At 69.9% G+C, this 51,980-nt stretch carries 63 protein-coding genes and 2 tRNA genes (2 of these 65 cut by a window edge); 22 read left to right on the top strand and 43 right to left on the bottom strand.

All coding sequences use genetic code 11. The features are described from left to right. Both ACFQZY_RS09425 and ACFQZY_RS09420 read right to left on the bottom strand, forming a co-directional pair. Positions 1-70, bottom strand: partial view of a methyltransferase regulatory domain-containing protein gene (locus tag ACFQZY_RS09425; protein ID WP_377415372.1) — the beginning only. Its footprint begins 1,445 nt before the window's first position; the window shows 70 of its 1,515 coding nt (coding positions 1-70); its start codon is at positions 68-70; the stop codon falls past the left edge of the window. 118 nt (positions 71-188) lie between these two features. Continuing rightward, positions 189-1,106 carry a LysR family transcriptional regulator gene (locus ACFQZY_RS09420; RefSeq protein ID WP_377415371.1) on the bottom strand — a complete coding sequence of 306 codons (918 nt, stop codon included), beginning with the start codon at positions 1,104-1,106 and terminating at the stop codon, positions 189-191. Between the two features lie 105 nt (positions 1,107-1,211). Here ACFQZY_RS09420 and ACFQZY_RS09415 point away from each other — a divergent pair, with 105 nt between their 5' ends. The 4 genes from ACFQZY_RS09415 (at position 1,212) to ACFQZY_RS09400 (ending at position 5,979) form a co-directional block, all read left to right on the top strand. Beyond that, the gene (locus ACFQZY_RS09415; protein ID WP_377415370.1) at positions 1,212-2,753 is read left to right on the top strand and encodes a CoA-acylating methylmalonate-semialdehyde dehydrogenase; all 1,542 of its coding nucleotides are present in this window, start codon (positions 1,212-1,214) and stop codon (positions 2,751-2,753) included. A gap of 53 nt (positions 2,754-2,806) precedes the next feature. Next, entirely contained in the window at positions 2,807-4,432 is a 1,626-nt protein-coding gene (locus ACFQZY_RS09410) for a GMC family oxidoreductase (RefSeq protein WP_377415369.1), read from the top strand. Between the two features lie 217 nt (positions 4,433-4,649). Beyond that, positions 4,650-5,408 (top strand): sulfite exporter TauE/SafE family protein, encoded by a 759-nt coding sequence (locus ACFQZY_RS09405; RefSeq protein WP_377415368.1) that lies wholly within the window; start codon positions 4,650-4,652, stop codon positions 5,406-5,408. Positions 5,409-5,445: 37 nt separating this feature from the next. Then, a complete protein-coding gene (locus ACFQZY_RS09400; RefSeq protein WP_377415367.1) occupies positions 5,446-5,979 on the top strand; it encodes a DUF2946 family protein in 534 nt (177 codons plus the stop codon). 46 nt (positions 5,980-6,025) lie between these two features. Here ACFQZY_RS09400 and ACFQZY_RS09395 read toward each other — a convergent pair whose 3' ends face one another. Beyond that, positions 6,026-6,583, bottom strand: a complete 558-nt coding sequence (locus tag ACFQZY_RS09395) for a c-type cytochrome (protein ID WP_377415366.1) — start codon at positions 6,581-6,583, stop codon at positions 6,026-6,028. 130 nt (positions 6,584-6,713) lie between these two features. On the opposite strand from ACFQZY_RS09395, the gene ACFQZY_RS09390 reads away from it, so the two are divergent. Further along, positions 6,714-6,789: transfer RNA gene (locus ACFQZY_RS09390), tRNA-Arg, on the top strand. 22 nt (positions 6,790-6,811) lie between these two features. Here the strand turns inward: ACFQZY_RS09390 and ACFQZY_RS09385 are convergent. Beyond that, complete coding sequence (locus ACFQZY_RS09385) at positions 6,812-7,792, bottom strand: Bug family tripartite tricarboxylate transporter substrate binding protein (RefSeq protein ID WP_377415365.1); 981 nt, start codon at positions 7,790-7,792, stop codon at positions 6,812-6,814. Between the two features lie 4 nt (positions 7,793-7,796). Continuing rightward, on the bottom strand, positions 7,797-8,681 hold the full coding sequence (locus ACFQZY_RS09380; RefSeq protein ID WP_377415364.1) for an alpha/beta fold hydrolase: 885 nt from the start codon (positions 8,679-8,681) through the stop codon (positions 7,797-7,799). A 101-nt stretch (positions 8,682-8,782) separates the two neighbouring features. Here ACFQZY_RS09380 and ACFQZY_RS09375 point away from each other — a divergent pair, with 101 nt between their 5' ends. The 3 genes from ACFQZY_RS09375 (at position 8,783) to ACFQZY_RS09365 (ending at position 11,050) form a co-directional block, all read left to right on the top strand. Continuing rightward, entirely contained in the window at positions 8,783-9,670 is an 888-nt protein-coding gene (locus ACFQZY_RS09375) for a LysR family transcriptional regulator (RefSeq protein ID WP_377415363.1), read from the top strand. 9 nt (positions 9,671-9,679) lie between these two features. Beyond that, positions 9,680-10,486 carry a 4,5-DOPA dioxygenase extradiol gene (ygiD, locus tag ACFQZY_RS09370; protein WP_377415362.1) on the top strand — a complete coding sequence of 269 codons (807 nt, stop codon included), beginning with the start codon at positions 9,680-9,682 and terminating at the stop codon, positions 10,484-10,486. Positions 10,487-10,567: 81 nt separating this feature from the next. Further along, positions 10,568-11,050: a phasin family protein gene (locus tag ACFQZY_RS09365; protein WP_377415361.1), complete on the top strand. Its 483-nt coding sequence runs from the start codon at positions 10,568-10,570 to the stop codon at positions 11,048-11,050. A 6-nt stretch (positions 11,051-11,056) separates the two neighbouring features. On the opposite strand, the gene ACFQZY_RS09360 is transcribed toward ACFQZY_RS09365, so the two are convergent. After that, positions 11,057-11,962, bottom strand: a complete 906-nt coding sequence (locus tag ACFQZY_RS09360; protein WP_377415360.1) for a LysR family transcriptional regulator — start codon at positions 11,960-11,962, stop codon at positions 11,057-11,059. A 102-nt stretch (positions 11,963-12,064) separates the two neighbouring features. Between ACFQZY_RS09360 and ACFQZY_RS09355 the strand changes: the two genes are divergently transcribed. Beyond that, on the top strand, positions 12,065-12,880 hold the full coding sequence (locus tag ACFQZY_RS09355) for a DODA-type extradiol aromatic ring-opening family dioxygenase (protein WP_377415359.1): 816 nt from the start codon (positions 12,065-12,067) through the stop codon (positions 12,878-12,880). Beyond that, a complete protein-coding gene (gene ypfH, locus ACFQZY_RS09350) occupies positions 12,877-13,542 on the top strand; it encodes an esterase (RefSeq protein WP_377415358.1) in 666 nt (221 codons plus the stop codon). Before ACFQZY_RS09355 ends, ypfH begins: the two co-directional genes overlap by 4 nt. On the opposite strand, the gene ACFQZY_RS09345 is transcribed toward ypfH, so the two are convergent. Beyond that, positions 13,514-14,542, bottom strand: coding sequence for an ornithine cyclodeaminase (locus ACFQZY_RS09345; RefSeq protein WP_377415357.1), 1,029 nt, complete (start codon positions 14,540-14,542; stop codon positions 13,514-13,516). The genes ypfH and ACFQZY_RS09345 overlap by 29 nt on opposite strands. Positions 14,543-14,702: 160 nt before the next feature. On the opposite strand from ACFQZY_RS09345, the gene ACFQZY_RS09340 reads away from it, so the two are divergent. Further along, positions 14,703-15,239, top strand: coding sequence for an Hsp20/alpha crystallin family protein (locus ACFQZY_RS09340; RefSeq protein WP_377415356.1), 537 nt, complete (start codon positions 14,703-14,705; stop codon positions 15,237-15,239). Positions 15,240-15,244: 5 nt separating this feature from the next. Here the strand turns inward: ACFQZY_RS09340 and ACFQZY_RS09335 are convergent, their stop codons facing one another. From ACFQZY_RS09335 to rplN, 19 genes are all read right to left on the bottom strand, one after another. Continuing rightward, positions 15,245-16,330 (bottom strand): hypothetical protein, encoded by a 1,086-nt coding sequence (locus tag ACFQZY_RS09335; RefSeq protein WP_377415355.1) that lies wholly within the window; start codon positions 16,328-16,330, stop codon positions 15,245-15,247. Between the two features lie 143 nt (positions 16,331-16,473). Beyond that, positions 16,474-16,550 (bottom strand) — tRNA-Met (locus ACFQZY_RS09330). Positions 16,551-16,585: 35 nt separating this feature from the next. After that, positions 16,586-16,975: a 50S ribosomal protein L17 gene (rplQ, locus tag ACFQZY_RS09325; RefSeq protein WP_377415354.1), complete on the bottom strand. Its 390-nt coding sequence runs from the start codon at positions 16,973-16,975 to the stop codon at positions 16,586-16,588. Between the two features lie 67 nt (positions 16,976-17,042). Continuing rightward, positions 17,043-18,032, bottom strand: coding sequence for a DNA-directed RNA polymerase subunit alpha (locus ACFQZY_RS09320; protein WP_377415353.1), 990 nt, complete (start codon positions 18,030-18,032; stop codon positions 17,043-17,045). A gap of 112 nt (positions 18,033-18,144) precedes the next feature. Beyond that, positions 18,145-18,768: a 30S ribosomal protein S4 gene (gene rpsD / locus ACFQZY_RS09315; protein ID WP_377415352.1), complete on the bottom strand. Its 624-nt coding sequence runs from the start codon at positions 18,766-18,768 to the stop codon at positions 18,145-18,147. A gap of 91 nt (positions 18,769-18,859) precedes the next feature. Then, the gene (gene rpsK / locus ACFQZY_RS09310; protein WP_377415351.1) at positions 18,860-19,264 is read right to left on the bottom strand and encodes a 30S ribosomal protein S11; all 405 of its coding nucleotides are present in this window, start codon (positions 19,262-19,264) and stop codon (positions 18,860-18,862) included. Between the two features lie 18 nt (positions 19,265-19,282). Continuing rightward, positions 19,283-19,648 carry a 30S ribosomal protein S13 gene (gene rpsM / locus ACFQZY_RS09305; RefSeq protein ID WP_377415350.1) on the bottom strand — a complete coding sequence of 122 codons (366 nt, stop codon included), beginning with the start codon at positions 19,646-19,648 and terminating at the stop codon, positions 19,283-19,285. 25 nt (positions 19,649-19,673) lie between these two features. Continuing rightward, on the bottom strand, positions 19,674-19,787 hold the full coding sequence (rpmJ, locus tag ACFQZY_RS09300; protein WP_011481465.1) for a 50S ribosomal protein L36: 114 nt from the start codon (positions 19,785-19,787) through the stop codon (positions 19,674-19,676). Positions 19,788-19,849: 62 nt separating this feature from the next. Further along, positions 19,850-21,169, bottom strand: a complete 1,320-nt coding sequence (secY, locus tag ACFQZY_RS09295; protein ID WP_377415349.1) for a preprotein translocase subunit SecY — start codon at positions 21,167-21,169, stop codon at positions 19,850-19,852. A gap of 21 nt (positions 21,170-21,190) precedes the next feature. Beyond that, complete coding sequence (rplO, locus tag ACFQZY_RS09290) at positions 21,191-21,625, bottom strand: 50S ribosomal protein L15 (RefSeq protein ID WP_377415348.1); 435 nt, start codon at positions 21,623-21,625, stop codon at positions 21,191-21,193. Between the two features lie 19 nt (positions 21,626-21,644). Next, positions 21,645-21,827, bottom strand: a complete 183-nt coding sequence (gene rpmD, locus ACFQZY_RS09285; protein WP_377415347.1) for a 50S ribosomal protein L30 — start codon at positions 21,825-21,827, stop codon at positions 21,645-21,647. Positions 21,828-21,840: 13 nt separating this feature from the next. Beyond that, positions 21,841-22,362: a 30S ribosomal protein S5 gene (gene rpsE, locus ACFQZY_RS09280; RefSeq protein ID WP_377415346.1), complete on the bottom strand. Its 522-nt coding sequence runs from the start codon at positions 22,360-22,362 to the stop codon at positions 21,841-21,843. Between the two features lie 18 nt (positions 22,363-22,380). Beyond that, a complete protein-coding gene (gene rplR / locus ACFQZY_RS09275; RefSeq protein ID WP_377415345.1) occupies positions 22,381-22,746 on the bottom strand; it encodes a 50S ribosomal protein L18 in 366 nt (121 codons plus the stop codon). Between the two features lie 11 nt (positions 22,747-22,757). Beyond that, entirely contained in the window at positions 22,758-23,291 is a 534-nt protein-coding gene (rplF, locus tag ACFQZY_RS09270; RefSeq protein ID WP_377415344.1) for a 50S ribosomal protein L6, read from the bottom strand. Between the two features lie 16 nt (positions 23,292-23,307). After that, complete coding sequence (rpsH, locus tag ACFQZY_RS09265; RefSeq protein WP_377415343.1) at positions 23,308-23,703, bottom strand: 30S ribosomal protein S8; 396 nt, start codon at positions 23,701-23,703, stop codon at positions 23,308-23,310. Between the two features lie 16 nt (positions 23,704-23,719). Further along, complete coding sequence (rpsN, locus tag ACFQZY_RS09260) at positions 23,720-24,025, bottom strand: 30S ribosomal protein S14 (RefSeq protein WP_377415342.1); 306 nt, start codon at positions 24,023-24,025, stop codon at positions 23,720-23,722. A gap of 9 nt (positions 24,026-24,034) precedes the next feature. Further along, positions 24,035-24,574, bottom strand: coding sequence for a 50S ribosomal protein L5 (gene rplE / locus ACFQZY_RS09255; RefSeq protein WP_377415553.1), 540 nt, complete (start codon positions 24,572-24,574; stop codon positions 24,035-24,037). 2 nt (positions 24,575-24,576) lie between these two features. Next, positions 24,577-24,894 carry a 50S ribosomal protein L24 gene (gene rplX, locus ACFQZY_RS09250; protein WP_377415341.1) on the bottom strand — a complete coding sequence of 106 codons (318 nt, stop codon included), beginning with the start codon at positions 24,892-24,894 and terminating at the stop codon, positions 24,577-24,579. A 9-nt stretch (positions 24,895-24,903) separates the two neighbouring features. Further along, positions 24,904-25,272: a 50S ribosomal protein L14 gene (gene rplN, locus ACFQZY_RS09245; protein WP_377415340.1), complete on the bottom strand. Its 369-nt coding sequence runs from the start codon at positions 25,270-25,272 to the stop codon at positions 24,904-24,906. A 249-nt stretch (positions 25,273-25,521) separates the two neighbouring features. Here rplN and proC point away from each other — a divergent pair, with 249 nt between their 5' ends. Continuing rightward, the gene (gene proC / locus ACFQZY_RS09240) at positions 25,522-26,358 is read left to right on the top strand and encodes a pyrroline-5-carboxylate reductase (RefSeq protein WP_377415339.1); all 837 of its coding nucleotides are present in this window, start codon (positions 25,522-25,524) and stop codon (positions 26,356-26,358) included. A gap of 26 nt (positions 26,359-26,384) precedes the next feature. Here the strand turns inward: proC and ubiA are convergent, their stop codons facing one another. Genes ubiA through recG form a run of 4 tightly spaced genes read right to left on the bottom strand, consistent with a single transcriptional unit; the run spans position 26,385 to position 30,949 of the window. Next, positions 26,385-27,272, bottom strand: a complete 888-nt coding sequence (gene ubiA, locus ACFQZY_RS09235) for a 4-hydroxybenzoate octaprenyltransferase (RefSeq protein ID WP_377415338.1) — start codon at positions 27,270-27,272, stop codon at positions 26,385-26,387. A 1-nt stretch (position 27,273) separates the two neighbouring features. Continuing rightward, positions 27,274-27,765, bottom strand: a complete 492-nt coding sequence (locus ACFQZY_RS09230; protein WP_377415337.1) for a Dps family protein — start codon at positions 27,763-27,765, stop codon at positions 27,274-27,276. A gap of 58 nt (positions 27,766-27,823) precedes the next feature. Further along, a complete protein-coding gene (locus tag ACFQZY_RS09225) occupies positions 27,824-28,777 on the bottom strand; it encodes a LysR substrate-binding domain-containing protein (protein ID WP_377415336.1) in 954 nt (317 codons plus the stop codon). A gap of 18 nt (positions 28,778-28,795) precedes the next feature. Beyond that, a complete protein-coding gene (recG, locus tag ACFQZY_RS09220; RefSeq protein ID WP_377415335.1) occupies positions 28,796-30,949 on the bottom strand; it encodes an ATP-dependent DNA helicase RecG in 2,154 nt (717 codons plus the stop codon). A gap of 60 nt (positions 30,950-31,009) precedes the next feature. Here recG and queA point away from each other — a divergent pair, with 60 nt between their 5' ends. Then, positions 31,010-32,053, top strand: a complete 1,044-nt coding sequence (gene queA / locus ACFQZY_RS09215) for a tRNA preQ1(34) S-adenosylmethionine ribosyltransferase-isomerase QueA (protein WP_377415334.1) — start codon at positions 31,010-31,012, stop codon at positions 32,051-32,053. A 4-nt stretch (positions 32,054-32,057) separates the two neighbouring features. Then, complete coding sequence (tgt, locus tag ACFQZY_RS09210; protein ID WP_377415333.1) at positions 32,058-33,218, top strand: tRNA guanosine(34) transglycosylase Tgt; 1,161 nt, start codon at positions 32,058-32,060, stop codon at positions 33,216-33,218. A 31-nt stretch (positions 33,219-33,249) separates the two neighbouring features. Here the strand turns inward: tgt and ACFQZY_RS09205 are convergent, their stop codons facing one another. From ACFQZY_RS09205 to ACFQZY_RS09175, 7 genes are all read right to left on the bottom strand, one after another. After that, positions 33,250-33,732: a DUF456 domain-containing protein gene (locus tag ACFQZY_RS09205; protein WP_377415332.1), complete on the bottom strand. Its 483-nt coding sequence runs from the start codon at positions 33,730-33,732 to the stop codon at positions 33,250-33,252. 8 nt (positions 33,733-33,740) lie between these two features. Continuing rightward, positions 33,741-34,997 carry an FIST N-terminal domain-containing protein gene (locus ACFQZY_RS09200; protein WP_377415331.1) on the bottom strand — a complete coding sequence of 419 codons (1,257 nt, stop codon included), beginning with the start codon at positions 34,995-34,997 and terminating at the stop codon, positions 33,741-33,743. 22 nt (positions 34,998-35,019) lie between these two features. After that, on the bottom strand, positions 35,020-35,649 hold the full coding sequence (locus tag ACFQZY_RS09195; protein ID WP_377415330.1) for a PhaM family polyhydroxyalkanoate granule multifunctional regulatory protein: 630 nt from the start codon (positions 35,647-35,649) through the stop codon (positions 35,020-35,022). A gap of 94 nt (positions 35,650-35,743) precedes the next feature. Continuing rightward, positions 35,744-36,250 (bottom strand): copper chaperone PCu(A)C, encoded by a 507-nt coding sequence (locus ACFQZY_RS09190; RefSeq protein WP_377415329.1) that lies wholly within the window; start codon positions 36,248-36,250, stop codon positions 35,744-35,746. A 22-nt stretch (positions 36,251-36,272) separates the two neighbouring features. Further along, complete coding sequence (locus ACFQZY_RS09185) at positions 36,273-36,833, bottom strand: YcnI family protein (RefSeq protein ID WP_377415328.1); 561 nt, start codon at positions 36,831-36,833, stop codon at positions 36,273-36,275. 89 nt (positions 36,834-36,922) lie between these two features. Next, positions 36,923-37,276 (bottom strand): hypothetical protein, encoded by a 354-nt coding sequence (locus tag ACFQZY_RS09180; RefSeq protein ID WP_377415327.1) that lies wholly within the window; start codon positions 37,274-37,276, stop codon positions 36,923-36,925. A 33-nt stretch (positions 37,277-37,309) separates the two neighbouring features. Next, positions 37,310-38,191: an amino acid ABC transporter substrate-binding protein gene (locus ACFQZY_RS09175; protein ID WP_377415326.1), complete on the bottom strand. Its 882-nt coding sequence runs from the start codon at positions 38,189-38,191 to the stop codon at positions 37,310-37,312. A 158-nt stretch (positions 38,192-38,349) separates the two neighbouring features. Here ACFQZY_RS09175 and otsB point away from each other — a divergent pair, with 158 nt between their 5' ends. Genes otsB through ACFQZY_RS09160 form a run of 3 tightly spaced genes read left to right on the top strand, consistent with a single transcriptional unit; the run spans position 38,350 to position 42,312 of the window. Further along, entirely contained in the window at positions 38,350-39,093 is a 744-nt protein-coding gene (otsB, locus tag ACFQZY_RS09170) for a trehalose-phosphatase (protein ID WP_377415325.1), read from the top strand. After that, positions 39,090-40,877 (top strand): glycoside hydrolase family 15 protein, encoded by a 1,788-nt coding sequence (locus ACFQZY_RS09165; RefSeq protein WP_377415324.1) that lies wholly within the window; start codon positions 39,090-39,092, stop codon positions 40,875-40,877. Before otsB ends, ACFQZY_RS09165 begins: the two co-directional genes overlap by 4 nt. Positions 40,878-40,893: 16 nt before the next feature. Continuing rightward, positions 40,894-42,312 carry a trehalose-6-phosphate synthase gene (locus ACFQZY_RS09160; protein WP_377415323.1) on the top strand — a complete coding sequence of 473 codons (1,419 nt, stop codon included), beginning with the start codon at positions 40,894-40,896 and terminating at the stop codon, positions 42,310-42,312. 32 nt (positions 42,313-42,344) lie between these two features. Here the strand turns inward: ACFQZY_RS09160 and ACFQZY_RS09155 are convergent, their stop codons facing one another. Next, positions 42,345-43,361, bottom strand: coding sequence for a fumarylacetoacetate hydrolase family protein (locus ACFQZY_RS09155; protein ID WP_377415322.1), 1,017 nt, complete (start codon positions 43,359-43,361; stop codon positions 42,345-42,347). Positions 43,362-43,462: 101 nt separating this feature from the next. Between ACFQZY_RS09155 and ACFQZY_RS09150 the strand changes: the two genes are divergently transcribed. Continuing rightward, entirely contained in the window at positions 43,463-44,458 is a 996-nt protein-coding gene (locus tag ACFQZY_RS09150; RefSeq protein WP_377415321.1) for a DUF3108 domain-containing protein, read from the top strand. A 102-nt stretch (positions 44,459-44,560) separates the two neighbouring features. Continuing rightward, entirely contained in the window at positions 44,561-44,833 is a 273-nt protein-coding gene (locus ACFQZY_RS09145) for a DUF3567 domain-containing protein (RefSeq protein ID WP_377415320.1), read from the top strand. Here ACFQZY_RS09145 and ACFQZY_RS09140 read toward each other — a convergent pair. Beyond that, positions 44,823-45,890 carry an AbrB family transcriptional regulator gene (locus ACFQZY_RS09140; protein ID WP_377415319.1) on the bottom strand — a complete coding sequence of 356 codons (1,068 nt, stop codon included), beginning with the start codon at positions 45,888-45,890 and terminating at the stop codon, positions 44,823-44,825. The two genes, ACFQZY_RS09145 and ACFQZY_RS09140, sit on opposite strands and share 11 nt — an antisense overlap. Before the next feature lie 47 nt (positions 45,891-45,937). Here ACFQZY_RS09140 and ACFQZY_RS09135 point away from each other — a divergent pair, with 47 nt between their 5' ends. Next, entirely contained in the window at positions 45,938-46,672 is a 735-nt protein-coding gene (locus ACFQZY_RS09135; RefSeq protein ID WP_377415318.1) for a ChaN family lipoprotein, read from the top strand. Positions 46,673-46,684: 12 nt separating this feature from the next. On the opposite strand, the gene ACFQZY_RS09130 is transcribed toward ACFQZY_RS09135, so the two are convergent. Next, positions 46,685-48,019 (bottom strand): aminotransferase class III-fold pyridoxal phosphate-dependent enzyme, encoded by a 1,335-nt coding sequence (locus tag ACFQZY_RS09130; protein WP_377415552.1) that lies wholly within the window; start codon positions 48,017-48,019, stop codon positions 46,685-46,687. 95 nt (positions 48,020-48,114) lie between these two features. Between ACFQZY_RS09130 and purU the strand changes: the two genes are divergently transcribed. Both purU and ACFQZY_RS09120 read left to right on the top strand, forming a co-directional pair. Then, positions 48,115-48,963 carry a formyltetrahydrofolate deformylase gene (purU, locus tag ACFQZY_RS09125; protein ID WP_377415317.1) on the top strand — a complete coding sequence of 283 codons (849 nt, stop codon included), beginning with the start codon at positions 48,115-48,117 and terminating at the stop codon, positions 48,961-48,963. Positions 48,964-48,986: 23 nt separating this feature from the next. After that, complete coding sequence (locus ACFQZY_RS09120) at positions 48,987-50,480, top strand: FAD-linked oxidase C-terminal domain-containing protein (protein ID WP_377415316.1); 1,494 nt, start codon at positions 48,987-48,989, stop codon at positions 50,478-50,480. A 3-nt stretch (positions 50,481-50,483) separates the two neighbouring features. On the opposite strand, the gene ACFQZY_RS09115 is transcribed toward ACFQZY_RS09120, so the two are convergent. From ACFQZY_RS09115 to tsaB, 3 genes are all read right to left on the bottom strand, one after another. Then, entirely contained in the window at positions 50,484-51,323 is an 840-nt protein-coding gene (locus ACFQZY_RS09115) for a uracil-DNA glycosylase family protein (protein WP_377415315.1), read from the bottom strand. A 31-nt stretch (positions 51,324-51,354) separates the two neighbouring features. Next, positions 51,355-51,822, bottom strand: a complete 468-nt coding sequence (rimI, locus tag ACFQZY_RS09110; protein WP_377415314.1) for a ribosomal protein S18-alanine N-acetyltransferase — start codon at positions 51,820-51,822, stop codon at positions 51,355-51,357. Positions 51,823-51,922: 100 nt separating this feature from the next. After that, positions 51,923-51,980 carry the 3' end of a tRNA (adenosine(37)-N6)-threonylcarbamoyltransferase complex dimerization subunit type 1 TsaB gene (gene tsaB, locus ACFQZY_RS09105; RefSeq protein ID WP_377415313.1) on the bottom strand. It continues 635 nt past the right edge of the window, so only the last 58 of its 693 coding nucleotides appear in the window; the start codon falls outside the window, past its right edge; its stop codon occupies positions 51,923-51,925.

The raw sequence follows: 51,980 nt of genomic DNA, 5'->3' as shown, positions 1-51,980 counted from the left end.
GAAGGAAGAACCGCAGGAAGGGCGGTGACAGCTCATGGTAGTAGCCGTGGGAGTATGTGAGATCCGACACATACCCCTGTGACCAGTTCTGATTCATTCGACCCCCGTCGAGCGCCCATGGCTGAACAATTGAGCGTTGGTGATGGAGGACGCCGGCGAGTTCCAGCGGCTGGCCGGCCCCGCTGGCCTCAGAAGCCTTGCGCCAGGGCCTCGCGCAGGTGGTCCACCAGGCATTGCACTGCCCGCGGCACCCGGGCGGACCAGGGCCGCAGCGCGTAAATGTGGTCGCCGAAGAAGCCGAGCGGCCGCCACTTCGGCAGCACCTGCACCAGTTCGCCGGAGGCCAGGGCCGGGGAGGCGGTGAAGTCGGGCAACAGGCCGATGCCCAGGCCGGCCATCACGCATTCGCGCAGCACCTCGCTGTTGTTCGCCTTCAGGGGGCCTGACACCGCCACGGCGACCCGCTCGGGACGGCGGCGGCGCTCCTGCTCGAAGGACCAGCTCTGGCCCGCGGCATCCCGCAGGTACAGGAGGCAGGCATGCGCGGAGAGCTCCGAGGGATGCCCGGGCTCGCCGTGCCGGCGCAGGTAGTCGCGGCTGGCCACCAGCAGGGATCGCGAGGCGCACAGGGGCCACGCCACATGCGTCTCCGGCGGCGCCTGGGTATGCCGGATCGCCAGGTCGAAACCTTCCTGCGCGAGGTTCACCAGGCGGTCGCTCAGGTCCAGCTCCAGGCGGATCTCCGGGTAGCGCTGGAGGAAGGCGGGCAGGATCGGCGCGATGTGCTGCCGTCCCAGGGCCACGGGGGCGGTGAGGCGCACCAGGCCGCGCGGCGAGCCGGCCAGGTCGCGGACGCCGGCGAAGCTGTGCTCGATGCGCTCGAACGGCGCCTGGATGTCGTCGACGAGCTGCTGGCCCGCCGGGGTCAGGCTCACCGAGCGGGTGGTCCGCCGCACCAGGGGCACGCCGGCCGCGCGCTCCAGTTCGGCGATGCGCTGGCTCACCGTGGCCTTGGACACCCCGAGCCGGCGCGCGGCCTGCGTATAGCTGCGGGTCTGGGCCAGCACGGTCAGCAGGTGCAGGTCGGCGAAGGCGGGCGTAGTCATGCTTGTATTGTTCATCGAATCGAACAATCTGATTGAGGTTCTGGCCTTCCCGGCCGGCACCGCGACGCCTAGACTGGGCCCCAGCAACCGATTGAAGGATCCTCCATGAACGCACCCGAGAAAGCCCTCGCCGCCACCGGCGTCGCCACGATCGACCACTGGATCGGGGGGCGCGTCTGCGCGGGCCGCAGTGGCCGCCACGCCGATGTCCACAATCCCGCCACCGGCCAGGTGACCGGCCGGGTGGCGCTGGCCGACACCCGTGAAGTGGACCAGGCGGTCGCCACCGCCCAGGCCGCCTTCCCCGCGTGGGCCGAGACTTCGCCGCTGCGCCGCGCGCGGGTGATGTTCAAGTTCCTCGAGCTCCTGAACCAGCACCGGGACGAACTGGCCCGCATGATCACCGCCGAACACGGGAAGGTGTTCACCGACGCCCAGGGCGAGGTCACGCGCGGCATCGAGATCGTGGAATTCGCCTGCGGCATCCCGCAGCTGCTCAAGGGCGACTACACCGAGCAGGTCTCCACCGGCATCGACAACTGGACGATGCGCCAGCCCCTGGGCGTGGTCGCCGGCATCACTCCCTTCAATTTCCCGGTGATGGTGCCGATGTGGATGTTCCCGGTGGCCCTGGCCTGCGGCAACACCTTCGTCCTCAAGCCCAGCCCGCTGGACCCGAGCCCCTCGCTGCGCATGGCGGAACTGCTGAAGCAGGCCGGCCTGCCCGATGGCGTGTTCAACGTGGTCCAGGGCGACAAGGACTCGGTCGACGCCCTGTTGGAGCACCCCGGCGTGAAGGCCCTGTCCTTCGTCGGCTCCACGCCGATCGCGCAGAAGATCTACGAGAGCGGCGCCCGCCACGGCAAGCGCGTGCAGGCCCTGGGCGGCGCGAAGAACCACATGGTGGTGATGCCCGACGCCGACATGGACCAGGTCGCTGACGCCCTGATCGGCTCGGCCTACGGCTCCGCCGGCGAACGCTGCATGGCGATCTCGGTCGCCGTGCTGGTCGGCGACACCGGCGACCGGCTGATGCCGGTGCTGGCCGAGCGCACCCGCGCGCTCAAGGTGAAGAACGGCGTCGAGCTCGACGCCGAGATGGGCCCGATCGTGAGCCGGGTGGCGCGTGACCGCATCACCGGCTACATCGATGCCGGCGTCGCCGAGGGCGCCCAGCTCGTGGTCGACGGCCGCGGCTTCCGGGGCCAGGCGGCCGGCGCGGGCTGCGATGACGGCTTCTGGCTCGGCGGCACCCTGTTCGACCATGTCACGCCCGACATGAAGATCTACCGCGAGGAGATCTTCGGCCCGGTGCTGGCCTGCGTGCGGGCCAAGGACTTCGCCGAGGCGCTGACCCTGGTCAACGACCACGAGTTCGGCAACGGCGTGGCCTGCTTCACCCGCGACGGCAACGTGGCGCGTGAGTTCAGCCGCCGCATCCAGGTGGGCATGGTCGGCATCAACGTGCCGATCCCGGTGCCCATGGCCTGGCACGGCTTCGGCGGATGGAAGAAGAGCCTGTTCGGCGACATGCATGCCTACGGCGAGGAGGGCGTGCGCTTCTACACGAAGCAGAAGTCCGTCATGCAGCGGTGGCCTGAGAGCATCGGCAAGGGCGCCGAGTTCGTGATGCCGACCTCGAAGTAACGCAGCGCTTATCCTTCGCGCTGCGTCATCAGAACAACGAGGGACAACGCGCGATGAGCGACACGACGTTCGATCACATCATCATCGGCGCCGGCACGGCCGGCTGCCTGCTCGCCAACCGACTGAGCGCCGACCCGTCCCGGCGTGTGCTGCTGATCGAAGCCGGCCGCAAGGACGACTACCACTGGATCCACATCCCGGTCGGCTACCTGCATTGCATCGGCAACCCGCGCACCGACTGGCTGTACCGCACCGAAGCCGAAGCCGGCCTCAACGGCCGCCAGCTGCGCTACCCACGCGGCAAGACGCTGGGGGGCTGCTCCAGCATCAACGGCATGATCTACATGCGGGGCCAGTCGCGTGACTATGACCAGTGGGCCCGGCTCACGGGTGATGCCCGCTGGCGCTGGGAGCACTGCCTGCCGTATTTCCGCAAGCACGAGGACTACCACGGCGGCTCCGATGCGCTGCATGGAGCCGGTGGCGAGTGGCGGGTGGAGAAGCAGCGGCTTCGCTGGGACATCCTCGACGCCTTTTCCCAGGCCGCGCAGCAGGCCGGCCTGCCCGCCTGCAACGACTTCAACCGCGGCGACAACGAGGGCGTGGGCTACTTCGAGGTGAACCAGCGCGCCGGCTGGCGATGGAACACCGCCAAGGCCTTCCTGCGCCCGACCTGCTACGGCCGCCCCAACTTCGAGATGTGGACCAACGCCCATGTGCGGCGGCTGGTGATCGAGCGTGGCGAGGACGGCGCGCTGCGCTGCACCGGCGTCGAGGTGTGGACCGGCAGCGAGATGGTCACGGCCCGCGCCAACCGCGAGGTGCTGCTGTCGGCCGGCAGCATCGGCTCGCCGGCGATCCTGCAGCACTCGGGCATCGGCCCCGCCAGCCTGCTGCAGTCGCTGGACATCCCCGTCCTGCAGGACCTGCCGGGCGTGGGCGCCAACCTGCAGGACCACCTACAGATCCGCTCGGTATTCAAGGTGCAGGGCGTCAGCACGCTCAACACCCTGGCCTCCAGCTGGTGGGGCAAGGCCCGGATCGGCCTCGAGTACGCGTTCAAGCGCAGCGGCCCCATGAGCATGGCCCCCTCCCAGCTGGGCGCCTTCACCCGCAGCTCGCCGGACCAGCCGTGGCCGAACATCCAGTTCCACGTGCAGCCCCTGAGCCTGGACGCATTCGGCGAACCGCTGCACACCTTCGACGCGTTCACCGCCAGCGTCTGCAACCTGAACCCCACCAGCCGGGGCACGGTCAAGATCCGCAGCCAGGACTTCCGTGACGCCCCCCTGATCGCCCCCAACTACCTCAGCACCCCCGAGGACCGCCGCGTGGCGGCGGACTCGCTGCGCGTGGCGCGGCGCATCGCCGCGCAGCCGGCGCTGGCCCCGTACCGGCCCGAGGAATGGAAACCCGGCCCGCAGTACCAGTCCGACGAGGAACTGGCCCGGCTGGCGGGCGACATCGCGACCACCATCTTCCACCCGGTGGGCACCACCCGCATGGGCGCCGAGGATGACCCGATGGCCGTGCTGGACCCGCAAATGCGCGTGCGCGGCGTGGCCAACCTGCGGGTGGTGGACGCCGGCGCCATGCCCACGATCACCAGCGGAAACACCAACTCGCCCACGCTGATGATGGCCGAGAAGGCCGCCGACTGGATCCTCGCCGCGGGGTGAGGACCACGGGTAAGCCCCAATGCTCATCCGGACGACGCCCAAGTACAGTGCGTCAACTCGCAGACGCACCGTAACTGGGCGTCGCTGAAAAGCGAGGGGTCCGAGGAGACATCGGAGACAAAACCCACATCACAAAAGAACAAGCAGGCATCCCACAACGATGCCGACCGCAAAGGCGCCCCCAAGGCGCCTTTGCTTTTTTGGGGACAATCCCGGCATGGAATTGCTGCTGATGGCGCTTGCGTCCCTGGGCGCCGGGTTCGTGGACGCGATCGTCGGGGGCGGCGGCCTGATCCTGGTGCCCGCCCTGTTCACGCTGTTTCCCACTGCACCGCCCGCCACCCTCTTCGGCCTGAACAAGAGCGCCTCGGTCTGGGGCACCGCGATGGCGACCTGGCAGTACAGCCGGCGCGTCACCCTGAACTGGCACGCGCTGCTGCCCGCCACCGCGATGGGCCTGGCGGGCGGCTTCACCGGGGCCTGGGCGGTCACCGTGGTCTCGGGCGACTTCCTGCGCCGCCTGCTGCCGCTGGTGCTGCTGGCGGTGCTGCTGTATACGCTGGCGCGCAAGGACCTGGGCCGCCACCATGCCCCGGTGTTCTCCCGCAACACGGAGCGCCTGGTGGCCTGCGGCATCGCGCTGGCAGTGGGCTTCTACGACGGCTTCTTCGGTCCCGGCACCGGCAGCTTCTTCGTCTTCCTCTTCGTGCGCCTGCTGGGGTATGACTTCCTCAACGCCTCGGCCGCCGCCAAGCTCCTGAACGTCACCACCAACCTGGCCGCGCTCGTGCTTTTCGCGTTCAAGGGCCATGTCTGGTGGCACTACGCCGCCGTGATGGCGGTGGCCAACGTGGCCGGCAGCCTGCTCGGGACCCGCCTGGCCCTGCGCCATGGCGCGGGCTTCGTGCGCGGCGTGTTCATCGTCGTGGTCTCGGCCCTGATCCTCAAGACGGGCTACGACGCCTTCCTGCGCTGAGCCCGCGCGGGCTCGCCGCGCCGCCTATCATTGGGCCATGGACGATATCGTGCGCCAGGCCATGGCCAAGTGGCCGCATGTGCCCCACTGCTACGGGTGGCTGGGGCTGGACGCGCGCGGCGGCTGGTACATGCGCGACGACCGCGTGCAGGCCGCGGGCCCGTTCCCCCAGGCCAAGGGCTCGCTGCTGCGGCATGACAAGCTGGTCGACTTCATCCAGCGCAATTACGAAGCCGACGAGACGGGCCGCTGGTACTTCCAGAACGGCCCGCAGCGGGTGTACGTGGAGCTCGAGGCGGCCCCGCTGGTCTGGCGGGTGCACGGTGACGGCCAGGTCTTCTCGCACTGCGGCCAGCCTGCGCGGGTGCGCGCCTGCGTGATCGACGAAGCCGGACGCCTGTACCTCGACACCGACCAGGGCTTCGGCCTGGTCCACAGCCTGGACATGGCGCTGGCGGCCGACGCGGTGGAAAGCGGCCGCTGGGCGCCGCGGGAGATGCTGGCGCAGGATCTGCCGACGCAGTACGGCTTCGTTCGGAGCCCGGCGGCGCAGCGGGCACCGCACTCGTGAAAAAGCCGCCCGCGGATGCGGGCGGCTTTCTCGAATCAGCGTGAGATTACTTGGCGGCGGATGCCGCGGCCGCGGGGCGCTGCGGCTCGGCGAACTTGGCGCCGCCGGCGTTGGCCAGGTAGACCACGGCGCGGCCGATCTCGAGGTCGTCGAAATCGCCACCACCCTGGGCGCCCATGGCGCCCTTGCCCTTGAGGGCGGAGTTCAGCAGGGCCTCGTAGCCGGCCTTGATGCGGGCACCCCAGGCACCGGCATCGCCGAGCTTGGGCGCCCCGGCGGCGCCGGAGGTGTGGCAGGCCGCGCACTGGGCCTTGAAGACTTCCTCGCCGGACTTCAGGGCGCGGTTGGCATCACGGATCTCGACGGAGCCGACCTTGCGCAGGCGCTCGGCGACGCCGCGCTCCTGGTCCTGGGCGGTCACGCCACCAAGAGCATAGCGCTCGGCCTGGGCGCTGCCGGCCGGCTTGCTATCAGAGGTGACATAAGCGACCAGGCCCATGATGATGAACACCGGAACCACGAACGAAAAGAACGAGGCCCAGAGCAGTTGCTTCGGGGTCTTGATCGGACCGGTATGGGCTTCTTCGTGCTGGCTGTCGCTCATTGCGTCCTCGGGCAAAACGGTGCTGGGGATGAAATCAACCTTCGATTATAAGGGGCCGACAGGGCGCCTCCTTCGCAGGCGCCGGGGACAGGGTCCGGCATGGGTCATAATCAGCGGGTTGTTTCATCGCGCGGCTGTAGCTCAGTGGATAGAGTATTGGCCTCCGAAGCCAAGGGTCGTGGGTTCGATCCCCGCCAGCCGCGCCATCTTCTGCCTCCCTCCCACCCCTCACTCCAGCTTGATGCCTGACTTGCTCAGGAACTGCTGCCAGAACGGGTACTCGGTGCGAATGTAGGCCGCCAGTTCCGCGCCCGTCATGGGCATCGGCTCGAGCTCCATTTCCTGCATCTTGCGTCGCATGTCCGGGTGGGCGACCACCTTGGCCAGCTCGCTGCCCAGTCGCTCGGCGACGGGGGCAGGCAATCCGGCCGGCGCCATCAGCCCCCACCAGACCGAGAGGTTGATGCCGGCCAGGCCCGACTCCTGGAGCGTCGGCGTGTCAGGCAGTACCTGCAGGCGCTTGTCACCGGTCACCGCCAGGGCGCGCAGCTTGCCGCCCTTCACCAGCGGCAGCACCGCGGGCGGCGTGTCCGAGCTGAAAAGGATCTCGCCGCGCACCACGTCGGTCAGCGACTGGCCACTGCCCTTGTAGGGGACGTGCTTGCTGTTCATCTCGGCCTGCTTGATCACCACCTCGCTGGTCAGGTGCCCGATGGTGCCGACGCCGGCGCTCGAGAAGCTCGAAGGCTTGTCCTTGTCGCGCGCACGGGCCACCAGCTCGCGGAAGCTGCGCGGCGCATCGGGATTCACGCTGGTCACCACCACCAGGGGCGTGCGGCCCACGCCCCCCAGCGGGGTGAAGTCGCGATCCGCGCGGTAGGTCGGCTGGCTGCTCAGGAGGGGCGACGTGATCAGCGTGGCATTCGTGGCGAGCGTGAGCGTGTAGCCGTCGGCCGGCGCCTTGGCCACCGACTGCGTGCCCAAGGTGCCGCCCGCGCCGGCGCGGTTCTCCACGGTCACCGGCACGCGCAGCTGCTCGGACAGGCGCACCGCCAGCAGCCGGCCGAGGATGTCGCTGCCGGTGCCGGGGGCGAAGGCCACCACCAGCTTGATCGGCTGCGAGGGGTAGGTGTCGGCGCGGGCCAGCGAAGGCGCCAGCATGCAGGCCAGCCCGAGCGTCGTCAGGCCACGGCGAAGGTTGGATCTCATCACGTCACTCCTTGAAGAAGGCCAGCAGCTCCGCGAGCGTGTGCTCGGGCGCCTGTTCGGTCGGGTAATGCCCGCAGGGCAGCTCCTGCATGCGGACGATGTTCGCGCAGTACTTCGGCCACTCGATGCGCGCGTCGTGGTGGTGCGCGGTGTGGCTCTTCTCCCCCCACAGGACCAGCGCCGGCGGCTGGACCTTGCGGCCCGCCTCGAAGTCCGCGGTGTCCATCTGCAGGTCCAGCGTCGCGGCGGCGCGGTAGTCCTCGCACACGGCGTGGATGTTCTCGGGGGTGCACACGCGGATGTACTCGGTGATTTCCTCCTCGGTGAAGCCGCCCTTGCCGGGTCCCTGCTTCATCAGCTTGTCGCGGATGTAGAAGGCCTCGTTGCCCCGAAGCAGGGTCTCTGGAAAGCCGCGCTTCTGGGCCATGAACCACCAGTGGTACAGGTCCAGCGCCATCTGGACCTGGATGTCCTTGAAGACGCAGTGCGTGGGCAGGATGTCGAGGAAGGCGACGCGCGTGACCTTGTCCGGATGGTCCATCGCCATGCGGAAGGCGGTGCGCGCGCCCCGGTCGTGGCCTGTCACGCCGAAGCGCGCGAAGCCCAGGTGCTGCATCACCTCCACCTGGTCCTGGGCCATGCGGCGGAAGGTGTAGTTGGAGTGGTCCGGCAGGCCCTCGGGCTTGCCGCTGTCGCCGTAGCCGCGCAGGTCGGTGGTGACGACGGTGAAGTGCTCGGCCAGGCGTGGGGCGATGCGGTCCCAGCTCATTTGCGTGAGCGGGTTGCCATGCAGCAGCAGCAGGGGCGGACCCGACCCGCGGATGCGGCCGACGATGCGTACGCCGGGGTCGGAGGTTTCGATCTCGAAAGGCTGGGGGGTCGTGGACATGGGGCCGCACCTTACCGGGTAGCCCCTCGCCGGACAATCGCGATTATCGAGACCGATTGTTCTGCCCTCCCGAATAAACTTCCTTGCAGGAGAACCCGTCCATGGACATCAACCTGCGCCACCTGCGCACCTTCCTCGAGGTGGCCGAGGCCGGCAGCTTCCGCGACGCCTCCGGCCAGATCCACCGGTCCTTCTCGGTGGTCAGCACCCAGGTGCGGCAGCTCGAGGAGCAGCTCGGCGTCGCGCTGTTCCACCGCACCACGCGCAGCGTGAAGCTCACCGCGGCAGGCCTGGTGCTGCGCGATGCCGCGCGCAAGGGCTTCCGCGAGATCGAGGCCGGCGTGCGCGAGCTGCAGGAGACGCTGGACCTCGGGCGCGGGCGCATCACGCTGGCCTCCTCGCCGATCATGGCGGCGACCCTGCTGCCGCCGTGGCTGGCGCGCTTCGAGGCCGAGTACCCGGCGATCCAGATCCGGGTGCACGAGCTCACGCCCGCAGGGATCCTGGAAAGCGTCGCCAGCGGCGACTCGGACTTCGGCATCGGCCCCGCCGCGCCCGGCGCCGGCGTGAAGTTCGAGCCGTTGCTGGAGGAGAGCCTGATGGCCCTGGTGCCGCGCCGGCTCAAGGCCACCGCTGCCGGCACCATCACGCTGCGCGAGGTGTCGAGGCTGCCGGTGCTGCTCCTGAGTGAAGCGACGGCGTTGCGCGGCATGTTCGACGAGGCGTGCCGCAAGGCGGGCATCGCGCTGGCGCCGAAATACGAGTCGACCCAGGCGCAGACCCTGATCGCGATGGCCAACGTCGAACTCGGCGCGGCCATCCTCCCGCGGTCGGTGCTGCCTGCGCGGCCCGACCGCCGCGTGCAGGCGCTGCGCATCGTGTCGCCCGCCCTGAGCCGGCGCATCGGGCTATTCACTGCTTCGCGGCGCGCGCTCTCGCCGGCCGCGGCACGCCTGGCCGAGGTGATCCGGGCCGGGGCGCGCGCCTAGAATTTCCGCATGCCCCTGACTCCCTCGCCCAAGATGCCGGTACTGTTCCTGGGACACGGCAGCCCCATGAACGTGATCACGGACAACCCGTACCGCGAGGCCTGGCGCGTGCTGGGCACGCAGTTCGGCACGCGCTGGCCGCGGCCCCGCCTGATCCTGTGCGTGTCCGCGCACTGGCTCACGCACGGCTGGTGGCTCACCGGGCAGGCGCAGCCGCGCACCATCCACGATTTCGGCGGGTTCCCGCAGGAGCTGTTCGCGCAGCAATATCCCGCGCCAGGCGCCCCCGGGGAGGCCACGCAGATCAGCGCGCTGCTGGCGGACGTGCCGGTGGGCATCGACGCGCGCGAGTGGGGCTATGACCACGGCAGCTGGGGCGTGCTCAAACCCATGTTCCCGCAGGCCGACATTCCCGTCCTGCAATTGAGCCTGAACTGGGACGCGCCGCCGGCCGACCACCTGGCGCTGGGCCGGCGCCTGCGCCCGCTGCGTGAGCTGGGCGTGCTGGTGGTGGCCAGCGGCAACACCGTCCACAACCTGCGGGCGATGCGGCGCGAGGCCACCGGCTTCGACGCCTACGACTGGGCGATCGAGTTCGACACGCGCATCGCCCAGGCGATCGAACGGGGCGATCCCGACGCGCTCGCCGACTTCCAGGGCATGGGCGACATCGCCCGCCTGGCCCACCCGAGCTATGACCACTACCTGCCGCTGCTGCATGCGGCGGGCGCCGCGGAGCCCGGCGAGGCGGCGGAGTTCTTCAGCGCGGACTTCCAGGGCGCGTCGGTGGCGATGCGCTCGGTGGTCTGGGGCTGAGGGTCACCGGGCTTGCGGTAGATCAACGCGGCCGCCGCCTCCTGGAGTATGTTGAACTTCCGGATCACAAGGCAGCCCGCAATGACTACCAAGCCATCATCCCCCCGCAAACCCGTCGCCGCCCCCGCCGAGGCTGCGGCCGCCCCGTTCCTGGACCTCTGGGGTGACCTGCCCCGGCAGCAACTGGCCGTGTGCACCGAGTCGCTGTGCGCCGTCCTGCAGGGGTTCGAGAACATCCGGCGCGTGCAGGCGCAGGCCGCGCACCGCGCCTTGCAGCGCCACGAGTCGGCGAGCACGCGCCTGTCTACAGGCTGCGACGCCCACCAGCTCGCGTCCCTGCAGGTCGACCTGGTGCAGCACGACCTGCAGGAGATGGGGCGCTACTGGCAGGAGCTCGGTCACGCCGCGATGGAGATGAACCAGCGGCTGTTCATGAGCCTGTTCCAGTGGGGGGGGCCCGTCGCGGTGGAAGGCGTGCGCCAGGCCACCGACGCGGCCTCCATCCTGTCCGGGTTCGGCGAACCGTTCTCCTGGCACCCGCCGCGGACGGCGATGCGCCACTAGGGTGTGTCAGCGGGCGCTGTCCGCCTCCGGGACGGACAGCTGCTGCGCGAGGTAGTCGATCAGCCGCCTGACCTTGGGTGGCACCTGCTTGCGCGAGGGGTAGACCGCGTGAACCCCCAGCTCCAGCGACCGGTAGGCGGGCAGGACCTCGACGAGCGCGCCCGATTGCAGGTGCGCCTCGACCAGGAAGGAGGGCTGGAGGACGATGCCCTGGTGCGCCAGAGCCGCCGCCACGCAGGTGTCGCCGCTGTTCGTGTGCATCCGAGGCTGGACCCGGACCTCGGTCGGCCCGGCGGGTCCCGTGAACGCCCAGGTGTCGCCCATGGCGAGGAGGCTGTAGGCCAGCACGGCATGCCGCGCCAGGTCGGCCGGGTCGCTGGGATGCCCGTGGGCCACCAGGTAGCCGGGTGAGGCGCACAGGACGAGCCGGGTCGATGCGAGCTGCCGGCTCACCAGGGACGAACTGGCGAGGCGGCCGATCCGCACGGCGAGGTCGAAGCCTTCCTCGATCAGGTCCACCTGCCGGTCGGACAAGGTGAGGTCGAGCCGGACCCGCGGATGCGCGGCGAGGAAGCCGCCCCACAGCGGCGCCAGCCGCATCACGCCGAACGAGACGGGGGCGCTGACCTTGAGGGTGCCGGCCACCTGGCCACTGCGCACGGTGACTTCGGCCTCGGCTTCCTCGACCCCGGCCAGCAACTCCCGGCACCGCGCCAGGAACACCTCGCCCTCGCCGGTGAGCGAAAGGCGGCGCGTGGTCCGGTGCAGCAGGCGCACGCCCAGCCGGGCCTCGAGCTCCGAGACGATCCGCGAGACCGCGGCCTTCGAAAGCACGAGCTCGTCGGCCGCACGCACGAAGCTGCCGGCCTCGACGACCGCCGTGAACACCCGCATCTCCTGGAACCGGTCCATGTCGCCACCCTCCTCCGAGGGCCAGATTGTTCACCCATGAGAGACAGTTCATCCATCGAACCTCAATTTATTTCCATGATCTGAATCAATAGAGTGACACGCATGGAACGTCTCCCCACCCTCTTCGTCTCGCACGGCGCGCCGACCTTCGCGCTGAACCCGGGCCGCGCCGGCCCGCTGCTGACGGCGCTGGGGCGCACCCTCGTGCGTCCGCGCGCGGTGCTGGTCGTCTCGCCGCACTGGGTGACCCGGCGGGTCGCGGTGACGACTTCGCCACAGCCGCGCACCATCCATGACTTTGGCGGGTTCGACCGCGCCCTGTACGGGATCACCTACCCCGCGGCAGGCGCTGCCGTGGTCGCCCAGCGCGCCGCCGGCCTGCTGCGCGCCGCCGGCTGGGAGCCCGACCTGGACCCGGAGCGCGGCCTGGACCATGGCGCCTGGGTGCCCCTGCTGCACCTGTATCCGGCGGCGGATGTGCCCGTCGTCCAGGTGTCGATGCCGGCCACGCTCGACGCAGCGTCCGCCCTGGCCATGGGGCGCGCCCTCGCGCCGCTGGCCGACGAAGGCGTGTTCGTGGTCGGTTCCGGCAGCATCACCCACAACCTGTACGAGTTCCGCGCCGGCGAGGCCGCCGAGGCGCCCTATGCGCGGGAGTTCACGGCCTGGATCCGCGACGCCGTGGCCTGCAGCGACACCGCCCGCCTGGTCGCTGCCCTGGAGCTGGCGCCGCACGCGGCGCGGGCCCATCCGACCCCGGAGCACTTCCTGCCACTGCTCGTCGCGCTGGGCGCTGCGCCCGAGGGGGCTCCTGCCAGCGTGCTGGACGGCGGTATCGAGCATGGCGTGCTGGCCATGGACTCGTATGTCTTCGGACGCTTGCCCGCGCCCGGCACGCCGAGCCGGGAGGGCGCATGACCGCCGATGCCTCGCTGGTGCTGTCCCGTCCCGCCGGTCCGGCCACGGAGCTGATCCTCCTGTTCCACGGCGTGGGGGCGCAGGCCGCCAGCCTCGGGCCGTTGGGCGAGTTCCTGGCGACGCAGCGGCCGCAGGCCTGCGTGGTCAGCGTGGCTGCGCCGTGTCCGTCAGACCTGGGTGCGGGGCGGCAGTGGTTCTCCGTGCAGGGCGTCACCGAGGCGAACCGGCCGACCCGCATCGCCCAGGCACTGCCCCTGTTCGCGGAAGCGGTCCGGCACTGGCAGGAGGAAACCGGCGTGGCGCCGGAGGCGACCGTGCTGGTCGGCTTCTCGCAAGGCGCGATCATGGCGCTGGCGACGACCCAGGTCGGGCCAACCTCGGCAAGCCGGGTCGTGGCCCTCGCGGGCCGCTTCGCCGCACCACCGACCCGTGCTCCGCAGGGAACTTCAGTGCACCTGATCCACGGCGCGGAAGACCCCGTCATCGTGGTCGGCCACAGCCTGGAGGCCGGGCAAGCCCTTCGTGCCCTCGGAGCGCGCGTGACAGTCGACCTGGTTCCCGGCCTCGGCCACGCGATCGACGCGCGCATGGCGAACCTCATCGTGGCCCGCCTCGGCCCGCCGCCGGGCGACCTCACGTACCGGGCGGCTCGAGCAGGCTGAACAGGTCCTTGGGGTCTGCGAGGTCCGGTACCAGCGGCAGCTCGCGACCGACGCCCAGGGCGATGGCCTGGGCCTGCAGGTAGCGCAGCGCTGAAAAATCTTCCAGCGCAAAGCCGACCGAGTCGAAGACCGTGATGTCCTGCTCCCCCAGGCGCCCCGGCTGGCCGCCGCCGAGCACTTCCCAGAGTTCGGTGACAGGCAGGTCTGGCGGCAACAGCTGGAGGTCGCCCTCGAGCCGCGTCTGCGGCTCGTACTCGACGAACACGCGAGCGTTGCGCAGCACGTCGGGATGCAGCTCGGTCTTGCCGGGGCAGTCGCCGCCGATCGCGTTGAGGTGCATGCCGGGCACCACGAGGTCCGGCGTGATCAAGGCTGCGCGGACCTTGCGGGCGGTGGCCGTGGTGACGATGTCGGCGCCGCGTACCGCCTGCGCCACGTCGGCGCAGGCCTGGACGTCCAGGCCCCTGGCTCGCAGGCGCCGCTCCAGTCGCCCCATGGCCTGGGGGTCGATGTCGTGCAGTCGCAGCGAGTCGATGCCCAGGAGGTGATGGAACGCCAGCGCCTGGAATTCACCCTGGGCGCCGTTGCCCACGAGCGCCATGACGCGGCTGCCGGGACGCGCCAGCGCCTGCGCCGCCAGCGCCGACGTGGCGGCCGTGCGCAGCGCGGTGACGAGGGTGAGGTCGCACACGAACCTCGGCAGGCCGGTGGCCACATCGGCCAGCACACCGAACGCCATGACCGTGGGCAGCCCGAGCGCGGCGTTGGCCGGGTGGCCGTTGACGTACTTGAAGCTGAAGGTGGTGCCATCGCTCACCGGCATCAGCTCGATCACGCCCACCGGCGAGTGGCTGGCGAGACGGGCGCTCTTCTCGAAGCGGGGCCAGCGCAGGAAGTCGTCACGCAGGGCCTGCACCAGGCCTTGCAGACAGCCCGGCAGGCCGATGCGACGCACCAGGGTGGCCACATCATCCGGCGACAGGAACAAGGTGGCAGCCATGCAGGACAGTCTCGCGCGCAGCGGCCTGCGCTGCAAGTCGTTCGGACGCCGGATCGCCGACATCCGCGCGCGGCATGGGCTGACAGGGCAGCGACCCGCCGAGTCCGCACGTTGTCGACACGCGCGCCGTGCGCGTGCCCCCCCGCGAAAGGAGCTTTCCATGACATCCCGATACCTGGCCCCGTTCCAGCCGCCCTCGCGGACGCTGGCAGGCGGGGACCTGCTCTCGGACCTGTACCGCGAGATGAACCGGCTGCTCGAGGACTTTGCCGGCTCAGGTGCGCCCGGCACGGGCGGCCTGATGCAGGTGCCGCGCGTGGATGTGCGCGAGAACGAGCAGGAGCTCTGCGTGTGCGCCGAGCTGCCTGGCATCCCGCCGGACGCTGTCGACGTGCGCATCGACGGCCATCTGCTCACGTTGCGCGGCGAAAAGAAGGACGAGTCCCGGCAGCAGCACGAGGACTACCACCTGATGGAGCGCAGCTTCGGGCGCTTCCAGCGCTCGCTGCAACTGCCATTCGCGCCCGAACCTGAGCAGGTGCGCGCGGAGTTCGAACACGGCGTGTTGACGGTGCACCTGCCCAAGCAGTCGCAACAGTCCCGAAGCCGCCGCGTCGAGGTCCACGCCCAGCCATCCCATGGCAAGGCGCAGCCGCAGGTGACCACCACCCCGGGGGCGAGCGGGAGCCACCACTGAGCGCATCATCGAGCGGGCGGCAACTTGAGGCTCGCCAGTTCGACCGCCTTCAGCAACTGGGCCCGCACGGGCGCGGGCAGGGCGCTGCGATCCTCGTCGGTGAAGGAGGCCACCCTCGGGCGCACCCCCTGGAGCTGCCAGGCATCGAAGAGCCTGGCGATGGCGAGCACCTTGCGCTCGCGTATGGCGGCGTCGGTCTCGGGCTGGTTAAGCGCCTCAAGCGCTGCGAGAAGTCCCTTGATCAGCAGCGGTTTCTCGCCCGGCGTGATGAAGTTCGAGACGCTGCGCGTGTCCGCCCCGGCCAGGACCGCCTTCACATGCGCCGCTGCACGGTGTTCATCCGTGAATTCGCGGGGCGGTGTACCCTGGCTGGTCGGTGCGCTGACGGGGCTGGGCCGTCCAGCCGGTGACGGGGCGAGGGGCTTCGCGACCGAAGGTGTCAGCGCGACGGGCTCGGGTTGGGCAACCGATTGGGAGGTCGGACGCTGCGGAGTCTGGCTCGGCTTGGGGACGTTGATCGTCTGGATACGCACGCTGTCGCGCTTGTTGTCTTGGGACTGGGCGCCTCGGTCGGCGGCTGAGGCATAGGCTTCAGGGGCCGTGAGCATCTCGCCGGCGTCAAACATGGCATCTGCGGCAAGGCGTAGCCGCGCGTGCTGCGTGGTCAGATCATCCAGGGGCACGATCGTGATGGCATGCGCCACGAGTTCGGCGGCCCGGTACCTGGGCAATTGCGTTTCCTTGTGGAGGACGTCGATCAGGCTCGTGACGCTGACCAGGCGCCTCAGGGTGCCCACCGTCACCACCGCCGGCTTCACGCCGGACGCAGCGCGCCAGATCTCACCCTCGATCTGGCTGCAATTTCGCTGTTTGAGGGCGTCGGTCCAGAGCGTCTTCAGACCGGTGACCGCCGAGGTCCGGTGCGCGTCGCGCCCGGAGAATGAGCTGTCGCCGGGCTTCTCCTTGACCTTCCAGGAACCACTGACTCGCAGCTCCTTGTCGGCGGGGACGGCCTTGCCGTCATGGTGCGTGAGCGCGGCCAGGTCCTCGAGCTTGAGGGACGGGGTAGGCTTGACGCGAACGGAATACATGGAACCTCCTGGACAAAAAGTCCGGGTTGGTCCCTCGAAGACGAGAGGCGGCACGACCGCTCGTCCACCTCGTCCCGTCGCCGCACCAAAGAAAAAGCCCACCGGAAGGTGGGCTTTGAAGTTCAGCGTGAACCGCTGGAATTTGGTTGCGCGGGCAAGATTTGAACTTGCGACCTTTGGGTTATGAGCCCAACGAGCTACCAGGCTGCTCCACCGCGCGTCAGAGAAACGAGAGTATACCCTAAATCCAGCCGATTATTCGGCGGCGGGAGCGTCGGAAGCAACTTCCGGACGATCGACCAGCTCGACGAGCGCCATCGGGGCGTTGTCGCCCACGCGGAAGCCCATCTTCAGGATACGGGTGTAGCCGCCCGGACGGGTCGCGAAACGCGGGCCCAGGTCGTTGAACAGCTTGGTGACCATATCGCGGTTGCGCAGGCGGTCGAAGGCCAGACGCTTGTTGGCGACGGTGTTGGTCTTCGCCAGGGTGATCATCGGCTCGACGACGCGGCGCAGTTCCTTGGCCTTGGGGACCGTGGTCTTGATGACTTCGTGCTCGAGCAGCGAGTTCATCATGTTGCGCAGCATCGCCTGGCGGTGCTCGGAAGTACGGTTGAGTTTGCGGAGGCCGTGGCCGTGACGCATGGTGTGTTCCTTTCTTTATGAATAAAAGGCAGCCGTATCAGGTACTGCCAGTTCACCAGGGTGTGGATTATCGCTTGTCCAGACCGGCGGGCGGCCAGCTTTCCAGCTTCATGCCCAGGGTCAGGCCACGCGAGGCCAGCACTTCCTTGATTTCGTTGAGCGACTTGCGACCCAGGTTCGGGGTCTTGAGCAGCTCGTTCTCGGTACGCTGGATCAGGTCGCCGATGTAGTAGATGTTCTCGGCCTTCAGGCAGTTGGCCGAGCGCACGGTCAGTTCGAGCTCGTCGACCGGACGCAGAAGGATCGGGTCGAACTGCTGCGAGCTGCGCTGCACCGGCTGGTCGAAGGCGGCCAGTTCGCTGCCTTCCAGCTGGGCGAAGACGGCCAGCTGTTCCACCAGGATCTTGGCGGACGCGCGCACGGCATCTTCAGCGGTGATGGCGCCGTTGGTCTCGATCTCGACGACCAGCTTGTCCAGATCGGTGCGCTGCTCGACGCGGGCGCTCTCGACGGTATAGCTCACGCGCTTGACCGGGGAGAACGAAGCGTCCAGGACGATGCGACCAATGGACTTGGTCGGCTCGTCGGCGTAGCGGCGCATCGTGCCGGGCACGTAGCCGCGGCCCTTCTCGACCTTGATCTGCATGTCCAGCTTGCCGCCTTGCGACAGATGGGCGATGACGTGATCCGGATTGATGATCTCGACGTCGTGCGGGGTCTGGATGTCGGCGGCCGTGACCGGGCCTTCACCATCCTTGCGCAGGGACAGCGTCACCTCGTCACGGTTGTGGAGCTTGAACACCACGCCCTTGAGGTTCAGCAGGATCGCCACGACGTCTTCCTGGACGCCGTCGATCGAGGAGTACTCGTGAAGCACACCAGCGATGGTGACTTCGGTTGCCGCATACCCGACCATCGAGGACAGCAGCACGCGACGCAGCGCGTTGCCCAGCGTGTGGCCGTAGCCGCGCTCGAACGGTTCCAGCGTCACCTTGGCGCGGTTGTTGCCAAGCTGCTCCACGTTGATGGACTTGGGTTTCAGCAAATTGGTTTGCATGCAGGACTTCCTCTCAATACCCCCGGCTCGTTACACCGGTAAGGCTGGTGAAGCGCCCGGCCGAGGTGCCCCCCGGCCAGGAACGGAAAACTAACGCGCGAGTGAACGCGAATTAACGCGAATACAGTTCGACGATCAGCGATTCGTTGATGTCGGAACCGAATTCGTCGCGGTCCGGAACCTTCTTGAAGGTGCCTTCGGCCTTGTCGGCGTTCACTTCGACCCAGGCGGGCATGCCCACTTGCAGGGCCAGTTGCAGGGCCTCGACGACGCGGTTCTGCTTCTTGGACTTCTCGCGCACGGCGATGACGTCACCGGCCTTGACCAGGTAGGACGGGATATTCACCGGCTGGCCGTTGACCGTGATGGCCTTGTGCGACACCAGCTGGCGGGCTTCCGCGCGGGTGGAGCCGAAGCCCATGCGATACACGACGTTGTCCAGGCGGGACTCGAGCAGCGACAGCAGGTTGGCGCCGGAGTTGCCCTTGCGGCGCGAAGCCTCGGCGAAGTAACGGCGGAATTGCTTTTCCAGCACGCCGTACATGCGCTTGACCTTCTGCTTCTCGCGCAGCTGCAGGCCGAAGTCGGAGGTGCGCTGGCCCGAGGTGCGGCCGTGCTGGCCGGGCTTGGAGTCGAACTTGGCCTTGTCGCTGATCGAGCGGCGGGCGCTCTTCAGGAACAGGTCGGTGCCTTCACGGCGGGAGAGTTTGGCCTTGGGGCCGAGGTAACGTGCCACTTTGCTTCCTTTAAATGACTACCGCGGCCAGATGCCGCGGGAGCCGGCTACCCGAGGGTGCCGGCGGTGGGCTTCGGTTGAAAACCGGAACTTAGATACGACGACGCTTCTGCGGGCGGCAGCCGTTGTGCGGCACCGGGGTCACGTCAGCGATGGACGTGATGCGGATGCCCAGGGCAGCCAGGGCGCGCACGGAGGACTCGCGGCCAGGGCCGGGGCCCTTGATCTCGACGTCCAGGTTCTTGATGCCCTGCTCGATGGCGGCGCGGCCAGCCACTTCGGACGCGACCTGCGCGGCGAAGGGGGTGGACTTGCGCGAGCCCTTGAAGCCCTGGCCACCGGAGGAGGCCCAGGACAGGGCATTGCCCTGGCGATCGGTGATCGTGATGATCGTGTTGTTGAAGGAGGCGTGAACGTGGGCGATGCCGTCCGAGACGTTCTTGCGGACCTTCTTGCGCACGCGCTGGGCGGCGTTGCTGGCGGGAGACTTGGCCATGATTTATCTCTTTCCCGATTATTTCTTCAGAGCCTGGGCAGCCTTGCGCGGGCCCTTGCGGGTACGGGCGTTGGTGCGGGTGCGCTGACCGCGCATCGGCAGACCGCGGCGATGACGGAAACCACGGTAGCAGCCGATGTCCATCAGGCGCTTGATGTTCATCGTGGTTTCGCGGCGCAGGTCACCTTCGATGGTGAGCAGACCGATCTGGTCGCGGATCTTTTCCAGATCGGCGTCCGTCAGGTCCTTGACCTTCTTCGCGTAATCGATGCCGCAGGCTTCGCAGATCTTGCGAGCGCGGGTGCGACCGATACCGAAGATGGCGGTCAGGCCGATCTCAGTGTGCTTGTGCGGCGGAATGTTGATGCCAGCAATACGTGCCATGTGCGTCTTTCCTGAAACTCTTAAATCAGCCCTGGCGCTGCTTGTGACGCGGATCGGTGCAGATCACGCGGACAACGCCCTTGCGGCGGATGATCTTGCAGTTGCGGCAGATCTTCTTGACGGAAGCCGAAACTCTCATTTTCTATTCTCCTAAATACCTCGCGCCTACTTTGCGCGTAAAACGAAGCGGGCGCTCGGCAATCAGCCGCCCAAGGTGGTCTTGAAGTTGGCCTTCTTCAGCAGCGACTCGTACTGCTGGGACATCAGGTAGTTCTGCACCTGAGCCATGAAGTCCATGGTCACGACCACGATGATCAACAGGGACGTGCCACCAAAATAGAACGGCACGTTGTAGCGCAGGATCAGGAACTCCGGCAGCAGGCACACGAGGGTGATGTACACCGCTCCGGCCAGCGTCAGGCGAACCAGGATCTTGTCGATGTAGCGAGCCGTCTGGTCACCGGGACGAATGCCCGGGATGAAGGCGCCGCTCTTCTTCAGGTTGTCGGCCGTTTCTTTGCTGTTGAACACCAGCGCGGTGTAGAAGAAGCAGAAGAAGACGATCGCAGCCGCGTACAGCATCACGTAGATCGGCTGGCCCGGCGACAGGCTGGCGGCGATGTCACGCAGCCAGCGCATCGAGTCACCGGTGGAGAACCAGCCCACCACCGTCGCCGGCAGGAGGATGATCGACGAGGCGAAGATCGGCGGGATCACGCCAGCCATGTTCAGCTTCAGGGGCAGGTGCGACGACTGGCCGCCGTACACCTTGTTGCCGACCTGGCGCCGTGCATAGTTGACGAGGATCTTGCGCTGCCCGCGCTCCACGAACACCACTACCCAGGTCACCACGGCCACCAGGGCCACGATGAACAGGCTGACCAGGATGTTCATGGCGCCGGTACGCACCAGCTCCAGCAACCCGGCGATCGCCGCGGGCAGGCCCGCCGCAATGCTCGAGAAGATCAGGATCGAGATGCCGTTGCCCAGGCCGCGCTCGGTGATCTGCTCACCCAGCCACATCAGGAACATCGTGCCTGCCGTCAGGCTCACCACCGTCGTGAGACGGAAGCCGAAACCAGGGTCGAGGACCAGGCCGGGCGAGCCTTCCAGGGCGATCGCGATGGACAGCGACTGGAAGAGGGCCAGGCCCAGCGTGCCGGCACGGGTGTACTGGGTGATCTTGCGGCGTCCTGCCTCGCCTTCCTTCTTGAGCTGCTCGAACGTCGGGACGACGTAGGTGAGCAGCTGCATGATGATGGAAGCCGAGATGTACGGCATGATCCCGAGGGCGAACACCGCAAAACGCGAGAGCGCGCCGCCCGAGAACATGTTGAACAGGCTCAGGATGCCGCCCTGCTGCGTCTTGAACAGCGCCGTCAGCTGCGCCGGGTCGATGCCCGGCACCGGGATGTGCGCGCCGATGCGATAGACCACCAGCGCGAGCAGCAGGAAGACCAGCCGGCGACGCAGGTCGCCGAACTTGCCGGTCTTCGCAATCTGGGCAGCGTTAGTGGCCACGCGGGACTACCTTCAGTTCAATCACTCAGCGATGCTGCCGCCGGCAGCCTCGATGGCAGCCTTGGCACCGGCGGTGGCGCCAATGCCGGACAGCTTCACAGCGCGCTTGAGCTCGCCGGACTTGATCACCTTCACGACCTTGGCCAGCTCGGGCACGAGGCCGGCGGCCTTGAGGGCCAGCAGGTCGACCGCGTCGGCGCCCAGGGCTTCCAGCTGCGAGAGGGTGATCTCGGCATTGAACTTCAGCAGGTGCGACTTGAAACCGCGCTTGGGCAGGCGGCGCTGCAGGGGCATCTGGCCGCCTTCGAAGCCGACCTTGTGATAGCCGCCCGAACGCGACTTCTGGCCCTTGTGGCCACGGCCGGCGGTCTTGCCGAGGCCGGAACCGATACCACGGCCGACGCGACGCTTGGCGTGCTTGGCGCCCGCTGCGGGCTTGATGTCATTGAGTTGCATCGTGTGCCTTCCCTACCTGTCAGAGAACCTGGACCAGGTAGCTGATCTTGTTGATCATGCCGCGCACTGCAGGGGTGTCCTCCAGCTCGCTGACGCTGTTCAGCTTGCGCAGGCCCAGGCCACGCACGGTGGCGCGGTGGTCGGCCTTGGTGCCGATGGGGCTGCGAACCAGCTTGATCTTGACGGTTTGCTTGTTTGCCATGTCAGTACTCCGGTCAGGCGGCGAAGATGTCTTCGACCGACTTGCCGCGCTTGGCTGCCACTTCCGCGGGGGTCGTGCAGTTCTTCAGCGCGTCGAAGGTGGCGCGGACCATGTTGTAGGGGTTCGTCGAACCGTGGCTCTTGGCCACGATGTCGGTGATGCCCATGACTTCGAACACGGCGCGCATCGGGCCGCCGGCGATGATGCCGGTACCCTTGGGGGCCGGGGCCATCATGACGCGGGCGGCACCGTGGTGGCCGACGACGTTGTGATGGATGGTGCCGTTCTTCAGGGACACCTTGGTCATGTTGCGGCGGGCCTCTTCCATGGCCTTCTGCACGGCAGCCGGCACTTCCTTCGACTTGCCCTTGCCCATGCCCACGCGGCCGTCACCGTCGCCGACCACGGTCAGAGCGGCGAAGCCGAGGATACGGCCGCCCTTCACGACTTTGGTCACGCGGTTGACCGCGATCATTTTCTCCCGCAGGCCGTCTTCCGGACCGTCACCCTGGGGCTTCGCTTGCATTTTTGCCATCTTGTGTATCCGTGTCCGTTAGAACTGCAGGCCAGCTTCGCGGGCGGCATCGGCCAGCGCCTTGACGCGGCCGTGGTAGGCGAAACCAGAACGGTCGAAAGCAACCTTCTCAACGCCGGCGGCCTTGGCCTTCTCGGCGATCAGCTTGCCGATCGCGGCGGCGGCAGCGGTGGTGGCACCCTTGCCGGAACCGCCGAGCGACGTGCGAACGTCGGCCTGGGCGGTGTTGGCCGCGGCCAGGACCTTCGTGCCGTCTTCGGAGATGACGGCGGCGTAGATGTGCAGGTTGGTGCGATTGACGGTCAGACGCGCGACGCCTTGCTGGGCAATGCGGATGCGGGTCTGGCGGGCGCGGCGCAGGCGCTGCTCTTTCTTGGTCAACATCGTGCTGCCCCTTACTTCTTCTTGGTCTCTTTGATCGTGATCTTCTCGTCCGCGTAGCGGATGCCCTTGCCCTTGTAAGGCTCGGGAGGACGAACTTCACGGATCTTGGCGGCGACCTGGCCGACGGCCTGGCGATCAGCACCCTTCACCACGATTTCCGTGGGGGTGGGGGTGGCGACGGTGATGCCAGCGGGCATGTCGATGTTCACAGGGTGCGAGTAGCCGACCGCGAGGTTCAGCTTGGCGCCCTGGGCAGCGGCCTTGTAGCCCACGCCGACCAGCGACAGCTTCTTCTCGAAGCCCTGGGTCACGCCGACGACCATGTTGTTGACCAGCTGGCGGACGGTGCCGCTCATGGCATTGGCTTCACGCGATTCGTCGACCGGGGTGAAGGACAGCTTGCCGTCCTTGTTCTCGACCTTGACCAGACCGGTCAGGGCCAGCGACAGCGCGCCGCCCTTACCCTTGACGTTGACCTGATCCTGCTTGATTTCAACGGTCACGCCCTCGGGGACGGCGACCGGCATTTTTCCGACTCGGGACATTTCTAGATCCTTCCCTTTAGGCGACGTAGCACAGGACTTCGCCGCCCACGCCGTTGGCGCGCGCCTTGCGGTCCGTCATCACGCCCTGGGGGGTGGTGACGATGGCGATGCCGAGGCCGTTCTGGACCTGCGGAATGGCGTCACGGCCCTTGTAGACACGCAGGCCGGGACGGCTCACGCGCTCGATGCGCTCGATGACCGGGCGACCGGCGTAGTACTTCAGCGAGATTTCCAGCTCGCTCTTGCCGGCTTCGGTCTTGACCTGGAAGCCGTCGATGTAACCCTCGTCCTTCAGGACCTGGGCGATAGCGACCTTGACCTTGGAGGAAGGCACGCTCACCGAGGCCTTCGACACCATCTGCGCGTTGCGGATGCGGGTCAGCAGGTCGGCAATGGGATCACTCATGCTCATGTTCTGTCTCTCCTGCTTACCAGCTGGCCTTGATCACGCCAGGGATGTCGCCTGCAAAGGCCATCTCGCGGATCTTGTTACGAGCCAGACCGAACTGGCGGAAGGTGCCACGCGGACGACCGGTGATTTCGCAGCGGTTGCGCTGACGGGTCGGGTTCGCGTTGCGGGGCAGTTTTTGCAGGGCCAGGCGAGCAGCAGCGCGCTCTTCCTCGCTCTTCTTGACATCGCTGGCGATGGCCTTCAGTTCGGCGTGCTTCTGCGCGAACTTGGCGACCAGTTTGTCTCGCTTGAGCTCGCGCTCGATCAAAGCTTTCTTAGCCATGATTTACCCTTAATTCTTGAACGGGAAGCGGAAGCCGGCGAGGAGCGCCTTGCACTCGTCGTCGGTCTTGGCCGTGGTCGTGATGCTGATGTTCAGGCCACGCAGAGCATCCACCTTGTCGTACTCGATTTCGGGGAAGATGATCTGTTCCTTGACGCCGATGTTGTAGTTGCCACGGCCGTCGAACGAGCGGCCGGAGATACCACGGAAGTCACGCACGCGCGGCAGGGCCACGGTGACGAAGCGGTCCAGGAATTCATACATGCGCTGGCCGCGCAGGGTGACCATGGCACCGATGGCCTGACCTTCGCGGATCTTGAAGCCGGCGATGGCCTTCTTGGCCTTGGTGACGACGGGCTTCTGGCCGGCGATCTTGGTCAGGTCGCCCACGGCGTGGTCCATGACCTTCTTGTCGGCGACGGCTTCCGAGACACCCATGTTCAGGGTGATCTTGGTGATGCGCGGCACCTCCATCGGGGACTTGTAGCCGAACTTGGCGGTCAGCTCGGGGACCACCTTGTCGAGGTAATGCTGCTTGAAACGTGCCATGGTCATGCCACCTTGATTTCTTCGCCGGAGGACTTGAACACGCGCACGCGCTTGTCGCCCTCGACCTTGATGCCCACGCGATCGGCCTTGCCGGTGGCGGGATTGAAGATCGCCACGTTGGACTGGTGGATCGGCATGGACTTCTCCACGATGCCACCGGTGGTGCCCTTCATGGGGTTCGGCTTGGTGTGCTTCTTCACCAGGTTGATGCCTTCGACGACCACATGGGAGTCGTCCTTGCGCAGCACCACCTTGCCACGCTTGCCCTTGTCACGGCCCGCGAGGACGATGACCTCGTCGCCTTTGCGAATCTTGTTCATGTCTTCCTCTTACAGGACTTCAGGGGCCAGGGACACGATCTTCATGAACTTCTCGGTACGCAGTTCACGCGTCACGGGGCCGAAGATGCGGGTGCCGATGGGCTCCAGCTTGTTGTTGAGCAGCACGGCGGCGTTGCCGTCGAACTTGACCAGGGAGCCGTCGCCACGGCGGATGCCCTTGGCGGTGCGGACGACCACAGCGCTGTAGATCTCGCCCTTCTTGACGCGACCACGCGGAGCGGCTTCCTTGACGGTCACCTTGATGATGTCGCCCACGCTGGCGTAGCGACGCTTGGAGCCACCGAGCACCTTGATGCACAGGACGGACTTCGCGCCCGTGTTGTCGGCGACTTCGAGCCGGGATTCAGTTTGGATCATTTCAAATATTCCCAACTTGTACCCGGCAGGCAGGATGCCCACCGAGTCAGTCTTGGGCCTGTCGTTGCCAACCCGGACAATCCGGTTCAGCTTCGCATAGGCAGAAGCTCGCCAAAGAAAGGCGAGCCCGCGATTATGACTCATTGATTGGCGCTGTCAACCCCCTGACGAGCCCGGCCTCTCACGAGGCTATCTATGTGAGCAATCACTCTCCGGAATCAGCTTCTGAGATCGGGCTAGACTTGCCGGATGACCGACAACGCCCCCCTCCCGTCCCAGCAGCCACTGGCCTTCATCGGCGGCGGCAACATGGCCAGCGCCATCATCGGCGGCCTGATCCAGCAGGGCCTGCCGGCCTCGGCCATCGAGGTGGTGGAGCCGTTCGAGCCGACCCGCCAGCGCCTGAAGGACCTGTTCGGGATCGAGGCCCGGGCCGAGGCCGGGCCCGCCCTGCAGCGCGCCGGGCTGGTGGTGTGGGCGGTCAAGCCCCAGACCTTCAAGGAGGCGGCCGCCCAGGTCCGCCCCCACCTGGCGCAGGCCCTGCATCTGAGCGTGGCCGCCGGCATCCGCTCGGACAGCATCGCTGCCTGGCTGGGTACCGAGCGCATCGTGCGCTCCATGCCGAACACGCCGGCCCTGGTCGGCCAGGGCATGACCGCCCTGTTCGCCCGCACCGCGGTGACCGCGGACGACCGCAGTCTGGTCGAACGCGTCATCGGCACCACCGGCGAGTACCTGTGGGTGGATGGGGAGGCGAAGCTGGACGCGGTGACGGCGCTGTCCGGCTCCGGCCCGGCCTATGTCTTCCTGTTCCTGGAGGCGATGATCCAGGCCGGTGCCGAGATGGGGCTGGACCGCGACCAGGCCAAGCGCCTGGCGATCGCCACCTTCGCCGGCGCCTCCACGCTAGCACGCGACTCGCAGGAGCCGCCCGAGGTGCTGCGCGAACGCGTGACCTCCAAGGGCGGCACGACCTATGCCGCGCTCACCTCGATGCAGGCCGACCAGGTGCCCCAGGCCTTCATCAAGGCCATGCACGCGGCCTGCCGCCGGGCGACCGAGCTGGGCAACGAGTTCGGCAAATGAATTGACGCCGGGCGACCGGCGCCCCTTCACGCCGCCAGCGCGTACCCGGCCACCACGCCGGAGAAAACCGCCGCCCCCACCCAGTGGTTCAGGCGAAAGGCCTTGAAGCAGCCCTCGCGGGTGCGGTGGCGGATCAGGGTGAAATGCCACAGCACCTGAGCCGCTGCCGCGGCCAGGCCGAGGGCCAGGGGGCCCGCGGCCACCCGCGGCCACAGCACCGCGCCCCACAGCGCCAGGAACGCTGCGTAGCAGGCCATGATGACCGCCACGTCGGCCTGGCCCAGGGTGATGGCCGAGGTCTTCATGCCGATCTTCAGGTCGTCGTCGCGGTCGACCATGGCGTACTCGGTGTCATAGGCCAGCACCCAGAACAGGTTGCCGGCCAGGAGCACCCAGGCCACGGCCGGCACCTGCGACTGCACCGCGGCGAAGGCCATGGGGATGCCGAAGCTGAAGGCCACGCCCAACACCGCCTGCGGCATGGAGACGTAGCGCTTCGCGAACGGGTAGGCCAGCGTGACGGCCAGCGCGGCGAAGGACCAGGCGATGGTGGCCGCGTTGGTGGTGAGCACCAGGCCGAAGGCCGCGAGCGCGAGCACCGCGCCCACCGCCAGCGCCTCGCGCGGCGAGACCTTGCCGGAGGTGACGGGGCGCTGCGCGGTACGCTTGACGTGGCGGTCGAAGTCGCGGTCGGCGACGTCGTTGACGCAGCAGCCGGCGCTTCGCATCAGGATGGTGCCCAGGGTGAAGACCGCCACCAGATGCCAGCCCGGGAAGCCCCCGGCCGCGACCCACAGGCCCGACAGCGTGGGCCACAGCAGCAGCAGCCAGCCCGCCGGACGGTCCCAGCGAATCAGGTCCAGCCACAGGCGCAGGCGGGCGCCGGGCGCGGGCGGCAACGCACCAGCCTGCATGTCAGCCCTCGAGGATGGAGCGCAGCATCCAGGCCGTCTGCTCGTGGATGGTCAGGCGCTGCGTGAGCAGGTCGGCGGTGGGCTCGTCATTGGCCTGGTCGGCCAGCGGGAACAGCTCGCGCGCGGTGCGCGCCACGCCCTCGTGGCCCTTGACCAGGATGCGGACCATTTCCATCGCCGCCGGCGGGTGCTCGGGCGCGTCGGGCAGGCTGGTGAGGCTGCCGAAGACCGAGTAGGCGCCGGGCGCGGCATGGCCCAGCGAGCGGATCCGCTCGGCGATGGGGTCGACCGCGTTCCACAGCTCGGTGTACTGCTCCATGAACATCTGGTGCAGCGAGTTGAACATCGGACCGCGCACGTTCCAGTGGAAATTGTGCGTGGTCAGGTACAGGGTGAAGGTGTCGGCCAGCAGGCGCGACAGGCCCTGGGCGATGGCGCTGCGGTCGGCCTCGCTGATGCCGATGTTGATGGCGGGAACGTTGCTCGAGCTCATGGTTTCTCCTCGTGGTGCGACGACGGGGGATCGAATGTAGCGGCCTGCGGCGAAGGCGTCACGACAGGCGCTTGACGCCGGGCAACTCGCACGCATAAATCGCGTTTCGCAGCGCGGCGATGGCCTCGTAGCGGGTGAAGCTGCGGCGCCAGACGAGCACGACACGGCGCGTCGGCACGTCACCGTCGAAGGGGATGTACTTGACGTAGGCCTGGTCGTCCCGGCGCCGGCGGCCCCGCGCCGCGAGCGCCTCCTTGGGCACGGACAGCCGAGGCACCAGGGTCACGCCCATGCCCGCGGCCACCATGTGCTTGATGGTCTCCAGCGAAGAGCCCTCGAAGCTGCGGCGGATGCCTTCGGCATCACTGGAGAAGCGGGCGAACTCGGGGCAGACCTCGAGCACATGGTCGCGGAAGCAGTGGCCGGTCCCCAGGAGCAGCATGGTTTCCTGCTTCAGCTCCTGCGGGGTGATGGCGCTGCGCCCGGCCAGCGGGTGGGTGCTGGGCACGGCGGCCATGAAGGGCTCGTCGTACAGCGGCGCGACGGCCAGGCCGGTGTCGGGGAAGGGCTCGGCCAGGATGGCGCAGTCGATCTCGCCGGTGCGCAGCATCTCCAGCAGGCGCACGGTGAAGTTCTCCTGCAGCATCAGCGGCATCTGCGGCGTGCGGTCGATGGCCTGGCGCACCAGGTCCGGCAGCAGGTAGGGGCCGATGGTGTAGATCACGCCCAGGCGCAGCGGCCCGGCCAGCGGGTCCTTCCCGCGCTTGGCGATCTCCTTGATGGCGGCGGCCTGCTCCAGCACGCTCTGCGCCTGGCGCACGATCTCCTCGCCCAGGGGCGTGACCGAGACCTCGTTGGCGCTGCGCTCGAACAGCTTGACCTCCAGCTCCTCCTCCAGCTTCTTGATCGCCACCGACAGCGTGGGCTGCGAGACGAAGCAGGCCTCGGCGGCCTTGCCGAAATGCTTCTCGCGGGCGACGGCGACGATGTATTTCAGTTCGGTGAGCGTCATGAGGTCAGAAGCTGCTTGTCAGGCCTTCAGGTACTCGGATTTTCCACCGAGCCAGCGCGCAACGTGGCGTTCGGCGAGGTCGGGGTGGCGATCCAGCATCACCGGGGCGAGTTCGCGCACCATCTCCAGCAAGGCGCGGTCGGCCTCCAGGTCGGCGAAGCGCAGGAGCGGCGCGCCGGACTGGCGGGCGCCGAGGAACTCGCCCGGGCCGCGGATCTCCAGGTCGCGGCGTGCGATCTCGAAGCCGTCGTTGGTTTCGGCCATGGCCTTGAGGCGGGCGCGGGCGGTCTCGCCCAGGCGGCCGTTCTCGCCGGGCGAGTACAGCAGCACGCAGGCCGAGGCGGCCGCGCCGCGGCCGACCCGCCCGCGCAGCTGGTGCAGCTGCGACAGGCCGAAGCGCTCGGCATGCTCGATCACCATCAGCGAGGCGTTGGGCACATCGACGCCGACCTCGATCACGGTGGTGGAGACCAGCACCCCCATCTGCCCGCCCTCGAACAGCGCCATCACCGCCTTCTTCTCGGCCACCGGCATGCGCGAATGCAGTAGGCCCACCATCACGCCGGGCAGGGCCGCGGAGAGGTCCTGGTGGGTGGCGGTGGCATTGGTGAGGTCCAGCGCCTCGCTTTCCTCGATCAGGGGACAGACCCAGTAGACCTGGCGACCCTGGTCCAGCTGCGAGCGAATGCGCTCGACCACCTGCTCCCGGCGGCTGTCGGCGATGACCTTGGTGACGATGGGCGTGCGCCCCGGCGGCAGTTCGTCGATGGTGGAGACGTCCAGGTCGGCGTAGTAGCTCATGGCGAGCGTGCGCGGGATCGGCGTGGCGGACATCATCAGCAGGTGCGGCTCCTGGCCCTGGGCCTGCATCTTCGAGCGCAGCGCAAGCCGCTGCGCCACGCCGAAGCGGTGCTGCTCGTCGATGATGGCCAGCGCCAGGTTGCGGAACTGCACCTGCTCCTGGATCACCGCATGCGTGCCCACCACCAGGGCGGCCTCGCCGCTGGCGATGGTCTCCAGCATCTGCGTGCGCTCCTTCTTCTTCTGGCTGCCGGTGAGCCAGGCCACGCGCTGGCCGCGCGGCGCCAGCAGCGGCTCGAGCCAGCCGATCAGCTTGCGGAAATGCTGCTCGGCGAGGATCTCGGTGGGCGCCATCAGCGCGCACTGCCAGCCGGCGTCGATGGCGATGGCGGCGGCCAGGGCGGCAACCACGGTCTTGCCCGAGCCCACATCCCCCTGCAGCAGCCGGTGCATGGGCACCGGGCGCCCGAGGTCGCGGGCGATTTCCTCGCCCACGCGGCGCTGGGCCGAGGTCAGCGAAAAGGGCAGGGCCGCCAGCAGCTGCTCGTGCAGGCCGCCCGGGTTCACCGGCAGCGGCGGCGCGCGCAGGGCGTCGCGCTCGCGCTTGCTTTGCAGCTGCGACAGCTGCTGCGCCAGCAGCTCCTCGGCCTTCATGCGCTGCCAGGCCGGGTGGCTGCGGTCCTCCAGGGCCGCCAGCGCGGTGTCGGGGCCCGGGTGGTGCAGGAAGGCCAGCGCCTCGCGCAGGTTCCAGCCGCGGGCCAGGCCGAGGCGATCGGCGGCGCCGGGCGGGAAGGTGTCGGACAGGTCGGCCCGCGACAGGCCCGAGACCACCGCCTTGCGCAGGTAGGCCTGGGGCAGCGCCGCGACGGTGGGATACACGGGGGTGAGGGCCTCGGGCAGTGGCGCTTCGGCCGGCCGCGTGACCGGGTGCACCATCTGCCAGCCGAAGAAGCCGCCCCGCACCTCGCCGCGCGCGCGGATGCGGGTGCCCACGGCCAGCGCCTTCTGCTGCGAGGGGTAGAAGCTGAAGAACCGCAGCTGGCAGGTGTCGCCGCCGTCATCCAGGGTGACCAGCAGCTGGCGGCGCGGCTTGTAGGCGATCTCGCAGGCCGTGACCGTGCCCTCGACCTGGACGGACTCGCCCTCCCGCGCATCACGCAGGCGGGTGATGCGGGTCTCGTCCTCGTAGCGCAGGGGGATGTGCAGGGCCAGGTCGATGTCGCGCGCCAGGCCCAGCTTGACCAGGGCTTTCTGCGGGGCCGACAGGGGCTTGGTCTTTGTGATGTGGGCCCCCGCGCTCGGCACTTCGTGTCCTTCGCTGCCCCCCGAGGGGGTGCGAACTTGCTTGGGGCGGCCCGGCGCTGCGTTCATGTGACAATTCTGCATCTCCCTCCCCTCTTTCTTGGAACGGGCCCGTCCGGCCCTCAAGCAATGCGCAACTTCACCGTCGGCGACTTCGATTTCGCCCTGCCTCCCGAGCTGATCGCCCAGCACCCCGCCGAAGAACGCAGCGCCTCGCGCCTGCTCGATGGCACCAGCCCCGACCCCGCGCTCCCTGCCGACCGCATCTTCCGTGACCTGCCCTCGCTGCTGCGCGAAGGCGACCTGCTGGTGTTCAACGACACCCGCGTCGTCAAGGCCCGCCTGTTCGGCGAGAAGCCCACCGGCGGCAGGCTCGAACTGCTGGTCGAGCGCGTCCTCACCGGCCACGAGGTGGTGGCCCACATGAAGGTGAGCAAGAAGCCGCCCGTGGGCACCCGGCTGCGCATGGTCGGCGGCTTCGAGGCCACCCTGCTGGGACGCTGGCCGAACGAGGACGGCCCCCTGTTCCGCTTCGAGTTCTCCGGCGAGCCCTACCAGCTGATGGAGGCCAACGGACATGTGCCGCTGCCGCCCTACATCGAGCATGCCGACAGCGCCGAGGACGAGAGCCGCTACCAGACCGTGTTCGCGAAGAACCCGGGCGCGGTGGCCGCGCCGACCGCGGCCCTGCATTTCGACGAGCCGCTGCTCGACGCCCTGGAGGCGCGCGGCGTGCGCCGCGCCAGCGTGACTCTGCACGTGGGCGCGGGCACCTTCCAGCCGGTGAAGGTGGACAACATCGCCGACCACCACATGCACAGCGAGCGGTATGACGTGCCCGAGGCGACGCAGGCCGCCATCGCCGCGACCCGCGCGCGCGGCGGCCGGGTGGTCGCGGTGGGCACGACCACGGTGCGCACGCTGGAGTCCTGGGCCCGCGAGGGCCAGGCCCGTGGCGACACCAGCATCTTCATCACGCCGGGCTTCGAGTGGCGGGTGGTGGACCTGCTGGTGACCAACTTCCACCTGCCCCGCTCCACGCTCATGATGCTGGTCAGCGCCTTCGCCGGCTACGACCGCATCATGGCCCTGTACCGCCACGCGATCGCGCAGCGCTATCGCTTCTTCTCCTACGGCGACGCCATGCTGCTGGCCCGCACCGACCACGCCTGACCCCATGCTGCAATTCGAACTGCTCAAGACCGAGGGCCTCGCGCGCCGCGGCACGCTGACCCTGAACCACGGCGTGGTTCAGACGCCGATCTTCATGCCGGTGGGCACCTACGGCACCGTCAAGGGCGTGACGCCGCGCTCGCTCGAGGAGATGGGCGCGCAGATCATCCTGGGCAACACCTTTCACCTGTGGATGCGCCCGGGCCTGGACGTGATGAAGCAGTTCGGCGGCCTGCACCGCTTCGAGCAGTGGCACAAGCCGATCCTCACCGACTCCGGCGGCTTCCAGGTGTGGAGCCTGGGCGAGATGCGCAAGATCAGCGAGGAGGGCGTGAAGTTCGCCTCGCCCGTCAACGGCGACAAGCTGTTCCTCACGCCCGAGATCTCGATGCAGATCCAGACCACGTTGAACAGCGACATCGTGATGCAGTTCGACGAGTGCACGCCCTACGAGGTCAAGGGCCGCCTGACCACCGAGGCCGAGGCCCGGCATTCGATGGAGCTGAGCCGCCGCTGGGCCCTGCGCTGCAAGGCCGAATTCGCACGGCTGGAGAACCCCAACGCGCTGTTCGGCATCGTCCAGGGCGGCATGTTCGAGCACCTGCGCCAGGAGTCGCTGGACGCCCTCGTGGAGATGGACTTCCCCGGCTACGCCGTCGGCGGCGTGAGCGTGGGCGAGCCCAAGGAGGACATGCTGCGCATCATGGCCCACACCCCGCACCGCCTGCCCGCGGACAAGCCGCGCTACCTCATGGGCGTGGGCACGCCCGAGGACCTGGTGGACGGCGTCGCCAGCGGCGTGGACATGTTCGACTGCGTGATGCCCACGCGCAATGCGCGCAACGGCCACATGTTCACGCGCTTCGGCGACCTGAAGATCCGCAACGCCCGGCATCGCAGCGACGAGCGCCCGCTGGACGAGACCTGCACCTGCTACGCCTGCAAGGGCGTGACGAACCCGGACGGCACGGTCTCCGGCGGCTTCTCGCGCGCCTACCTGCACCACCTGGAGCGCTGCGGCGAGATGCTGGCCCCCATGCTGGCCAGCATCCACAACCTGCACTACTACCTGAACCTGATGCGCGAGGTGCGCGAGTCGCTGGATGCCGGGCGCTTCGCCGCCTACGCCAGGCAGTTCCGCGAGGACCGCGCGCGCGGCGTCTGACGGCGGCGCCGCCCCGGCGCCACGGCGCGGCTCACACCAGCAGCGCCACCACGTACACGCCGACCATCATGAAGGCCAGGACGACCTTGGCCAGCAGCCCCAGCATCAGCCCCACCCAGGTGGCGGCGCCGACCTTCATCGCGCCGACATGGTCCCGCCGCGCCAGCCACTCGCCGATGGCGGCGCCCACCAGCGGCAGCACGAACACCCCCACCAGCCCCATGAACAGGCCCAGCACGGTGCCGATCGCCGCGCCGGAGACGGCCTGCGGGCTCGCGCCTGCCCGCCGCGCGCCCCAGGATGCGGACACGTAGTCCAGCACCCAGGACAGCACCGCGAGCACGGTCACGACGACGAGGGCGAGGCCGCCGACGCGGGTGAAGCCGTCGATCCACGCGCCCAGGACGATGCCCGCCAGCACGAACGCCGTGCCAGGCAGCGCCGGCAGCACGGTGCCGGCCAGGCCGGCGACGATCAGGGCGAGGCTCACGAGCCACCAGGCGGTGTCGGCCATGGCGCGGGTCAGTGCGGCTCGGTGAAGACGGTGAGGACGCCGGTGTAGCCGTACAGGTGGTGGCGGGCGATCTCGCCGGCGGCGAAGAAGCCCACCAGGGGCACGTCGCCCAGCGCATGGCGCACCACCTGCAGCTCGGCGCTCGGGCCGCCGAAGTGCGCGCCGCCGCGACCGGTGCAGCTCACGTAGACGGCCCCGGCGATGCGGCGGGCCGGCGACGGCGCGGAGAGCGCGTCGGGCGACGCCAGCGCCGCGGCCAGGGGCTGGCCCATCTCCTCGGGCTCGAGCTCCTCGCGGATCTCGGCGCAGATGCGCACCAGGTCCGCGCGGGCGGCCCGCGCATGGCGCTGGCAGAACGCCATGGGCATGCCGGCCTCGACCTGGTCGGCCACCGCGACGCCGCGGCGGCCCGGGTCCAGGCCGATGATGTGGCGCACCCGCACGTCGGGCCCGAAGCTGCCGGTGCGGCCGACCGCGTCCGCGCCCGCGGAGGTCAGGCCGACCAGGGTGGCGCGCAGCGTGCCCATGGCCTTCTGCGGCTCGTCGAGGGAGATGCCGAGGTCCTCGAGCAGCAGGTCCAGCGCGGGCTGGTCGTCGAGGGTGAGGATGACGTTGCCTTCGGCCCGGGTGATCACGCGCTGGCGCGTGACCGGCTGGCAGCCCTGGGTGACGCGCGAGACCACGCTCACGCCCTCGCCGAAGGCCACGCCGGACAGGCCGCCGCTGAAGACGCCGCCGGCCGCGCCCTGCCCGCGCAGGTTGCCGTTGCCGCCGACGGCGAATTGCACGGCCTCGGTGCGGCTGGAGGACAACCCGCCGAACAGGTAGCCGCTCGCCGTGCGCCCGGCCATCTCGGCCACCAGGTCGGCGACATCGGGCGTGCCGGGGTCGGCATGCACCAGCGCCGTGTGCGGCTCGAAGGCCAGGCCCAGCGGCGCGACGCCGGAGAACACGCGGTACTGGTCGGCCGGCAAGGCGCACAGCATCACGGCCACGGCCGGCTCGTCGAAGTACTCGGCGTTGTTGGCGCAGATGCCCACGCCCACGGTGCCGGCCCAGTCCACCACCTCAGGCAGCTCGGCCTGCAGGTGGTCGAGGATCTCGCGCGCGTGGGCGGCGTAGTGGTCGGTGATGTACAGGAGCCCCAGCGTCGGGGCGCTCGCGTACTCGGGCAGGGCCATCTGCGCGCGAAGCTGCGCCAGCACCAGCCCGACCCCCATGGGCCACTGCGGGTGGGTGGCATGGCCGAAGGGGAACAGCGTCATCGCAACGGTCCGGGAGGGCGCATCAGCCGCGGTCGCCGCCCGCGGGCTTGCGCGGGGCGGCCTTGCGGGCGGGCGCCTTGCGAGCCGCCTTCTTCGCCGGGGCGGCGGCCTGCGCGGTCTCGGCGGACTTCTGGGCGACATCCTGCAGGGCGGTGGCGGCGATGTGCTGGAATTGCTGCGTCAGCGAGCCCCACCACTGCATCGGGTCGACGACGGGACCGGCGGCCGGCGCGGCGGCGGCCTTGGCCTTGCCCGCCGCCTTGCGGGGCCGCGCCTCGGCGGCGGACTCCTGCGGCGCGGGCGCCGGGGCCGGGGCGGCCGCCGGTTCGGCGGCCCCGGGCCGCAGCTTCAGGGATTCGGCCAGGTCGGCCATGCTGCAGTTCATGCCCTGGAGCGTGGCCAGGGTCATCCTCTGCACCTCCAGCGCCTGGATGGTCGCGGCCAGCGCCTTGGAGTTCTGCTCCAGCCAGAAGTGGACCGCGCGCAGCTCCTGGATGCGCTTGTCGAGTTCCTCGACGTTGAGCGTGGGCGCGACCCAGCTCGAAAGATTGGGCATCTGGGGCAGGGCCTCGGTAGCGCCCTTGGCCAGGTTCTGCAGGAAATCGAAGCCGGGCACGAGCTTGGCGAAGCCCTGGTGTTTTGAATCGCTCATCGAGGGCACTCCGGGAGTTCGCAACGAGCTTATCAGGCTGCGACCGCACGGGCCATGCCGCGAAACGCGCAGGGGCCTGTGCGCGACGCAGGCCTCAGTGCCGGTGCGTACCCGGGTGCGCGCCGGCGGGGTGGTGCGCCGGCGCCTCGGCGCCACCGGGGGCGCGCACGGCCACCGGCACCTGCAGCTCGAGCCGGCGCTCGGCGCCCCGCGCATCGCGCAGCACCAGGGTCAGCGGCACGCGGGTCTCGGCCTTCAGCGGCACCTTGAGCTGGGTCAGCATCAGGTGGTGGCCGCCGGGGCGCAGCTCGACGGCCTGGCCGGCGGGCAGGGCCAGCGAGGGCAGGGGCCGCATGCGCATGATGTCGCCGTCCATCTTCATCTCGTGGATCTCGGACACGCCCGCCACCGGGGTGCTCACGCCCACCAGGGTGAGCGACTCCGCCGCGGTCAGGCGCATGAACGCGCCGGTGCCGCTCTGGCCGGGCACGGCGGTGCGGATCCAGGCGCCGTCGACCTGGAGGCCGGGGACCTGGGCGAAGGCGGAGGCGGCCGCCAGGGCCAGGGACGTGGCCAGGCCACGCAGGAACAGGGGCTTCATGGGGATCTCCTGGGGGAAATGATCAATGCGCGTGGGCGCCCGCGCCGCCGGCGGGCAGGATGTCCAGGGCCGGGGCCGGGGATTGCAGGGCGGAGGCCTTCTGGCCGGGGCCGGGGACCTGCACCCAGTCGTGGCGGCCCTGGACGCACACCTGGCGCACCGGCCAGTGCAGCGTGCCGGCGGCCTCGGGCAGGCGGGCCTGCAGCACGAACTCGTCGTAGTGCGCGGCGTCCAGCATGTCCTCGGGGGTGCGGGCGGTCCAGGTGATGCGCACCACATCCTCGGCGACCGGCTTGCCGTGGTTCATGTACGGGGCGGCGAGCACGGCGCGCTCGATGGCGACCTGCCAGCCCGGGCGCGGCATGGGGCGCGCGCCGCGCACCCCGGCAGGGATCTCGACGATGACCTGGCGGGTCGGCGAGTCGCCGCAGCCATGGCTGATGCGGAAGGCGGCCTTGTAGGTGGTCCCGGCCAGGGCGGCGGGCCACTCGAGGGTGACATGGGCGCGGGCGGGCAGGCCCGCCAGGGTGGCGGAGGCGACGGCGCACACCAGGGCGGCGCGCGCAGGAAGGCGATGGATCATGGAACGGAAACGGTCTCGGCGGGGGCAGGCGGTCCTGCCATCCCTCCACGGAACGGGCCGCGGCGCACCGGGCGCGCGCGGACGAAGGCTCAGGCGTGGAGGGCGGCCGGCGGGCCGCGCGCCGGCAGGGGCGCATGGGCGGCGCGCGTGACGGGGGCCGGCGTCCCCCACCCCGGCTCGCCGCCGGTGGGCACGGCACCGGCGGCCACCGGCGCGGCGACGGGCAGCGGGCCGGCCAGCGGCTGGCACAGGGGGCACTGCATCGCCGCGGCCCCGGCCGGGGCGTCGGCATCGCCGGCCTGGAGCTTCATGGCGCCACCGGCGCACACGACCTCCAGCACCTGGGGCTGCACCGCGGGCGCGGCGACCGCGACGCCCAGCGCGAGCAGCCACGCGGCCAGCACCAGGCGGGCAAAGCGGGTCATGTCACGCAGGGATCGCATGGGTGCGGATTATCCCCGAGCCCCCGCCCGGCTTCAGCGGAAGCGGGCGTGGGCCTCGCGCAGCTCCGGGCTCATGGGCAGGGACAGGCCCTTGCGCGCCAGCGGGTTCGGGCGCACCAGCCACTTGTCATGCAGTTCGGCGAAGCGGCCGCTCGTGACCAGGTGGGCGAAGCTGGCGTCGACCAGTTGCTGCAGCTTCGGGTCCTGCGCGAAGGCAATGGCGATGGGCTGCGGAGCGATCGGCGTGGGCAGCAGCCGGAAGCTGGCGGCGTCGGGCAGGTCGGCCACCGCGCCCCGCAGCAGCACCTCGCCGCGCGCCCAGGCCGCGGCCTGCCCCAGGCGCAGCTTCGAGAGCGCGTCGTCGGCGTTGAGGGCGCGCACGATGCGCAGGTCCAGCGCGTTGTCGCGGCTGTACGCCTGCATGATCCCGTCGGCCGGGGTGCGTCCCAGCACCACCACGGTCTGGCCCCGCAGGTCGCTCAGGGTGGTGAAGGGGTGGGGATGGTGCGTGAGCAGCTTGACCGTGGAAATGAAGATCGGCGCCGAGAAGCTCATGACCTGGCGGCGCTCGGCGGTGTCGGTGACGCTGGCGCACAGCAGGTCCACGGTGCCGGCCTGTACCGCGCGGTTGAACTGGTCCGACGCCACCGGGATCAGGCGGGTGCGCAGGTCGAGGCGCGCGAGCTCGAGCTTGATGCGCTCGGCGATGACGGCGCACAGGTCCAGGCTGAAGCCGGCGGGGCCGTCGGGCCCCTTCGCCGAGAACGGCGGCGCGCCCTCGCTGTAGCCGATGTTGATCTGCCCCCGCTCGGCGATGCGCCGGAGCACGTCGGGCGATTGCGCCTGCGCCGGCAGGCACAGCAGGGCGAGCGCCGCGAACAGCAGGCGGGCCACGGAGGATGCGAAGGCATTCATGGTCGAAGTTCAGAGGTCTTTGGTTTGATTCTGTTACGGCACCCCCACCCGCCACAAGCCACCGTCGTGCCCGGGCCACGCGCGTCGGCCGCCTCCTACGCAGGGCGGCGCTCTCCAGAGGCGCCGTCCGGCCGTGGCGGTTGCTAGGGTCGTCCGGCATGACGGCCTGCCTGGACTTCCTCTGCCCCGCCTGCGCGCTGTTCCTCGACTTCGACGGCACGCTGGTGGACATCGCCGACCACCCCGAGGCCGTGGTCGTGCCCCGGGGGCTGGTGGACACGCTGGCGCGCACCCAGGCCTGCCTCGGGGGCGCGGTGGCCGTCGTGAGCGGCCGGCCGATCGCCCAGATCGACCGCTTCCTCGCGCCGCTGGTGCTGGGGGCGGCCGGGGTCCACGGCGCCGAGCGCCGGCGCGCCGACGGCAGCCTCACCGGCCTGCCGCCGCCGCCGCTGGCGCGCCCGCTGGAGGCGGCGCAGGCGCTGCAGCGGGCCTACCCCGCCCTGGTGGTCGAGTCCAAGCGGGCCTCGGTGGCCCTGCATTACCGGCGCGCCCCCGAGCTGGAGCCGGTCTGCATGGCGGCCATGCAGGATGCGGTGGACCACTGCCCCGGGCTGGCGCTGCTGCAGGGGAAGATGGTGGTCGAGGCCAAGCCGGTGGAGGCCACCAAGGGCCGCGCCATCGAGGCCTTCCTCGAGGAACCGCCGTTCCAGGGCCGGCTGCCGGTGTTCATCGGCGACGACGTGACCGACGAGGCCGGCTTCGCCGCGGTCCAGCGCCTGGGCGGGCTCGGCGTCAAGGTCGGCGAGGGCACCAGCATGGCCACGCACCGCCTGGCCGACCCGGCGGCCATGCGCGGCGCGCTCGAGGCGGCCCTGGCCCACGCGGCGGGGAGCGGGCGATGACCGCGACGCCCTCCCTGAACCTGGGCGTGGTCGGCAACTGCGCGTACTCCGCGCTGGTCGACACGTCCGGCGCCGTGGTCTGGTGCTGCCTGCCCCGCTTCGACGGCGACCCGGTGTTCAACGCCCTCCTCGACCCGGGCGAGAGCGGCAGCCTCTGGGCCTTCGAGCTGGAGGACTTCGCCCGCAGCCTCCAGCGCTACGAACCCAACACCGCGGTGCTGCGCACCGAGCTGTACGACCGCCAGGGCCAGGGCATCGCCATCACCGACTTCGCGCCGCGCTTCGTGAACCGCGGACGCATGTTCCGCCCGCTCACCCTGGTGCGCCGGGTCCAGGTGATCGGCGGGTCGCCGCGCCTGCGCGTGGTGCTGCGCCCGCGCTTCGACTGGGGCCGCAACCTGCCCCAGATCACCCAGGGCAGCACCCACATCCGCTATGTCGGCACGCACGGTGCGCTGCGCCTGAACAGCGACGCGCCGCTGTCGTACATCCTGGCCGAGTCGTTCTTCGTGGCGGACCGGCCGATGAACTTCATCCTCGGCCCCGACGAGACCCTGCTGACCGGTATCGAGGACACGGCCCGCGGCTTCGAGCAGGAGACGCTGGCCTACTGGCGAGGCTGGTCGCGCGCGCTGTCGCTGCCGCTGGAGTGGCAGGACGCGGTGATCCGCGCCGCCATCACGCTCAAGCTCTCGCTGTTCGAGGACACCGGCGCCATCGTCGCCGCGATGACCACCAGCATCCCCGAGGCGCCGAACAGCGGCCGCAACTGGGACTACCGCTTCTGCTGGCTGCGCGACGCCTTCTTCGTGGTGCGCGCGCTGAACGGCCTGTCCGAGGTGGCGACGATGGAGGACTACCTGCGCTGGCTGCAGAACGTGGTGGTGCGCTCGCGGGGCGGGCACATCCAGCCCCTGTACGGCATCGGCCAGGAGACCACGCTGCCCGAGTCGGTGCTGCCGCACCTGCCCGGGTACCGCGGCATGGGGCCGGTGCGCGTGGGCAACCAGGCCGCCGAGCACTTCCAGCACGACGTGTACGGCAACATCGTGCTGGGCGCGGCGCAGGCGTTCCACGACCACCGCCTGTTCCGCCGCGCGGGGCGCGCCGAGTTCGGCGCGCTCGAGGCGGTGGGCGAACAGGCCTGGAGCGTGCATGACCAGCCCGACGCCGGCATGTGGGAGCTGCGCACCCGGGCGCGGGTACACACCTCCTCGGCGCTGATGTCCTGGGCCGCTTGCGACCGCCTGGCCAAGGTGGCCCACACCCTGGGGCTGCCCGAGCGGGCGGCGTTCTGGCGCGAGCGGGCCGGGGTGGTGCGCGAGCGCATCCTGCGCGAGTCCTGGAGCGAGGAGCGGCAGGCCTTCGCCGAGAGTTTCGGCGGGCGCGACCTGGACGCCAGCGCGCTGCTGATGGCGGAGGTCGGCTTCATCGACCCGCGCGACCCGCGCTTCATCTCGACGCTGGACGCCCTGGAGCGCTCGCTGTGCGACGGGCCCTTCATGCGCCGCTACGAGGCGCCCGACGACTTCGGCCGGCCGGAGACCGCCTTCAACATCTGCACCTTCTGGCGCATCGACGCGCTGGCCCGCATCGGCCGGCGCGAGCAGGCGCGCGAGATTTTCGAGCTGATGCTCGCCAGCCGCAACCCGCTGGGCCTGCTGTCCGAGGACACGCACGCGGGCACCGGCGAGATGTGGGGCAACTTCCCCCAGACCTACTCCATGGTCGGCCTGATCAATGCCGCGGTGCGGCTGTCGACCTCCTGGGACGCGGTGATCTGAAACCGAGGGCCCCGAGGTGCCGCGCCTGGTCGTCGTCTCCAACCGCGTGGCCGACCCGCGCAAGACCGCGGCCGGCGGCCTGGCCGTGGCCCTGGCCGAGGTGCTGCACAACACCGGGGGGCTGTGGTTCGGGTGGAGCGGGCGGGTCGTCGAGAAGGCCGAGGGCGGCGCGCCCGGCGAGGGCGCCACCCACCGCCACCACGCCGGCCCGGTGACCCTGGTGACGGTGGACCTGGCACGCGAGGACCACGACGCCTACTACCTCGGCTACGCCAACGGCGTGCTCTGGCCGGTGTTCCACTACCGGCTGGACCTGGCCGACTTCGACGCCGGCTACATCACCGGCTACCTGCGCGTGAACCAGCTGTTCGCGCGCCTGCTCGCCCCGCTGCTGCGGCCGGACGACCTGGTCTGGGTGCACGACTACCACCTCGTGCCCCTGGCCAGCGAGCTGCGCGCGCTGGGCTGCCAGCAGCGCATCGGCTTCTTCCTGCACATCCCGCTGCCGCCGCCGATGATTCTGGCGGCGATCCCGGGGCACGACTGGCTGGTGCGCGGGCTGTGCGCCTACAACCTGGTGGGGTTCCAGAGCCAGGTCGACCACGAGCACTTCTGCCGCTACATCCAGCGCGAGGCGCTGGCGCAGGACATGGGCGAGGGGCGCTGGCGCGTCTTCAACCGCACGGTCCAGGCGGGTGCATACCCGATCGGCATCGACGTCGGCGAGTTCACGGCCCTGGCCGACACCCGCGAGGCGCGCGAGATGCACCAGCGCATGACGCGCGAGTACTCGCGCCGCAAGCTGCTGGTGGGGGTGGACCGGCTGGACTACTCCAAGGGCCTGCCCCAGCGCATGCGCGCCTTCCGCGAGCTGCTGCGGCAGCACCCGGAGACGCACCACAGCGCCACGCTGGTCCAGATCGCGTCGCCGAGCCGGGAGGACGTCAGCGCCTACACCGAGATCCTGCACGAGCTCGAGAGCCTGTGCGGCTCCATCAACGGCAACTACGGCGACCTGGACTGGATGCCGGTGCGCTACATGCACCGCACGGTGGCCCGCACCCGGCTGCCCGGGCTGTACCGGGCCTCGCGCGCGGCGCTGGTCACGCCGCTGCGCGACGGCATGAACCTGGTGGCCAAGGAGTTCGTCGTCGCCCAGGACCCGCAGGACCCGGGCGTGCTGGTGCTCTCGCGGTTCGCCGGGGCCGCCGAGCAGCTCACCGAGGCGCTGCTGGTGAACCCGTACGACTCCGAGGGAACGGCAGCGGCGATCCACCTGGCGCTTCAGATGCCGCTCGAGGAGCGCCGTACGCGCCATGCGGCGCTGCTGGATACCTGCCGCCGCTTCGACGTGCACTGGTGGTGCGACACCTTCCTGGCGGCGCTGCGCAAGGCGCAGGCCGAAGAATCGGGCACGCCATGGCTGCGCCTGTGACCTGCCCACAGCGCCCGGCGCGGCGCGGGAGATCAGTCCGCGTGGGGCGCCACGATCTCCTGGTCGATTGCGCCGAAGACGCTCTGGCCGTCGCGGCCCTTCATCTCGATGCGGATGGTGTCGCCGTACTTCATGAATGGCGTGGCGGGCTTGCCATCGAGCAGCATCTCCATGGCGCGCTTCTCAGCGATGCAGCTGTAGCCCTTGGGCCAGGACTTGCGGCCGTCCGGGCCTTCGACGCCGCGGTTGCTCACCGTGCCGGAGCCGACGATGCTGCCGGCGCGGACGTTGCGCGTGCGGCAGATGTGGGCGATCAACTGGCCGAAGTGGAAGGTCATCTCCTCGCCGGCCTCGCACAGGCCGACCTTGCGGCCGTTCCAGGTGCTTTGCAGGGTGAGGTGCACGCGGCCGCCCTGCCACGCCTCGCCGAGTTCGTCGGGCGTGACGGCGACCGGGCTGAAGGCGGTCGCCGGCTTGCTCTGGAAGAAGCCGAAGCCCTTGGCGAGTTCGTCGGGGATCAGGTTGCGCAGGCTCACGTCGTTGGCCAGCATCAGCAGGCGCACGCCCTCCAGGGCCTCGTCCGGGCCGGCGCCCATCTTCACGTCGCCGGTGACCACCGCGATCTCGGCCTCGAAGTCGATGCCGTACTCCTCGCGCGGCACGAGCACCGGGTCGCAGGGGCCCAGGAAGTCGTCGCTGCCGCCCTGGTACATCAGCGGGTCGCTGTAGTAGGAGGCGGGCACCTCGGCGCCGCGCGCGGCGCGCACCAGTTCCACGTGGTTGATGTAGGCCGAGCCGTCGGCCCACTGGTAGGCCCGCGGCAGCGGCGCCATGCAGCGCGCCGGGTCGAACGGGAAGGCATGGCGCGCCTTGCCGTGGTTCAGCGTGGCGTACAGGTCCTGCAGCTGGGGCGAGATGAAGTTCCAGTCGTCCAGCGCCTGCTGCAGGCGGCCGGCGATGCCGGTCGCGTAGTGGGCGGTGGAGAGGTCGCGGGAGACGACCACGAGCTGGCCATCGCGCGAGCCATCCTTGTACGTTGCGAGCTTCATGCTTTAGGCTTGTTCCATCGGTTTGAGAAAGGGGCGATCGTGCACAGCGTCCAGGTCCGGCACGCGGGCCCGCGAACCCCTGATGCTACGGGAGCGGCGCGATGAGCCGCCGCCTGCGCCCGCCCGGCCCCCTGGCCTGGATCGCCGCGGCGGTGACGGCGGCCCATGTGGCCTTGCTCCAGGCGCTGCTTCCCGCGACTCCGGCGGCCGCCGGAGCCCCGCGCACGTTCGAGGTCCGGCAGCTGCCGGCCCCCTCCCCCCTGGCCGCACCCGCAGGACCCGCAGAGCCCACCGTCCTCGCCGCGGCCGCCCCGGCGCCTGCGCCTCGCGCCACCACGGCCCCCGCGCCACGGCCGCCGGCCCCGGTCGCCGCGCCTGCGGACAGACCGGCCGCACCGGCCGTGGCGGCCGCCGCTGCCCCGCACCCGCCGCACCCGGCCCCCGCAGGCGCCCCGCAGCGCGCGGTGGTCCCGCCCCCGGTGCGGCTGCATTACGCCCTGACGGGCCAGGCCCGCGGCCTGCCCCTGTCCGGGCAGGCGGACCTGGCCTGGCGGCATGACGGCCAGCGCTACGAAGCGCGGCTCGAACTGTCCAGCCTGCTCGCCTCCCGGATCCAGGAAAGCCGGGGCCGCCTCACCCCCTCCGGCCTGGCGCCGGAACGCTACGGCGAACGCACCCGCCGCGAAGAGGCCGCCCATTTCGACCCGGCCGCCGGCCGGATCACCTTCAGCGGCAACCAGCCGGAGCAGGCCCTCGCGCCCGGGGCCCAGGACCGCCTGAGCGTGCTGCTGCACGTGGGGGCGCTGCTGGCGGGCGACCCCGCGCTGCGCCGGCCGGGCCGGGTGATCGCGGTGCAGACCGCCTCGACGCGGGACGCGGACACCTGGCATTTCTCGGTCGAGGCCCAGGAGGAACTGGCCCTGCCGGGCGGGCACCAACGGGCGCTACGTTTGCAGCGCCTGCCCCGCAAGGAATTCGACCAGAAGGTCGAACTCTGGATCGCCCCGGGCCTCGACTACCTTCCGGTGCGCGTGCGCCTGACGCAACCCTCGGGCGACTGGCTGGACCAACAATGGGCCGGGTCCGACAGGAACTGAAGGCCTCGCCCCCGGTCTCACCCTCTGAGGGGTGGCGCAGTGAGCCGGTCGGCCTTGAAACCGGCCGGAACGTTGTTAACTGGAGCGCTGGAAGGAGGCACCATGCACATGCTCTATGACTCCGACGCCTTCGTCGTCGTGCACATGCAGGCCAACGCACCCGCAGAGGGCGAGCCTGAGCCCAACGTGGCCCGGCACGGCTTCGAGATCGTCGACAAACGCTCCAACAAGGAGGTCTACCTGGACGGCTCCTGGGCCGAGGCGTTCCAGCGCCAGATCAATGCCTGGCAGGAGAACACCCCCACCCAGGAAGAAGTCGAGGAAACCCTGGACGGCTACGCCGAGCTGGCGCAGAACCCGCTGGTCATGCACTGACCTGGCGGCGCCGCAGCCACCGGTGGACGGGCGCCACCAGCAGCAGCACCGCCACCAGGCGGCAGACCTGGAACGCCGTCACCACCGGCACGCCCAGCTGGAGCACCTTGGCGGTGATCGCCATCTCGGAGATCCCGCCCGGCGAAGTCCCCAGCACCAGGGTGGCCGGATGCAGGCCCGTCCCCCACGCCAGCAGGGCCCCGAAACCCGCGCACAAGGCGATCATCACCACCGTTCCCGCACCCACCGCCATCAGCCAGCGTGGCGCCGTGCGCACGAATTCCGCCCGGAAACGCACCCCCAGGCTCACCCCGATCACGAGCTGGGCCGCATTGATGGCCCAGGGCGGCAGGGCGGACAGCTCGATCCCCGCCATGGTCAGGCCCATGGACGCCCCCAGCGCGCCGACGAACCAGGGGTTGGCCCAGCCCAGTCGCCGCATCACGAAGGCGCCGGCCAGGGTGGCGGCGCCCAGCACCGCCAGCTGGGGCCAGGCCACCACGCGCAGCGCGGGCTGGGCCACATCCAGCCCGTGCAGGCCGCTGAAGGTGAAGGCGAAGGGGATGGTCACGGTGACCACCAGCAGGCGCAGGCTGTGTGCCGCGGCCACCAGGTCGGTGCGCGCGCCCTCACGCTCGGCCAGCAGCGTCATTTCCGAGGCGCCGCCGATGGCCCCGGCGAAGTAGCTGGTGGCCCACCGCACCCCGCCCTGCTCGGGCATGTCGCGGGCCACCACCCGGTCCAGCCAGCAGGCGAAGCCCCAGCCCAGGACCAGGGCCCAGACGATGGCGATGGCGACCGCCCACCACAGGCGCAGCACCAGGGCGGTGACGTCGGGCGTGAAGTACAGCCCCAGCGCGGCGCCGATGGCCCACTGGCCGGCGTTGCGGACCGGGGCCGCGCTGGCGGTAGGCAGGCCGCGCAGGGAGGCCAGGGCGGTGACCAGCAGGGGGCCGATCATCCAGGGCAGGGGCAGGTGCAGGGCCCGCCACGCGAGCGCGGCGGCCCAGGCGGCGGCCAGGGTGGCCAGGACGCGGAAGGCGGAACGGGGAGACATGAGGCAGGCAGGCGCGGCCGGGGGCGGCCGGCGCGTAGTATCCCCTGATGCAAGGAACGGTCCTGATCGCACTGGCCGCGGCCGCCGCCGCATTCGCCGCCGGCGACGCCCTGCCCCCCGAGGCGGCCCGGGCGCTGCCGGCCGACGCCCTGCTCCTGGGCGAGCAGCACGATGCCCCCCGCCACCAGCGCCTGCACCACGACACGGTGCGGGCGCTCGCGGCCCGGGGGCAGCTGGCGGCCCTGGCGCTGGAGATGGCGGACCAGGGCGCGTCCACCGCCGGCCTGCCGCGCGACGCCGGCGAGGAGGCGGTACGCGCCGCCCTCGGCTGGCAACCCCGGGCCTGGCCCTGGGAACCCTATGCGCCGGCGGTGATGGCCGCGGTGCGGGCCGGCGTGCCGGTGCTGGGGGCGAACCTGCCCCGGGAGCGGCTGCGGGCCGCCATGGCCGACGCCTCGCTGGACACCCGCCTGCCCCCCGAGGCGCTGGCGCGCCAGCAGGAGGCGGTGCGCGCCGGGCATTGCGACCTGATGCCCGCCGCCCAGGTGGGGCCGATGGCCCGGGCCCAGGTCGCGCGGGACCGGGCCATGGCCGACACGCTGGCGCAGGCGCTGCAGCCCGGTCGCACCGTGGTGCTGCTGGCGGGCAGCGGCCATGTCGACGCCGGGATCGGCGTGCCGCGCCACCTGCCGCAGGGCGTGGTGGCGCGGTCGGTGGCCTGGACGCCCGAGCCGCCGGCCCGGGACTACTGCGCCGAGCTGCGCAGGCAGATGGGGCGCTGAGCCCGCGACCGGTCAGGCGTGGCGGCGGATCGCGTCGGCCAGGGTGTTCACCATCTGGTCGATGTGCGACTTCTCCACGATGTAGGGCGGGGCGATCACCAGCACGTCGCCGGCCGGGCGCACCAGCGTGCCGCGCTTGAAGCAGTCGACGAAGACGTCGTAGGCGCGCTTGCCCGGCAGGCCCGCCACCGGCGCGAGTTCGACCGCGGCGGCGCAGCCCAGGCTGCGGATGCCGATGACGTTGGGCAGGCCCTTGAACGCCGAGTGGAAGGCGTCGCCCAGCACCCGGCCCATCTCGCCAGCGCGCGCGAACAGCTGCTCCCGCTCGAACAGCTGCAGCGTGGCGATGGCCGCGGCGCAGGCCACGGGGTGGCCCGAGTAGGTGTAGCCGTGGAAGAACTCGATCACGTGCTCGGGCGCGTCGGTCTTCATCATCTGGTCGTAGAGGCGGTCGCGGCAGATCACGCCGCCCAGGGGGATGACGCCGTTGGTGACGCACTTGGCGAAGTTCAGCATGTCGGGCACCACGCCGTACCAGTCGGAGGCGAAGGGCGTGCCCAGGCGGCCGAAGCCGGTGATGACCTCGTCGAAGACCAGGAGGATGCCGTGCTTGTCGCAGATCTCGCGCAGGCGCTGGAGGTAGCCCTTGGGCGGGATGTACCAGCCCGAGCTGCCGGCCACCGGCTCGACGATGATGGCCGCGACGTTGCCCGGGTCATGCAGCGGCAGGATGCGCTGCTCCAGTTCCAGCAGCGGGTCCTCGGCCCAGACCGGCTCCTCGTGGTGTATGTAGGCATGGTTCACCGGGTCGTGGATGAACCGCAGGTGGTCCACCCGCGGCAGCATCGCGGTGCCGAACACCTTGCGGTTGGCGGGGATGCCGCCCACGCTCATGCCGCCGAAGCCCACGCCGTGGTAGCCGCGCTCGCGGCCGACGAAGACGTTGCGGTGGCCCTCGCCGCGGGCGCGGTGATACGCCAGCGCCAGCTTCATCGAGGTGTCGGCGGCCTCGGAGCCGGAGTTGCAGAAGACCACCTTGTTCAGGTCGCCCGGGGCCAGGGCGGCGATCATGCCGGCGGCCTGGAAGGCCTGGTCGTTGGAGACCTGGAAGGCGGTGGCGTAATCGAGCGTGTCGAGCTGGCGCTTGATCGCCTCGTTGATCGGCGCGCGGTTGTGGCCCGCGCCCACGCACCACAGGCTGGAGATGCCGTCGATGACCTGGCGCCCGTCATGGGTGGTGAAGTGCATGCCGTCGGCCGCGACGAAGACGCGCGGGTCCTTGCGGAAGCCCCGGTTGGGAGTGAACGGCAACCAGTGGTTGTCCATGGAAAACTCGTTGTAGGCCATGCTTCGATCCATTCTGGGGTGGAGGAATTGAACAATTCTGGCACTGTGGCCCCGGTCCGGAAGCCTCGGCCAAGCCCTGCGACAATCGCCGGGTTATGAGCCACGCCTACATCCTGACCCTCTCGTGTCCTGACCGTCCCGGCATCGTCCACGCCGTTTCCGGCTTCCTGCTCGAGCGGGGGGGCAACATCGAAGAAGCCGCCCAGTACAACGACCATGACACGGGCCTGTTCTTCATGCGGGTGCAGTTTGCGTGCGACCGGCTCACCTTCGGGGACCTGAAGCAACAGCTGGGCCAGTTTGCCGCCCCCTTCGGCATGAACTGGCAGCTTCACGCCACCGACTCGCCGATGCGCACCGTGCTCATGGTGAGCAAGGAAGGCCATTGCCTGAACGACCTGCTGTTTCGCTGGAAAAGCGGGCTGCTGCCGCTGGACATCCGCGCGATCGTCTCGAACCACCGCGAGTTCTACCAGCTGGCCGCGAGCTACAACGTGCCGTTCCACCACATCCCGGTGACGGCGGCGACCAAGGAGCAGGCCGAGGCCAAGCAGTACGAGATCATCGAGTCCGAGGGCGCCGAGCTGGTGGTGCTGGCGCGCTACATGCAGATCCTCTCGAACGACCTGTGCCAGAAGCTGTCGGGCCGCGCGATCAACATCCACCACAGCTTCCTGCCTTCGTTCAAGGGCGCCAAGCCCTACTACCAGGCGCATGACCGCGGCGTGAAGCTGATCGGGGCGACCGCGCACTACGTGACCGCCGACCTCGACGAGGGCCCCATCATCGAGCAGGACGTGGCCCGCGTGGACCACAGCAAGACGGTGGAGGACCTCACCGCCATCGGCCGCGACACCGAGAGCCTGGTGCTGGCGCGCGCCGTGAAGTGGCACAGCGAGCATCGCGTGCTCCTGAACGGCCACAAGACCGTGATCTTCAAGTAACCTGCCCTGCCTCCGGAGGCGCCATGAACGCACCCCTCGACCCGGCCATCGCCCAGCGCGCCGAGCGCCAGCGGCAGGTCGTCCAGGCCCTGGCCCCGCTGCTGCCGCAAGGCGGGCTGCTGTGGACTCCGGAGGACACCACCCCCTACGAGTGTGACGGCCTCACGGCCTACCGGCAGCGCCCGCTGGCCGTGGCCCTTCCCGAGACCGAGGCCCAGGTGGCCGCCGTGCTCAAGGCCTGCCACGCGCTGGCGGTGCCGGTGGTGGCCCGCGGCGCGGGCACCGGCCTGTCCGGCGGCGCGATGCCGCACGCCCTGGGCGTGACGCTGTCGCTGGCGCGCTTCAACCGCATCCTCGAGGTCGATCCCGCCAGCCGCACCGCCCGGGTGCAGTGCGGCGTGCGCAATCTCGCGATCAGCGAGGCAGCGGCTCCCTACGGCCTGTATTACGCGCCCGACCCGTCCAGCCAGATCGCCTGCACCATCGGCGGCAACGTGGCCGAGAACTCCGGCGGCGTGCACTGCCTGAAGTACGGCCTGACGATCCACAACGTGCTCAAGGTGCGCGGCTTCACCATCCAGGGCGAGCCGGTGGAGTTCGGCAGCGAGGCGCTGGACGCGCCGGGCTACGACCTGCTGTCCGTCATCGTGGGCAGCGAGGGCATGCTGGCCGTGACCACCGAGGTCACCGTCAAGCTGGTGCCCAAGCCGATGCTGGCGCGCTGCATCATGGCCAGCTTCGACGACATGCGAAAGGCCGGCGACGCGGTGGCCGCGGTGATCGCCGCCGGCATCATCCCCGCCGGCCTGGAGATGATGGACAAGCCCATGACCGCCGCGGTCGAGGACTTCGTCCACGCCGGCTACGACCTCAGCGCCGAGGCCATCCTCCTGTGCGAGAGCGACGGCACGCCCGAGGAGGTCGAGGAGGAGATCGGCCGCATGAGCGAGGTGCTGCGCAACGCCGGCGCCACCGCCATCGCGGTGAGCCGCGACGAGGCCGAGCGCCTGCGGTTCTGGAGCGGCCGCAAGAACGCCTTCCCCGCCTCGGGCCGCATCAGCCCCGACTACATGTGCATGGACTCCACCATCCCGCGCAAGCGGGTGGCGGACATCCTGCTCGCCATCCAGGCCATGGAGAAGAAGTACGGCCTGCGCTGCGCCAACGTGTTCCACGCGGGCGACGGCAACCTGCACCCCCTGATCCTGTTCGACGCGAACGACCCGGACCAGCTGCATCGCTGCGAGCTGTTCGGCGCCGACATCCTGGAGACCAGCGTGGCCATGGGCGGCACCGTCACCGGCGAGCACGGCGTGGGCGTGGAGAAGCTCAACTCCATGTGCGTGCAATTCTCCGCCGAGGAAAACGAGCAGATGTTCGGCCTCAAGCGCGCCTTCGATGCCCAGGGCCTGCTCAATCCGGGCAAGGTGGTGCCCACGCTGCAACGCTGCGCCGAGTACGGGAAGATGCTGGTGCGCGGCGGGCAGATCGCCCACCCGGACCTGCCGCGGTTCTGAGCCTCAGCCCCGGGGCGGTTCCAGCCGGTCCAGGGCCAGGCACAGGTCGGCCCAGGCCTTGGCCTTCTCCGGCAGGTTGCGCAGCAGGTAGGCCGGGTGGTAGGTCACCACCACCGGCACGCCCTGGTATTCGTGCACGCGCCCGCGCAGCTTGCCCAGGGGCTCGGTGCTCCCGAGCAGGGACTGCACCGCGAAGCGGCCCATGGCCACGATGATCTTCGGCTGCAGCAGGGCCACCTGGCGGCGCAGGAAGGGCTCGCACTGGGCCACTTCGGCCGGCTCGGGGTTGCGGTTGCCGGGGGGCCGGCACTTCAGGACGTTGGCGATGTAGACCTTGTGCTGGCGGTCCAGGCCGATGGATCGCAGCATGTTGTCCAGGAGCTTGCCGGCGGCGCCCACGAAGGGCTCGCCCTGCAGGTCCTCGTTCTCGCCCGGGGCCTCGCCCACGACCAGCCACTCGGCCTGCCGGTCGCCCACGCCGAAGACGGTGTTGCGCCGGCTCTGGCACAGGCCGCAGGCCTGGCAGCCGGCGACGGCGGCCTCCAGGGCCTCCCAGTCCATGGCATCGACACCGCCGGGGCGGTCGCCGGCGGGATGCAGGACGACCGGGGCGGCCGGTGCCGGGGGCGACGCGCGGGTCACCGGGGCCCGGGGGGCTTCATCGGCGAGCGCAGCGCAGGCCTCCACCGACGCCGCAACCGGCGAGGCGACGGCACTCCCCCCCGCCTGGTGGGGGGGTGAGGAAGGGGCGCTGTCCGGACGCCCGCCCGGGATCGCCTCGACGAGACGAATCCCCATCTCGGCGAGCATGGCGCGTTGGCGGTCGTCCAGGTGCAGGGTCATGGAAGGATTGTCGCTGGGCAGGACCGGGCGCTCAGAGCTGGAAGCTCATGACGATGGCGTCCTCGCGCCTGCCATGGCCGGCCGGGTAGTAGCCCTTGCGCAGGCCGACGCGGCGGAAGCCGTAGCGCTCGTACAGGTGCTGCGCGCGCGCATTGCTGACGCGCACCTCCAGCCACAGCCACTGCGCCCCCCGGCCGCGGGACCACAGGGCGAGCGCGTCGAGCAGGACGCGCCCCCAGCCCTGGCCCTGCAGCGTGGGCACGACGGTGATGTTCAGGAGGTGCACCTCGTCGACGCCCATCATCGCGACGTAGTAGCCGATCACCTCCTCCCCGGCCACCAGCAGCTGCGCCTGGTAGCCGGCGCGCAGCGAGTCCTCGAAGTTGCCGCGGGTCCAGGGGTGCGGGTAGGCCACGGCCTCGATCGCCAGCACGGCATCGAGCCGGTCCGGCGTCATCGGCGCCAGCCCCGCCTCACGCACCTGCGGCACGGCGCTCATGCGGCCCCCACGCATGTGGGCCCCCACGCTCGGCACTGCGTGTCCTTCGCTGCCCCCCGAGGGGGCGCGCGCTTGCTTGGGGCGGCCCGGCGCGGCGCGCTCATGCCGCCGCCTTCAGCGCCATGCGCTCCGCGGTCGTCTGGGCGACCTTGTCCCGC

Source organism: Ramlibacter sp. GCM10027632, from assembly GCF_042675325.1.
In the GTDB taxonomy this organism is placed as follows: Bacteria; Pseudomonadota; Gammaproteobacteria; order Burkholderiales; family Burkholderiaceae_C; genus Ramlibacter.
The sequence above is the reverse complement of the archived record's forward strand: the minus strand, read 5'-3'. Positions and strand labels throughout refer to the sequence as shown.

What these genes read in the sequence shown, in the direction of transcription:
- rpmD (WP_377415347.1), bottom strand. Translation starts at nt 21,827, where the DNA reads ATGGCAAACAAGCAAACCGTCAAGATCAAGCTGGTTCGCAGCCCCATC.
- ACFQZY_RS09410 (WP_377415369.1), top strand. Translation starts at nt 2,807, where the DNA reads ATGAGCGACACGACGTTCGATCACATCATCATCGGCGCCGGCACGGCC.
- ACFQZY_RS09340 (WP_377415356.1), top strand. Translation starts at nt 14,703, where the DNA reads ATGACATCCCGATACCTGGCCCCGTTCCAGCCGCCCTCGCGGACGCTG.
- ACFQZY_RS09375 (WP_377415363.1), top strand. Translation starts at nt 8,783, where the DNA reads ATGGACATCAACCTGCGCCACCTGCGCACCTTCCTCGAGGTGGCCGAG.
- ACFQZY_RS09120 (WP_377415316.1), top strand. Translation starts at nt 48,987, where the DNA reads ATGAACGCACCCCTCGACCCGGCCATCGCCCAGCGCGCCGAGCGCCAG.
- queA (WP_377415334.1), top strand. Translation starts at nt 31,010, where the DNA reads ATGCGCAACTTCACCGTCGGCGACTTCGATTTCGCCCTGCCTCCCGAG.
- ACFQZY_RS09115 (WP_377415315.1), bottom strand. Translation starts at nt 51,323, where the DNA reads ATGACCCTGCACCTGGACGACCGCCAACGCGCCATGCTCGCCGAGATG.
- ACFQZY_RS09400 (WP_377415367.1), top strand. Translation starts at nt 5,446, where the DNA reads ATGGACGATATCGTGCGCCAGGCCATGGCCAAGTGGCCGCATGTGCCC.
- ACFQZY_RS09165 (WP_377415324.1), top strand. Translation starts at nt 39,090, where the DNA reads ATGACCGCGACGCCCTCCCTGAACCTGGGCGTGGTCGGCAACTGCGCG.
- ACFQZY_RS09415 (WP_377415370.1), top strand. Translation starts at nt 1,212, where the DNA reads ATGAACGCACCCGAGAAAGCCCTCGCCGCCACCGGCGTCGCCACGATC.
- ACFQZY_RS09395 (WP_377415366.1), bottom strand. Translation starts at nt 6,583, where the DNA reads ATGAGCGACAGCCAGCACGAAGAAGCCCATACCGGTCCGATCAAGACC.
- otsB (WP_377415325.1), top strand. Translation starts at nt 38,350, where the DNA reads ATGACGGCCTGCCTGGACTTCCTCTGCCCCGCCTGCGCGCTGTTCCTC.
- rpsM (WP_377415350.1), bottom strand. Translation starts at nt 19,648, where the DNA reads ATGGCACGTATTGCTGGCATCAACATTCCGCCGCACAAGCACACTGAG.
- rpsE (WP_377415346.1), bottom strand. Translation starts at nt 22,362, where the DNA reads ATGGCAAAAATGCAAGCGAAGCCCCAGGGTGACGGTCCGGAAGACGGC.
- ACFQZY_RS09380 (WP_377415364.1), bottom strand. Translation starts at nt 8,681, where the DNA reads ATGTCCACGACCCCCCAGCCTTTCGAGATCGAAACCTCCGACCCCGGC.
- ACFQZY_RS09230 (WP_377415337.1), bottom strand. Translation starts at nt 27,765, where the DNA reads ATGAGCTCGAGCAACGTTCCCGCCATCAACATCGGCATCAGCGAGGCC.
- rplO (WP_377415348.1), bottom strand. Translation starts at nt 21,625, where the DNA reads ATGCAACTCAATGACATCAAGCCCGCAGCGGGCGCCAAGCACGCCAAG.
- ACFQZY_RS09175 (WP_377415326.1), bottom strand. Translation starts at nt 38,191, where the DNA reads ATGAATGCCTTCGCATCCTCCGTGGCCCGCCTGCTGTTCGCGGCGCTC.
- ACFQZY_RS09195 (WP_377415330.1), bottom strand. Translation starts at nt 35,649, where the DNA reads ATGAGCGATTCAAAACACCAGGGCTTCGCCAAGCTCGTGCCCGGCTTC.
- ACFQZY_RS09135 (WP_377415318.1), top strand. Translation starts at nt 45,938, where the DNA reads ATGCAAGGAACGGTCCTGATCGCACTGGCCGCGGCCGCCGCCGCATTC.
- rimI (WP_377415314.1), bottom strand. Translation starts at nt 51,822, where the DNA reads ATGAGCGCCGTGCCGCAGGTGCGTGAGGCGGGGCTGGCGCCGATGACG.
- ACFQZY_RS09190 (WP_377415329.1), bottom strand. Translation starts at nt 36,250, where the DNA reads ATGAAGCCCCTGTTCCTGCGTGGCCTGGCCACGTCCCTGGCCCTGGCG.
- ACFQZY_RS09365 (WP_377415361.1), top strand. Translation starts at nt 10,568, where the DNA reads ATGACTACCAAGCCATCATCCCCCCGCAAACCCGTCGCCGCCCCCGCC.
- ACFQZY_RS09185 (WP_377415328.1), bottom strand. Translation starts at nt 36,833, where the DNA reads ATGATCCATCGCCTTCCTGCGCGCGCCGCCCTGGTGTGCGCCGTCGCC.
- ACFQZY_RS09345 (WP_377415357.1), bottom strand. Translation starts at nt 14,542, where the DNA reads ATGGCTGCCACCTTGTTCCTGTCGCCGGATGATGTGGCCACCCTGGTG.
- ACFQZY_RS09225 (WP_377415336.1), bottom strand. Translation starts at nt 28,777, where the DNA reads ATGACGCTCACCGAACTGAAATACATCGTCGCCGTCGCCCGCGAGAAG.
- recG (WP_377415335.1), bottom strand. Translation starts at nt 30,949, where the DNA reads ATGAACGCAGCGCCGGGCCGCCCCAAGCAAGTTCGCACCCCCTCGGGG.
- ygiD (WP_377415362.1), top strand. Translation starts at nt 9,680, where the DNA reads ATGCCCCTGACTCCCTCGCCCAAGATGCCGGTACTGTTCCTGGGACAC.
- tgt (WP_377415333.1), top strand. Translation starts at nt 32,058, where the DNA reads ATGCTGCAATTCGAACTGCTCAAGACCGAGGGCCTCGCGCGCCGCGGC.
- rplE (WP_377415553.1), bottom strand. Translation starts at nt 24,574, where the DNA reads ATGGCACGTTTCAAGCAGCATTACCTCGACAAGGTGGTCCCCGAGCTG.
- ACFQZY_RS09130 (WP_377415552.1), bottom strand. Translation starts at nt 48,019, where the DNA reads ATGGCCTACAACGAGTTTTCCATGGACAACCACTGGTTGCCGTTCACT.
- ACFQZY_RS09335 (WP_377415355.1), bottom strand. Translation starts at nt 16,330, where the DNA reads ATGTATTCCGTTCGCGTCAAGCCTACCCCGTCCCTCAAGCTCGAGGAC.
- ACFQZY_RS09360 (WP_377415360.1), bottom strand. Translation starts at nt 11,962, where the DNA reads ATGGACCGGTTCCAGGAGATGCGGGTGTTCACGGCGGTCGTCGAGGCC.
- ACFQZY_RS09405 (WP_377415368.1), top strand. Translation starts at nt 4,650, where the DNA reads ATGGAATTGCTGCTGATGGCGCTTGCGTCCCTGGGCGCCGGGTTCGTG.
- ACFQZY_RS09200 (WP_377415331.1), bottom strand. Translation starts at nt 34,997, where the DNA reads ATGACGCTGTTCCCCTTCGGCCATGCCACCCACCCGCAGTGGCCCATG.
- rpsH (WP_377415343.1), bottom strand. Translation starts at nt 23,703, where the DNA reads ATGAGCATGAGTGATCCCATTGCCGACCTGCTGACCCGCATCCGCAAC.
- ACFQZY_RS09355 (WP_377415359.1), top strand. Translation starts at nt 12,065, where the DNA reads ATGGAACGTCTCCCCACCCTCTTCGTCTCGCACGGCGCGCCGACCTTC.
- rplF (WP_377415344.1), bottom strand. Translation starts at nt 23,291, where the DNA reads ATGTCCCGAGTCGGAAAAATGCCGGTCGCCGTCCCCGAGGGCGTGACC.
- ACFQZY_RS09205 (WP_377415332.1), bottom strand. Translation starts at nt 33,732, where the DNA reads ATGGCCGACACCGCCTGGTGGCTCGTGAGCCTCGCCCTGATCGTCGCC.
- ubiA (WP_377415338.1), bottom strand. Translation starts at nt 27,272, where the DNA reads ATGCAGGCTGGTGCGTTGCCGCCCGCGCCCGGCGCCCGCCTGCGCCTG.
- ACFQZY_RS09385 (WP_377415365.1), bottom strand. Translation starts at nt 7,792, where the DNA reads ATGAGATCCAACCTTCGCCGTGGCCTGACGACGCTCGGGCTGGCCTGC.
- ACFQZY_RS09145 (WP_377415320.1), top strand. Translation starts at nt 44,561, where the DNA reads ATGCACATGCTCTATGACTCCGACGCCTTCGTCGTCGTGCACATGCAG.
- purU (WP_377415317.1), top strand. Translation starts at nt 48,115, where the DNA reads ATGAGCCACGCCTACATCCTGACCCTCTCGTGTCCTGACCGTCCCGGC.
- rplR (WP_377415345.1), bottom strand. Translation starts at nt 22,746, where the DNA reads ATGTTGACCAAGAAAGAGCAGCGCCTGCGCCGCGCCCGCCAGACCCGC.
- ACFQZY_RS09180 (WP_377415327.1), bottom strand. Translation starts at nt 37,276, where the DNA reads ATGCGATCCCTGCGTGACATGACCCGCTTTGCCCGCCTGGTGCTGGCC.
- rpsK (WP_377415351.1), bottom strand. Translation starts at nt 19,264, where the DNA reads ATGGCCAAGTCTCCCGCCAGCAACGCCGCCCAGCGCGTGCGCAAGAAG.
- ACFQZY_RS09150 (WP_377415321.1), top strand. Translation starts at nt 43,463, where the DNA reads ATGAGCCGCCGCCTGCGCCCGCCCGGCCCCCTGGCCTGGATCGCCGCG.
- rpsN (WP_377415342.1), bottom strand. Translation starts at nt 24,025, where the DNA reads ATGGCTAAGAAAGCTTTGATCGAGCGCGAGCTCAAGCGAGACAAACTG.
- ACFQZY_RS09155 (WP_377415322.1), bottom strand. Translation starts at nt 43,361, where the DNA reads ATGAAGCTCGCAACGTACAAGGATGGCTCGCGCGATGGCCAGCTCGTG.
- ACFQZY_RS09420 (WP_377415371.1), bottom strand. Translation starts at nt 1,106, where the DNA reads ATGACTACGCCCGCCTTCGCCGACCTGCACCTGCTGACCGTGCTGGCC.
- rplQ (WP_377415354.1), bottom strand. Translation starts at nt 16,975, where the DNA reads ATGCGTCACGGCCACGGCCTCCGCAAACTCAACCGTACTTCCGAGCAC.
- ypfH (WP_377415358.1), top strand. Translation starts at nt 12,877, where the DNA reads ATGACCGCCGATGCCTCGCTGGTGCTGTCCCGTCCCGCCGGTCCGGCC.
- ACFQZY_RS09140 (WP_377415319.1), bottom strand. Translation starts at nt 45,890, where the DNA reads ATGTCTCCCCGTTCCGCCTTCCGCGTCCTGGCCACCCTGGCCGCCGCC.
- ACFQZY_RS09320 (WP_377415353.1), bottom strand. Translation starts at nt 18,032, where the DNA reads ATGCAAACCAATTTGCTGAAACCCAAGTCCATCAACGTGGAGCAGCTT.
- proC (WP_377415339.1), top strand. Translation starts at nt 25,522, where the DNA reads ATGACCGACAACGCCCCCCTCCCGTCCCAGCAGCCACTGGCCTTCATC.
- rplN (WP_377415340.1), bottom strand. Translation starts at nt 25,272, where the DNA reads ATGATCCAAACTGAATCCCGGCTCGAAGTCGCCGACAACACGGGCGCG.
- rpmJ (WP_011481465.1), bottom strand. Translation starts at nt 19,787, where the DNA reads ATGAGAGTTTCGGCTTCCGTCAAGAAGATCTGCCGCAACTGCAAGATC.
- rplX (WP_377415341.1), bottom strand. Translation starts at nt 24,894, where the DNA reads ATGAACAAGATTCGCAAAGGCGACGAGGTCATCGTCCTCGCGGGCCGT.